The sequence below is a fragment of the Methylobacterium nonmethylotrophicum genome (genome assembly GCF_004745635.1).
In the GTDB taxonomy this organism is placed as follows: Bacteria; Pseudomonadota; Alphaproteobacteria; order Rhizobiales; family Beijerinckiaceae; genus Methylobacterium; species Methylobacterium nonmethylotrophicum.
In genome coordinates, this window is the sequence record NZ_SRLB01000029.1 from 1 (window position 1) to 53850 (window position 53850).

At 72.6% G+C, this 53850-nt stretch carries 58 protein-coding genes and 1 rRNA gene (1 of these 59 only partly in view); 33 read left to right on the top strand and 26 right to left on the bottom strand.

Features of this window, described 5'->3' with window-relative positions:
* Positions 1–131 precede the first annotated feature (131 nt).
* Positions 132–247, top strand: a 5S ribosomal RNA gene (gene rrf, locus EU555_RS27815).
* Positions 248–420: 173 nt separating this feature from the next.
* On the opposite strand, the gene EU555_RS27820 is transcribed toward rrf, so the two are convergent.
* From EU555_RS27820 to rpsT, 3 genes are all read right to left on the bottom strand, one after another.
* Positions 421–2451 carry an ATP-binding protein gene (locus EU555_RS27820; RefSeq protein WP_135418638.1) on the bottom strand — a complete coding sequence of 677 codons (2031 nt, stop codon included), beginning with the start codon at positions 2449–2451 and terminating at the stop codon, positions 421–423.
* A 135-nt stretch (positions 2452–2586) separates the two neighbouring features.
* Complete coding sequence (locus tag EU555_RS27825; protein WP_135418639.1) at positions 2587–4125, bottom strand: YifB family Mg chelatase-like AAA ATPase; 1539 nt, start codon at positions 4123–4125, stop codon at positions 2587–2589.
* A 196-nt stretch (positions 4126–4321) separates the two neighbouring features.
* A complete protein-coding gene (rpsT, locus tag EU555_RS27830) occupies positions 4322–4600 on the bottom strand; it encodes a 30S ribosomal protein S20 (protein WP_135418640.1) in 279 nt (92 codons plus the stop codon).
* 256 nt (positions 4601–4856) lie between these two features.
* Here rpsT and EU555_RS27835 point away from each other — a divergent pair, with 256 nt between their 5' ends.
* From EU555_RS27835 to EU555_RS27850, 4 genes are all read left to right on the top strand, one after another.
* Positions 4857–5081, top strand: a complete 225-nt coding sequence (locus tag EU555_RS27835; RefSeq protein WP_135418641.1) for a hypothetical protein — start codon at positions 4857–4859, stop codon at positions 5079–5081.
* 75 nt (positions 5082–5156) lie between these two features.
* Positions 5157–5864, top strand: a complete 708-nt coding sequence (queC, locus tag EU555_RS27840; protein WP_135418642.1) for a 7-cyano-7-deazaguanine synthase QueC — start codon at positions 5157–5159, stop codon at positions 5862–5864.
* Between the two features lie 89 nt (positions 5865–5953).
* Positions 5954–7120: an acetyl-CoA acetyltransferase gene (locus tag EU555_RS27845; protein WP_135418643.1), complete on the top strand. Its 1167-nt coding sequence runs from the start codon at positions 5954–5956 to the stop codon at positions 7118–7120.
* A 24-nt stretch (positions 7121–7144) separates the two neighbouring features.
* Positions 7145–8422 (top strand): MFS transporter, encoded by a 1278-nt coding sequence (locus EU555_RS27850; RefSeq protein ID WP_135418644.1) that lies wholly within the window; start codon positions 7145–7147, stop codon positions 8420–8422.
* Here the strand turns inward: EU555_RS27850 and EU555_RS27855 are convergent.
* Complete coding sequence (locus EU555_RS27855; protein ID WP_093567562.1) at positions 8364–8636, bottom strand: BolA family protein; 273 nt, start codon at positions 8634–8636, stop codon at positions 8364–8366. The two genes, EU555_RS27850 and EU555_RS27855, sit on opposite strands and share 59 nt — an antisense overlap.
* A 133-nt stretch (positions 8637–8769) precedes the next feature.
* Between EU555_RS27855 and EU555_RS27860 the strand changes: the two genes are divergently transcribed.
* From EU555_RS27860 to cobT, 4 genes are all read left to right on the top strand, one after another.
* Entirely contained in the window at positions 8770–9393 is a 624-nt protein-coding gene (locus EU555_RS27860) for a J domain-containing protein (protein ID WP_135418645.1), read from the top strand.
* Between the two features lie 220 nt (positions 9394–9613).
* Positions 9614–10597: a cobaltochelatase subunit CobS gene (gene cobS / locus EU555_RS27865; protein ID WP_135418646.1), complete on the top strand. Its 984-nt coding sequence runs from the start codon at positions 9614–9616 to the stop codon at positions 10595–10597.
* A gap of 19 nt (positions 10598–10616) precedes the next feature.
* Positions 10617–10766: a hypothetical protein gene (locus EU555_RS36380; RefSeq protein ID WP_167858676.1), complete on the top strand. Its 150-nt coding sequence runs from the start codon at positions 10617–10619 to the stop codon at positions 10764–10766.
* Between the two features lie 7 nt (positions 10767–10773).
* Entirely contained in the window at positions 10774–12675 is a 1902-nt protein-coding gene (cobT, locus tag EU555_RS27870) for a cobaltochelatase subunit CobT (protein WP_135418647.1), read from the top strand.
* A gap of 106 nt (positions 12676–12781) precedes the next feature.
* Here cobT and rpmB read toward each other — a convergent pair whose 3' ends face one another.
* Complete coding sequence (gene rpmB / locus EU555_RS27875) at positions 12782–13072, bottom strand: 50S ribosomal protein L28 (RefSeq protein WP_048434774.1); 291 nt, start codon at positions 13070–13072, stop codon at positions 12782–12784.
* A 314-nt stretch (positions 13073–13386) separates the two neighbouring features.
* On the opposite strand from rpmB, the gene EU555_RS27880 reads away from it, so the two are divergent.
* The 7 genes from EU555_RS27880 to EU555_RS27910 all read left to right on the top strand — a co-directional run bounded on the left by EU555_RS27880 (position 13387) and on the right by EU555_RS27910 (position 21276).
* Positions 13387–14325: a DUF3108 domain-containing protein gene (locus EU555_RS27880; protein ID WP_135418648.1), complete on the top strand. Its 939-nt coding sequence runs from the start codon at positions 13387–13389 to the stop codon at positions 14323–14325.
* Positions 14326–14332: 7 nt separating this feature from the next.
* A complete protein-coding gene (locus EU555_RS27885) occupies positions 14333–14668 on the top strand; it encodes a hypothetical protein (RefSeq protein WP_135418649.1) in 336 nt (111 codons plus the stop codon).
* Between the two features lie 102 nt (positions 14669–14770).
* Complete coding sequence (locus tag EU555_RS27890; protein ID WP_135418703.1) at positions 14771–18298, top strand: helicase-related protein; 3528 nt, start codon at positions 14771–14773, stop codon at positions 18296–18298.
* A 6-nt stretch (positions 18299–18304) separates the two neighbouring features.
* Positions 18305–18586: an RNA-binding S4 domain-containing protein gene (locus EU555_RS27895; protein WP_135418650.1), complete on the top strand. Its 282-nt coding sequence runs from the start codon at positions 18305–18307 to the stop codon at positions 18584–18586.
* A gap of 156 nt (positions 18587–18742) precedes the next feature.
* Entirely contained in the window at positions 18743–19081 is a 339-nt protein-coding gene (fdxA, locus tag EU555_RS27900; protein ID WP_135418651.1) for a ferredoxin FdxA, read from the top strand.
* Between the two features lie 447 nt (positions 19082–19528).
* Positions 19529–20116: a CarD family transcriptional regulator gene (locus EU555_RS27905; protein WP_135418652.1), complete on the top strand. Its 588-nt coding sequence runs from the start codon at positions 19529–19531 to the stop codon at positions 20114–20116.
* Positions 20117–20397: 281 nt separating this feature from the next.
* A complete protein-coding gene (locus EU555_RS27910) occupies positions 20398–21276 on the top strand; it encodes an RNA polymerase factor sigma-32 (RefSeq protein ID WP_135418653.1) in 879 nt (292 codons plus the stop codon).
* Positions 21277–21457: 181 nt separating this feature from the next.
* On the opposite strand, the gene EU555_RS27915 is transcribed toward EU555_RS27910, so the two are convergent.
* Both EU555_RS27915 and EU555_RS27920 read right to left on the bottom strand, forming a co-directional pair.
* The gene (locus tag EU555_RS27915; protein ID WP_135418654.1) at positions 21458–22144 is read right to left on the bottom strand and encodes a 4'-phosphopantetheinyl transferase family protein; all 687 of its coding nucleotides are present in this window, start codon (positions 22142–22144) and stop codon (positions 21458–21460) included.
* Positions 22145–22195: 51 nt separating this feature from the next.
* A complete protein-coding gene (locus tag EU555_RS27920; RefSeq protein ID WP_135418655.1) occupies positions 22196–23158 on the bottom strand; it encodes a LysR family transcriptional regulator in 963 nt (320 codons plus the stop codon).
* Between the two features lie 313 nt (positions 23159–23471).
* On the opposite strand from EU555_RS27920, the gene argJ reads away from it, so the two are divergent.
* From argJ to EU555_RS27935, 3 genes are all read left to right on the top strand, one after another.
* Positions 23472–24713 carry a bifunctional glutamate N-acetyltransferase/amino-acid acetyltransferase ArgJ gene (gene argJ / locus EU555_RS27925; RefSeq protein WP_135418656.1) on the top strand — a complete coding sequence of 414 codons (1242 nt, stop codon included), beginning with the start codon at positions 23472–23474 and terminating at the stop codon, positions 24711–24713.
* Positions 24710–25423: an SIMPL domain-containing protein gene (locus EU555_RS27930; RefSeq protein ID WP_135418657.1), complete on the top strand. Its 714-nt coding sequence runs from the start codon at positions 24710–24712 to the stop codon at positions 25421–25423. The genes argJ and EU555_RS27930 overlap by 4 nt, the downstream gene beginning before the upstream one ends.
* A 64-nt stretch (positions 25424–25487) precedes the next feature.
* Positions 25488–25904, top strand: coding sequence for a (deoxy)nucleoside triphosphate pyrophosphohydrolase (locus tag EU555_RS27935; protein ID WP_135418658.1), 417 nt, complete (start codon positions 25488–25490; stop codon positions 25902–25904).
* A 362-nt stretch (positions 25905–26266) separates the two neighbouring features.
* Here the strand turns inward: EU555_RS27935 and EU555_RS27940 are convergent, their stop codons facing one another.
* Positions 26267–26620 (bottom strand): DUF427 domain-containing protein, encoded by a 354-nt coding sequence (locus EU555_RS27940; RefSeq protein WP_135418659.1) that lies wholly within the window; start codon positions 26618–26620, stop codon positions 26267–26269.
* Positions 26617–27498, bottom strand: a complete 882-nt coding sequence (locus EU555_RS27945) for a methyltransferase domain-containing protein (RefSeq protein ID WP_135418660.1) — start codon at positions 27496–27498, stop codon at positions 26617–26619. The genes EU555_RS27940 and EU555_RS27945 overlap by 4 nt, the downstream gene beginning before the upstream one ends.
* Before the next feature lie 199 nt (positions 27499–27697).
* Between EU555_RS27945 and EU555_RS27950 the strand changes: the two genes are divergently transcribed.
* Together EU555_RS27950 and EU555_RS36385 are read left to right on the top strand one after the other, a co-directional pair.
* Positions 27698–28534 (top strand): lytic transglycosylase domain-containing protein, encoded by an 837-nt coding sequence (locus EU555_RS27950; RefSeq protein ID WP_205821012.1) that lies wholly within the window; start codon positions 27698–27700, stop codon positions 28532–28534.
* Positions 28535–28693: 159 nt separating this feature from the next.
* The gene (locus EU555_RS36385) at positions 28694–28864 is read left to right on the top strand and encodes a hypothetical protein (RefSeq protein ID WP_167858677.1); all 171 of its coding nucleotides are present in this window, start codon (positions 28694–28696) and stop codon (positions 28862–28864) included.
* A 41-nt stretch (positions 28865–28905) separates the two neighbouring features.
* Here the strand turns inward: EU555_RS36385 and EU555_RS27955 are convergent, their stop codons facing one another.
* The 4 genes from EU555_RS27955 to EU555_RS27970 form a co-directional block, all read right to left on the bottom strand.
* On the bottom strand, positions 28906–30111 hold the full coding sequence (locus EU555_RS27955) for a pyrophosphate--fructose-6-phosphate 1-phosphotransferase (RefSeq protein ID WP_135418704.1): 1206 nt from the start codon (positions 30109–30111) through the stop codon (positions 28906–28908).
* A 69-nt stretch (positions 30112–30180) separates the two neighbouring features.
* Positions 30181–31047, bottom strand: a complete 867-nt coding sequence (gene fabI / locus EU555_RS27960) for an enoyl-ACP reductase FabI (RefSeq protein ID WP_135418662.1) — start codon at positions 31045–31047, stop codon at positions 30181–30183.
* Between the two features lie 147 nt (positions 31048–31194).
* Entirely contained in the window at positions 31195–32124 is a 930-nt protein-coding gene (locus tag EU555_RS27965) for a DnaJ C-terminal domain-containing protein (protein ID WP_135418663.1), read from the bottom strand.
* A gap of 178 nt (positions 32125–32302) precedes the next feature.
* Positions 32303–32782 (bottom strand): RT0821/Lpp0805 family surface protein, encoded by a 480-nt coding sequence (locus EU555_RS27970; RefSeq protein WP_135418664.1) that lies wholly within the window; start codon positions 32780–32782, stop codon positions 32303–32305.
* A 79-nt stretch (positions 32783–32861) separates the two neighbouring features.
* On the opposite strand from EU555_RS27970, the gene pdxH reads away from it, so the two are divergent.
* From pdxH to EU555_RS28005, 8 genes are all read left to right on the top strand, one after another.
* Positions 32862–33503: a pyridoxamine 5'-phosphate oxidase gene (gene pdxH, locus EU555_RS27975; RefSeq protein ID WP_135418665.1), complete on the top strand. Its 642-nt coding sequence runs from the start codon at positions 32862–32864 to the stop codon at positions 33501–33503.
* A gap of 178 nt (positions 33504–33681) precedes the next feature.
* A complete protein-coding gene (locus EU555_RS27980; RefSeq protein WP_135418705.1) occupies positions 33682–34404 on the top strand; it encodes an SDR family NAD(P)-dependent oxidoreductase in 723 nt (240 codons plus the stop codon).
* Complete coding sequence (locus tag EU555_RS27985; RefSeq protein ID WP_135418666.1) at positions 34397–35446, top strand: hypothetical protein; 1050 nt, start codon at positions 34397–34399, stop codon at positions 35444–35446. Before EU555_RS27980 ends, EU555_RS27985 begins: the two co-directional genes overlap by 8 nt.
* Positions 35443–35907: an NUDIX hydrolase gene (locus EU555_RS37240; protein WP_245524533.1), complete on the top strand. Its 465-nt coding sequence runs from the start codon at positions 35443–35445 to the stop codon at positions 35905–35907. The genes EU555_RS27985 and EU555_RS37240 overlap by 4 nt, the downstream gene beginning before the upstream one ends.
* A complete protein-coding gene (locus EU555_RS37245) occupies positions 35904–36335 on the top strand; it encodes a TIGR02301 family protein (RefSeq protein ID WP_425375162.1) in 432 nt (143 codons plus the stop codon). The genes EU555_RS37240 and EU555_RS37245 overlap by 4 nt, the downstream gene beginning before the upstream one ends.
* Before the next feature lie 207 nt (positions 36336–36542).
* Positions 36543–36806: a hypothetical protein gene (locus tag EU555_RS27995; protein ID WP_135418667.1), complete on the top strand. Its 264-nt coding sequence runs from the start codon at positions 36543–36545 to the stop codon at positions 36804–36806.
* A gap of 78 nt (positions 36807–36884) precedes the next feature.
* Positions 36885–37976 (top strand): SPL family radical SAM protein, encoded by a 1092-nt coding sequence (locus tag EU555_RS28000; protein WP_135418668.1) that lies wholly within the window; start codon positions 36885–36887, stop codon positions 37974–37976.
* A gap of 356 nt (positions 37977–38332) precedes the next feature.
* Positions 38333–39577 carry an aminopeptidase gene (locus tag EU555_RS28005; protein WP_135418669.1) on the top strand — a complete coding sequence of 415 codons (1245 nt, stop codon included), beginning with the start codon at positions 38333–38335 and terminating at the stop codon, positions 39575–39577.
* A gap of 26 nt (positions 39578–39603) precedes the next feature.
* Here the strand turns inward: EU555_RS28005 and EU555_RS28010 are convergent, their stop codons facing one another.
* From EU555_RS28010 to EU555_RS28050, 9 genes are all read right to left on the bottom strand, one after another.
* Positions 39604–40347, bottom strand: a complete 744-nt coding sequence (locus EU555_RS28010; protein WP_135418670.1) for a DUF1223 domain-containing protein — start codon at positions 40345–40347, stop codon at positions 39604–39606.
* A gap of 98 nt (positions 40348–40445) precedes the next feature.
* Positions 40446–41432 (bottom strand): lipid A biosynthesis lauroyl acyltransferase, encoded by a 987-nt coding sequence (locus EU555_RS28015; protein WP_135418707.1) that lies wholly within the window; start codon positions 41430–41432, stop codon positions 40446–40448.
* Positions 41433–41584: 152 nt separating this feature from the next.
* A complete protein-coding gene (locus EU555_RS28020; protein WP_135418671.1) occupies positions 41585–42607 on the bottom strand; it encodes a zinc-binding dehydrogenase in 1023 nt (340 codons plus the stop codon).
* Between the two features lie 166 nt (positions 42608–42773).
* On the bottom strand, positions 42774–43088 hold the full coding sequence (locus EU555_RS28025; RefSeq protein ID WP_135418672.1) for an SH3 domain-containing protein: 315 nt from the start codon (positions 43086–43088) through the stop codon (positions 42774–42776).
* 11 nt (positions 43089–43099) lie between these two features.
* Positions 43100–43867, bottom strand: coding sequence for an SDR family oxidoreductase (locus tag EU555_RS28030; RefSeq protein WP_135418673.1), 768 nt, complete (start codon positions 43865–43867; stop codon positions 43100–43102).
* Positions 43864–45135: a beta-ketoacyl-ACP synthase gene (locus EU555_RS28035; protein ID WP_135418674.1), complete on the bottom strand. Its 1272-nt coding sequence runs from the start codon at positions 45133–45135 to the stop codon at positions 43864–43866. The genes EU555_RS28030 and EU555_RS28035 overlap by 4 nt, the downstream gene beginning before the upstream one ends.
* The gene (locus EU555_RS28040; protein WP_135418675.1) at positions 45132–46271 is read right to left on the bottom strand and encodes a beta-ketoacyl-ACP synthase; all 1140 of its coding nucleotides are present in this window, start codon (positions 46269–46271) and stop codon (positions 45132–45134) included. Before EU555_RS28040 ends, EU555_RS28035 begins: the two co-directional genes overlap by 4 nt.
* Positions 46268–46732: a 3-hydroxyacyl-ACP dehydratase FabZ family protein gene (locus EU555_RS28045; RefSeq protein ID WP_135418676.1), complete on the bottom strand. Its 465-nt coding sequence runs from the start codon at positions 46730–46732 to the stop codon at positions 46268–46270. Before EU555_RS28045 ends, EU555_RS28040 begins: the two co-directional genes overlap by 4 nt.
* Positions 46733–46757: 25 nt before the next feature.
* Entirely contained in the window at positions 46758–47045 is a 288-nt protein-coding gene (locus EU555_RS28050; RefSeq protein ID WP_048462449.1) for an acyl carrier protein, read from the bottom strand.
* 227 nt (positions 47046–47272) lie between these two features.
* Here EU555_RS28050 and EU555_RS28055 point away from each other — a divergent pair, with 227 nt between their 5' ends.
* Complete coding sequence (locus EU555_RS28055; protein WP_135418677.1) at positions 47273–48397, top strand: AI-2E family transporter; 1125 nt, start codon at positions 47273–47275, stop codon at positions 48395–48397.
* A gap of 133 nt (positions 48398–48530) precedes the next feature.
* Positions 48531–49007, top strand: a complete 477-nt coding sequence (locus EU555_RS28060; RefSeq protein ID WP_135418678.1) for a RidA family protein — start codon at positions 48531–48533, stop codon at positions 49005–49007.
* A gap of 19 nt (positions 49008–49026) precedes the next feature.
* Here the strand turns inward: EU555_RS28060 and EU555_RS28065 are convergent, their stop codons facing one another.
* The 3 genes from EU555_RS28065 to EU555_RS28075 form a co-directional block, all read right to left on the bottom strand.
* The gene (locus EU555_RS28065) at positions 49027–49446 is read right to left on the bottom strand and encodes a response regulator (protein ID WP_135418679.1); all 420 of its coding nucleotides are present in this window, start codon (positions 49444–49446) and stop codon (positions 49027–49029) included.
* Between the two features lie 110 nt (positions 49447–49556).
* Positions 49557–50450, bottom strand: a complete 894-nt coding sequence (locus EU555_RS28070; protein WP_135418708.1) for a dienelactone hydrolase family protein — start codon at positions 50448–50450, stop codon at positions 49557–49559.
* A gap of 189 nt (positions 50451–50639) precedes the next feature.
* Positions 50640–51419 carry a trna delta -isopentenylpyrophosphate transferase gene (locus tag EU555_RS28075; protein ID WP_135418680.1) on the bottom strand — a complete coding sequence of 260 codons (780 nt, stop codon included), beginning with the start codon at positions 51417–51419 and terminating at the stop codon, positions 50640–50642.
* 336 nt (positions 51420–51755) lie between these two features.
* Between EU555_RS28075 and EU555_RS28080 the strand changes: the two genes are divergently transcribed.
* Both EU555_RS28080 and mtnA read left to right on the top strand, forming a co-directional pair.
* Complete coding sequence (locus tag EU555_RS28080) at positions 51756–52436, top strand: hypothetical protein (protein WP_135418681.1); 681 nt, start codon at positions 51756–51758, stop codon at positions 52434–52436.
* A gap of 65 nt (positions 52437–52501) precedes the next feature.
* Positions 52502–53596 (top strand): S-methyl-5-thioribose-1-phosphate isomerase, encoded by a 1095-nt coding sequence (mtnA, locus tag EU555_RS28085; RefSeq protein ID WP_135418682.1) that lies wholly within the window; start codon positions 52502–52504, stop codon positions 53594–53596.
* Positions 53597–53802: 206 nt separating this feature from the next.
* Here mtnA and EU555_RS28090 read toward each other — a convergent pair whose 3' ends face one another.
* Positions 53803–53850 carry the end of a CsbD family protein gene (locus EU555_RS28090; RefSeq protein WP_135418683.1) on the bottom strand. Its footprint extends 381 nt past the window's final position, so only the last 48 of its 429 coding nucleotides appear in the window; its start codon lies beyond the right edge, outside the window — the gene reads right to left on this strand; the stop codon is at positions 53803–53805.

The following is a 53850-nucleotide window of genomic DNA, read 5'->3' on the forward strand; positions in this document are numbered from 1 at the left end:
CGATCGGCTTGATCGCTCTCATGATCCGTGTCCGGATCAAACACACACCACCACAGACACGATGAAGACGCGTGACCCGGTCCCCAGCGGCCGCCGGTCACCCTGCTTGCCGAACGACCGTGCTTGGCCGGTCTGGTGGTCAGAGCGGGGTGTCTCGAACCCGATCCCATCTCGAACTCGGCCGTTAACCGCCCCAGCGCCCATGGTACTGTGTCTCAAGACACGGGAGAGTCGGTCACCGCCAGACCTGCCAAGCACGCCACATTCCCTCATCACGATCTTCTCGACGACGCCCGCCCGGCTCTCCGCCCGGCGGGCGTCGTCGTGTTCGGGCATTATGGATCCGCGCTCAGCTCGGCACGGCTATCGCTCTGACGGGCTTGGCAAAAAATCCTCCGCGAGCGGTTTTCGACGGAGTCGTCAGGCCGCCCGCGTCTCGAGGAGGGATGGCAAAGCCTTGAGATCGAGGGGCTTCGACAGAAAGTCGTCGAAACCGGCGCCGCGTGCGGCAACTTGGTCTTCAGCCTGTACGTTGGCGGTCAGCGCCACGAGGCGCAGGCGCGGCAGGCGGTGCCGCGCCTCATGGGCCCGCACCTGCCGGGCGGCTTCGAGCCCGTCGAGGATCGGCATCCGGATGTCCATGAGCGCGAGATCGAACGGTGTGGCCGAGGCCGCCGCATCCTGCAGCCGCGTCACCGCCTCGGCCCCGTCCCGAGCCCAGATCACGACGGCACCGAGGCGCTCCAGAGCCCTCGTAGCGAGAAGGGCGTTGATCGGGTTGTCCTCCGCCAGCAGAATCCGAGGCCGATGGAACGACGGCCGTGCGATGCCCTCCGGCGCGCTCGGCTTTCGGACGGCCGGCGGGGCCGGCTCGGCGAGGCGTGCCAGCAGCGAGGTCAGGCGCACCGGCTTGATGAGGTAGCGGTCGAATCCTGCGGCGGCCGGCGAACCGAAGTCGCGCCGATCGAACGGCGACAGCAGCACGATGCTGCGGCTCACGCCCGCCTGACGGGCCGCGGCGGCGATGCCGCGCACGGCCGCGTCGCCGAGGGCGCGGTCGGCGATCACCGCCTCGAAGCGCGTTCCGCCTCGGAGTGCGGCCAGTGCCTCCGTCGCGGTCTCGACCACGACCGTCTCGGCGCCGGCCCGGCCGAGCCGGCGGGCGATGTAGGGTGCCTCGAAGGCGGCGGCCGCGACCACCAGGATGCGCCGTCCATCGAGCGTCGGCGGTCGCGGCCCGGTGCGGTCCGGCCCGGCGGGAAGCGGGAGACGGACCCGGAAGCAACTCCCCTCCCCAGGCCGCGACGTGACGTCGAGCCGGCCGCCCATGCGGTCGACGAGGCGCTCGGTGATCGCGAGGCCGAGGCCGGTGCCTTCGTGGCGCCGGCTGGCGCTGCCGTCGCCCTGCTCGAACTCCTGAAACAGCACCGGCAGGCGCTCCTCGGGAATGCCCGGGCCGGTATCGTGCACCGCGAGGTCCAGTCCGTTCGCGCTCCAGGTCGCCGTGACGCCGACGCCGCCGGCCTCCGTGAACTTCACGGCGTTGCCGGCGAGGTTGATCAGGATCTGGCGCACCCGGTCGGCGTCGCCGATCAGGCTCGCGGGCAGCGCCTCGATGTCGGCGGCGATCTCCAGGCCCTTGTCCTGGGCGCGGGGCGCCAGCAGCTCGACCACGCTCTCGACGAGGGCCGCCGGGTCGAACGGCTCCGCCGCGAGGTCGAGCCGGCCGGCCTCGATCTTCGAGAAGTCGAGGATCCCGTCGATGAGCGACAGGAGGGCTTCGCCGGAGGTCTTCACCGCCTCGGCGTAGGTGCGCTGCTCGGGGCTGAGCGGCGTCTCGAGCATCAGGTCGGCCATGCCCATGATGCCGTTGAGCGGCGTGCGGAACTCGTGGCTCACGCTGGCGAGGAAGCGCGACTTCGCCACGCTCGCGGCCTCGGCCCGGCTGCGGGCCTCCTCCAGGATGCGGGCGGATTCGACCCGCTCGGTGATGTCCCGGCCCGCCCGCAGCACCTCGGCCCGCCCGTCGCGCCCGACCGTCACGGTCTCCACGAAGGCGAACCAGCGCAACGGCCCCCCGCGGGCCGGCGCGATCGCGACGTCGACGAGGCGCGCGCCGTCGGCGCGTTGCCGGATCTCGCGGCGCTCGACCACGTCGGCCTCCCGGGTGGTGCCCAGCAGCGCGTCCGGCGCGGTGCCGAGGAGATCGGCGAAGCCCTGGTTGGCGAAGGTGATGCGCCCTTCGGGATCGCGCTGGACGACGAGCTCGATCTGCGCCTCGACCAGGCTGCGGTAGCGCTCCTCGCTCTCGGAGGTGCGCCAGACGAGGTCGTGCAGGCGCTCGACCTCGCCGTCGCGCCGGCGCTGGATCAGGCGGTGGCCGCTCCAGCGCGCCGCTGCCCAAGCGAGGGCGGCGAGACCGACGACCGCCGTGCAGAGCCACACCACCATCCCGCATCCTCCACGATACGGCCGAGAGCCTAGTGGGCGGAATTGAAAGATGAGTTGGGAAAGTGGCTTAGCGGTTCGCGCGGCCGATCGCGCGGAGTCGCAGGAGGATGCTAACGCCGCATTCACCGTGCCGCGTCAGGCCGCGGCCGGGCGCCGGTCGGACCGGCTGCGGTAGGACAGGGCCTCGGCGAGGTGGAGCCGGCGCACCCGCGCCTCGCCGTCGAGGTCGGCGAGCGTCCGGGCGACGCGCAGCACCCGGTGGAAGCCGCGGGCGGAGAGGCGCATCGCGTCGGCGGCGTCCCGGATCAGGGCCATCCCCTCCGCGTCGGGCCGCGCCGCCTCCTCGATCAGGGTTGCCGGGCAGGAGGCGTTGGTGGTGCCGGCGGGCTGGCCGGCCTCCGCGTAGCGCCGCTCCTGCCGGGTCCGGGCCGCGGCGACGCGGGCGGCGGCCTCCGCCGACCCCTCCTCCGGCGGCGGCAGGATCAGGTCCGCGGCGGTGACCGCCGGCACCTCGATCTGCAGGTCGATGCGGTCGAGGAGCGGGCCGGAGAGCCGGGCCTGGTACTGGGCGACGCAGCGCTCGTTGGGTCCGCGCCGGCAGGCGAAGCCCGGCTCGGTCGCCTGGCCGCAGCGGCACGGATTCATCGCGGCGACGAGCTGGAACCGGGCCGGATAGGTGACCCGGTGGTTCGCCCGGGCGATCATCACCGTGCCGGTCTCGAGCGGCTGGCGCAGGGAATCGAGCACCTGGCCGTTGAACTCCGGCAGTTCGTCGAGGAAGAGCACCCCGCCATGGGCCAGCGACACCTCGCCGGGCCGCGCGCCGATGCCGCCGCCGACGAGGGCCGCCATCGAGGCCGAGTGGTGCGGCGCCCGGAACGGCCGGCGGTTCGACAGCGCGCCGTCCTTGAGCGTGCCGGCCACCGACTGGATCATCGAGACTTCCAGGAGTTCGCGGGGCCCGAGCGGCGGCAGGATCGAGGGCAGCCGGGCCGCCATCATCGACTTGCCGGCCCCGGGCGGACCGTTCATCAGGAGGTTGTGCCCGCCGGCGGCCGCGATCTCCAGGGCGCGCTTCGCGCCCTCCTGACCCTTGATCTCGCGCAGGTCCGGCAGCGCGCCGGAGGCGGCGGCTACGGCCGGGACCGGGCGTGCCATCACCTGGCTGCCCTTGAAGTGGTTGGCGAGCTGGATCAGCGAGCGCGGCGCCAGCACGTCCATGTCGCCGGCGGCCCAGGCGGCCTCCGGCCCGCTCGCCGCCGGGCAGATCAGGCCGAGCCCGCGGGCATTGGCGGCCATGGCCGCCGGCAGCACGCCCGCCACCGCCGTCAGGCTGCCGTCGAGCGCCAGTTCGCCCAGGACGCAATAGCCCGAGAGCGCGTCGCCCGGCAGGGCGCCGATGGCGGCCATCACCCCGAGCGCGATCGGAAGGTCGTAATGCGAGCCTTCCTTCGGCAGGTCGGCGGGGGCGAGATTGACGGTGATGCGCTTGGCCGGCAATGCCAGCCCCGAGGCGATCAGGGCCGAGCGGACCCGCTCGCGGGACTCGGCCACCGCCTTGTCAGGCAGCCCGACCACGTTGAAGGCGACGGCGCCCGGCGTGATCTGCACCTGCACGTCGACGGCGCGCGCCTCGATCCCCTCGAAGGCGACGGTGGCGACGCGGGTGACCATGGGGTGCGGGCCTTCGGACTGGCTGGCTGACGCGACGTTAGTTGGGCGCCCGCGCCGGCACAACCCGGATCTGGAAAAGAGCGTTGCAGACACGAAAAAGCCCGGCGCAGGCCGGGCCAATTCCTTCTCGTCCTCGGGATCTGCGGCGCCGCATCGGCCCGGGTCCCTGCGGCAGACCGGGGGCCTGCCCGCGGGCTCACGCCTGGGCGGCGGCCTCCAGGCCCTTCACGCGGGCGGCGAGGCGCGAGACCTTCCGCGAGGCGGTGTTCTTGTGCACGATGCCCTTCTGGGACGCGCGCATGATCTCCGGCTCGGCGCTGCGCAGGGCGGTCAGGGCGGTGCCGTGATCGCCGGCCTCGATCGCCTCCTCGACCTTGCGGATGAAGGTGCGCATGCGGCTGCGGCGCGAGCGGTTGATCGCCGTACGCTTGGCGATCTTGCGGGTCATCTTCTTGGCCGACACGGTGTTGGCCATCGGCGTTCCTCATTCTCAAAGCGAGGCCCGAGCGATCCCGGCGGGATCGTGGCGTCGCGTGTCAGGGCATGGAAGCACGGGCAACCCGCCGGGCGAAAGCCCGCAGGTCCGCGAGCCGCGGTCTATAGACGCGACCGGGCGGAACGTCAACGCCGGACAGAGGCCGGTCGCCGTCCGGTGCCGGACCGGGGCCGGTCCCGGAACGGTAGGCCGGATCCATGGTTGAGGTTCTAACACACAGCCACGGGAGTTCAGCATGATCCGTTCCGCGTCCCTCCTCGCCGCCGGCCTCCTGGCGGTCTCCGCGGTCGCGATCCCGCACCAGGCCGAGGCCAAGGGCTGCATCAAGGGCGCCGTCGTCGGCGGGCTCGCCGGCAAGGCGGTCGGCCACGGCAAGGCCGGCGCCGCGGCCGGTTGCGCGGTGGGCCACCACAACGCCAACAAGGGCCAGGGCAGCGCCGGCCAGGCGCAGGGCCGGTAGGCTCGCGCGGCCCTCAGGGCGTATAAGGGGGCGGCTCCGCGCATCGGGGCCGCCCTTCTTCTGTCCGGAGCCCGCATGACGTCCCCCGACGGCGCCCTGGTGTTGTTCTCCGGCGGGCAGGATTCCGCCACCTGCCTCGCCTGGGCCCTCGACCGCTTCGCGCGCGTCGAGACCCTCGGCTTCGATTACGGCCAGCGCCACCGGATCGAGCTCGACTGCCGCGACGCCCTGCGGGCCGGGATGACCCGGATCGTGCCGGCCTTCGCGGGGCGCCTCGGCGACGACCACACCCTCTCCCTCGCGGCGCTCGGCGAGGTCTCGGAGACCGCGCTGACGCGGGAGACCGCCATCGCCATGGAGGCGGGAGGGCTTCCCAACACCTTCGTGCCCGGGCGCAACCTCGTCTTCCTCACCTTCGCGGCGGCCCTGGCCTACCGCCGCGGCCTGCGCCACGTCGTCGGCGGGATGTGCGAGACGGACTTTTCCGGCTATCCCGATTGCCGCGACGACACGATCAAGGCGCTGCAGGTCGCGCTCAACCTCGGCATGGAGCGGCGCTTCGTGCTGCACACGCCGCTCATGTGGATCGACAAGGCCGAGACCTGGCGGCTCGCCAGGACCCTCGGCGGCGAGGCGCTCGTCGAGCTCATCGTGCGCGAGAGCCACACCTGCTATCTCGGCGAGCGCGGCGCCCTCCACGCGTGGGGCCACGGCTGCGGCACCTGCCCGGCCTGCGCCTTGCGCGCCGCCGGCTATGCGCGCTTCCGCGCCGAGGATGCGTGACGCGCGCTTGCCGACCGCCCTTCCGTTGCGCAGAGTGCGCCGCAAACACGGCCAGGGAAACACGGCAAGCACCGGGAGGAGAGACCGTCATGACCGCCTGCATCGTCGGCTGGAGCCACACGCCCTTCGGCAAGCACGACGCCGAGACCGTCGAGAGCCTGATCGTCCGGGTCGCCAACGAGGCGCTGGCGCATGCGGGGATCGGCCCGCAGGACGTCGACGAGATCGTGCTCGGCCATTACAACGCCGGCTTCACGCCCCAGGACTTCACCGCCTCGCTCGTGCTCCAGGCCGATGACGGCTTCCGGTTCAAGCCGGCGACCCGGGTCGAGAATGCCTGCGCCACCGGCTCGGCGGCGGTGCACCAGGGCATCAAGACGATCGAGGCCAAGCGCGCCCGGGTGGTCCTGGTGGTCGGCGTCGAGCAGATGACCCGCACGCCGGGCCCTGAGATCGGCCGCACCCTGCTCAAGGCCTCCTACCTGCCGGAGGACGGCGACAACCCGGCGGGCTTCGCCGGCGTCTTCGGCAATATCGCCGGCGCCTATTTCCAGCGCCACGGCGACCAGTCCGACGCGCTGGCGATGATCGCCGCCAAGAACCACCATAACGGCGTCCAGAACCCCTACGCGCAGATGCGCAAGGACCTGGGCTTCGCGTTCTGCCGCACCGAGTCGGACAAGAACCCGTTCGTCGCCGGGCCGCTCAAGCGCACCGACTGCTCGCTGGTCTCGGACGGCGCCGCGGCCGTCGTGCTCGCCGACACCGAGACGGCGCTCCGCATGCGCCGCGCCGTCGCCTTCCGGGCCACCGCCCACGCGCAGGACTTCCTGCCGATGTCGAAGCGCGACGTGCTGAAGTTCGAGGGCGCCGCCACCGCCTGGGCCCGCGCCCTGAACCAGGCCGGCATCACCCTCGACGACCTCTCTCTCGTCGAGACCCACGACTGCTTCACGGTCGCCGAGCTGATCGAGTACGAGGCGATGGGACTGACGAAGGAGGGCCGCGGCGCCGACGCGATCCGCGAGGGCTGGACCACCAAGGAGGGCAAGCTGCCGGTCAACCCCTCCGGCGGGCTGAAGGCCAAGGGCCACCCGATCGGGGCCACCGGCGTGTCGATGCATGCCCTCTCGGCGATGCAGCTCTGCGGCGAGGCCGGCGGCATGCAGATCCCGGACGCGACGCTCGCTGGCGTGTTCAACATGGGCGGCGTCGCGGTGGCGAACTACGTCAGCGTGCTCGAGCGCATCAAGTAGGGCCGACCGCGCAGTGGCAGGGCCGTGACACCCTTCCTGGTCCTGGTGCTCGCCTACACGATCAGCCAGTTCGACCGCGGCTTCCTGGCGATGGTCGCGCCCGATCTCGGGCCCGACCTCGGCCTCGCGCCCTCCGACCTCGCCCTGCTCTCGGCCGTCTGGTTCCTGGCCTTCGCGGCCGGCCAGGTGCCGACCGGGCTGCTCCTCGACCGGATCGGGCCGCGGCGCACCGTGGCGGGCTTCCTGGTGCTCGCCGCCCTCGGGGCGGCCGCCCTGGGGCTGGCGCAGGGCTTCGTCGGAGCGGCCGCCGCGATGGCGCTGATTGGCCTCGGCTGCGCGCCGGCCCTGATGGGCGGGCTGTACCTGTTCGGGCGGGTCTACCCCCCTGAGCGCTTCGCCATGCTGTCCTCGCTGATGATCGGGCTCGGCACCGCGGGCGACCTCCTCGGCTCGACGCCGCTGGCGCTGGCGAGCCACGCGCTGGGCTGGCGGGCGATCCTCGCCGGGCTGTCCGTCGTCACCCTGGCGACGGCCGGGCTGGTGCTGTGGCTGATCGAGGATCCGCCCCGCCTCGCCGATCCGCCCCGGGCCTCGGTGTGGCGCGGCTTCTCCGAGGTCGCCCGGATGCGGGCCCTGTGGCCGATCCTGCCCGTGGTGTTCGTGAGCTACGCCGTCGTCATCGCGACGCGCTCGCTCTGGGTCGGGGCCTATCTGGGCGGCGTCCACGGCCTCGACGCGCTTCAGCGCGGCAACGGCACCCTGGCGATGAGCGCCGCGATGGCGGCCGGCGCGGTCGGGTACGGGCCACTGGAGCGGCTGGCGCGCGACCCGAAGCGCACGGCGCTCGCGGGCTGCCTCGTCACCGGCCTGGCGCTCGCCGGCCTCGGCCTGTTCGGCGCGGGCTCCACCACCCTCGCGGTGGCTTTGCTCGCCCTGATCGGCGCGGCGGGCCTGAGCTACGGCATCCTGATGGCGCATGCGCGCCGCTTCTTCCCCGCCCATCTGCTCGGGCGCGGCGTCGCCTTCATGAACATCGTCTTCATGGGCGGTGCGGCGGCGGTACAAGGGCTCTCGGCCCTTTTCGTGCTGGGCACCGGCGGTCTCGCGCCGGACGCGCTCTACGGAAGGCTCTTCCTCGCTTACGGGCTCGCCCTGATGGCTGCCACGGCGGTCTATGCCTTCGCGCCGCGGGAGCCGGTGTACGGGAGGGCCGGCCCTGTCGACCCGGTTCCCGTGCCCGGCCCTACCCCGCCTCCCCCGGCGTCCGCGCCCGCAGGGCCAGGGCGTGCAGGCCGCGCTTGAAGGCGTCGTCGAGGAGCGCGTTCACCATGCGGTGGCGCTCGACCCGGCTCTTTCCCTCGAAGGCCGCCGACACCACATCCAGTCGGAAGTGAGTTTCCCCGCCCTCCCGCCAGCCGGAATGGCCGGCATGCTGGTGTGATTCGTCGACGACGCTGAGCGCCGTCGGCGCCAGCCGCTCCTCCAGCGTCGTCCTGATCCAGTCGCTCAGGCTCATCGCGCACCCGTCCTTAACCCGCTTCGGCTCGACTGACCGGAGCGGGCGCTCCCCGTCAACCCGTTCGTCCCGCCTGCGGCATCAGGCCCGAAGCCCTTGTGCCCGTCCTCCCGCCCCTCATAATCGCCCCGTCATGGATCTGAACTCGCCCCTGTTCGACCGCATCCGCATCCGGCCTTCCTGCGACGAGCCGAAGAAGGCCGAGGGTCCGGCCTGCGACCGGCCGGGCTGCACCCAGCCGGGGCTGCACAAGGCGCCGAAGGGGCGCAAGCAGGAGGGCCAGTACTGGCGCTTCTGCATGCAGCACGTGCGCGAGTACAACGCCGCCTACAACTACTTCGACGGGATGAACGACGCCGCGGTCCAGGCGTACCAGAAGGACGCGGTGATCGGGCACCGGCCGACCTGGACGATGGGCGTCAACCCGGGCGGGAAGACCGGCCCGAAGCCCGACGCGGCCCAGCGCGACTGGGAGTACGTCGACCCCCTCGGCATCCTGCGCGGCGAGGGCGCGGGCCCGGCCTCGCGGCGCGCCCGTGCCGAGCCGCCGCCGCCGCGCTACTCGGCCCCGGTGCGCAAGGCGCTCGACGTGCTCGGCCTCGACGAGAGCGCCGACACCGCCGCGATCAAGGCGCAGTACAAGGTGCTGGTGAAGCGCTTCCACCCGGATGCCAATGGCGGCGACCGCTCGTTCGAGGACCGGCTGCGCGACATCATCAAGGCCCACGACACCCTGCGGGCCGCCGGCCTGTGCTGAGCGAGCGGCGGTCGGATCAAGGGCAGGCACGGATCTCGCATCCCTGATCTGCCGCGAGGGGGGCTCGAAACGGGGCGCCTCCCCCATATATCCGGGTCAGGCACGTTTGCGCCGGCTTTCCCCGCAGACTAAGGACATGCGGCGCCCGCCGGTCACCCCGCGCCGTCGCGACATCCGCAGGACGCCCATGGAGGGCCGCCCTGCCCCGACGAGGCTCCGTATGCTTGCTGAGAATACGCCACCCGCTCTCCCGGACACGACCGTCTCGGTGCGCAAGGTGTTCGGGATCGATTCGAACCTCGAGGTGCCGGCCTTCTCGGCCACCGACGAGCACGTGCCGGATCTCGACCCCGACTACCTGTTCGACCGCGAGACCACCCTGGCGATCCTGGCGGGCTTCGCCCGCAACCGCCGGGTGATGATCACCGGCTATCACGGCACCGGCAAGTCCACCCATATCGAGCAGGTCGCCGCGCGCCTGAACTGGCCCTGCGTGCGCATCAACCTCGACAGCCACGTCTCGCGCATCGACCTCGTCGGCAAGGACGCGATCGTGCTGCAGGAGGGCAAGCAGGTCACCGCCTTCCAGGACGGCATCCTGCCCTGGGCGCTGCAGAACAACGTCGCGCTGGTCTTCGACGAGTACGATGCCGGCCGCCCCGACGTGATGTTCGTGATCCAGCGGGTGCTGGAGGTGTCGGGCCGCCTGACGCTCCTCGACCAGAAGCGGGTGATCCGCCCCCATCCCGGCTTCCGCCTGTTCGCCACCGCCAACACGGTCGGCCTCGGCGACACCTCGGGCCTCTATCACGGCACCCAGCAGATCAACCAGGGCCAGATGGACCGCTGGTCGATCGTCACCACGCTCAACTACCTGCCGCACGACCGCGAGGTCGACATCGTCCTGTCCAAGGCGACGCATTACCGCGGCGAGGGCGGGCGCGACATCGTCAACAAGATGGTGCGCGTGGCCGACCTCACCCGCAACGCCTTCATCAACGGCGACCTGTCGACCGTGATGAGCCCGCGCACGGTGATCACCTGGGCCGAGAACGCCGACATCTTCAACGACATCGGCTTCGCCTTCCGGGTCACCTTCCTCAACAAGTGCGACGAGCTGGAGCGCGCCCTGGTGGCGGAGTTCTACCAGCGCTCCTTCGGCAAGGAGCTGCCCGAGAGCGCGGTCAACGTCGCGCTGAGCTGATCCTCGAGGGAGATTCCCGATGGCGGATCCGGTCCTGCCGCACGAGCCCCGCTGCGAGGCGGCGCCGGCGCGGAGCCGGGTCCGCCCGGCGGACGATGCCGCATCCCGGGCGCTCGCGCAGCAGGCGATGATGCTGCGCCCCACCGACTCTGCCTCGCTGAAGAAGTAGCCTCGCCATGTCGATCTCCAACCGCAAGCCCGGCGAGAAGCGCGAATCCGTCGCCGAGCCGCTGAAGCGCTCGGTGGCCGGGACGCTGCGGGCCATCGCCCGCAAGGCCGAGATCGAGGTCACCTTCGCGACCGACCGGCCGGCGCTCACCGGCGACAAGGCCCGACTGCCCGAGCCGCCGCGCAAGCTCAGCCCCGGCGACGTCGCGATCCTGCGCGGCCATGCCGATTCGATGGCGCTTCGCCTCGCCTGCCACGACAACGGGGTCCACCGGCGCCTCGCCCCCGAGAACGCCGCGGCCCGTGCGGTGTTCGACGCGGTCGAGCAGGCCCGGGTCGAGGCGATCGGCTCGCGCCGGATGGCGGGCGTGGCCGGCAACCTCACGGCGATGCTGGAGGACCGCTACCATCGCGGCGGCAAGTACGAGGAGATCACCGACCGGGCCGACGCGCCGCTCGAGGACGCCGTCGCCCTGATGGTGCGCGAGCGCCTGACCGGCCAGGTCCCGCCGCCGGCGGCGCAGCGCATCGTCGGCCTGTGGCGCGACTTCATCGAGCAACGGGCCGGGCGCAACCTCGACGGGCTCTTAGGGACCCTCGAGGACCAGCGCGCCTTTGCCCGCTCGGTGCGCGAGCTGCTCTCCTCCCTCGACATGGCGGACGAGGCCCCCCTCGACCCCGACGACGAGGAGAACGACGAGGAGAACGAGGCCGAGTCCGACGAGCAGCAGGCGGGCGAGGGCGAGGCCGAGCAGCAGAGCCAGGGCGACCGGGCCGAGATGGAGGTCTCGGACGAGGCCTCCGACGAGATCGAGGAGGGCGCGACCGAGGCCGCCGACGCGCCCTCCGGCGAATTGCCGGAGGATGCCGAGGACGCCGATTCGGAAGAGGCCTCCGAGTCCTGGCGCCCGCCCGGCCCCCGGGCGAACGAGCCGAGAGGCCCCGACTACAAGGTCTTCTCGCAGAAATACGACGAGGTCGTCCACGCCGAGGACCTGTGCGATGCCGACGAGCTGTCGCGCCTGCGCTCCTACCTCGACAAGCAGCTCGCCCATCTGCAGGGCGTGGTCGGCCGCCTCGCCAACCGCCTGCAGCGGCGCCTGCTGGCGCAGCAGAACCGCGCCTGGGAGTTCGACCTCGAGGAGGGCCAGCTCGACCCGGCCCGCCTCGTGCGCGTCGTGATCGATCCCTTTCAGCCCCTCTCCTTCAAGCAGGAGAAGGACACGAACTTCCGCGATACGGTCGTCACCCTGCTCCTCGACAATTCGGGCTCGATGCGCGGCCGGCCGATCACCGTGGCGGCGACCTGCGCCGACATCCTGGCGCGCACGCTCGAGCGCTGCGGCGTCAAGGTCGAGATCCTGGGATTCACCACCCGGGCCTGGAAGGGCGGGCAGTCGCGCGAGGCCTGGCTGCAATCCGGCAAGCCGCCGACGCCGGGGCGCCTCAACGACCTGCGCCACATCGTCTACAAGTCGGCGGACGCGCCGTGGCGGCGGGCGCGCAAGAATCTCGGGCTGATGATGCGCGAGGGCCTGCTCAAGGAGAACATCGACGGCGAGGCCCTGGACTGGGCCCACAAGCGCCTGCTCGGCCGCCCGGAGCAGCGCCGCATCCTGATGGTGATCTCCGACGGCGCCCCGGTCGACGATTCGACCCTGTCGGTCAACCCGGGCAACTACCTGGAGCGCCACCTGCGCTACGTGATCGACGAGATCGAGACCCGCTCGCCGGTGGAGCTGCTCGCCATCGGCATCGGCCACGACGTCACCCGCTACTACCGCCGGGCCGTCACCATCATCGACGCCGAGGAGCTCGGCGGCGTGATGACCGAGAAGCTGGCCGAGTTGTTCGACGAGGATGCCGGGACGATGCCGGTGCGCCGGATGGCGGCGGGCGGGCGGCGCTGAGGCGCCCGCCCGACGCGAAAAACCCCCGGTCGCCGCTGGCGCATCCGGGGGTTTTTCGTGTCCGATGCTGGACGAGGGAGGCGCCGGGCGCCTCCGCCGGCCGGGTTCAGGCCGCCTCGGCGAGCTTCTTCTCGATCTCGCGCTTCAGCAGGCGGGCGTTCTGCGACAGGTCGGTCTCGCCGGCCTTGATCAGGAACGCGTCGAGGCCGCCGCGGTGCTCGACCGAGCGCAGGGCGTTGGCCGAGACGCGCAGGCGCACCGAGCGGCCCAGCGTGTCGGAGAGCAGGGTGACGTTGCACAGGTTCGGCAGGAACCGGCGCTTGGTCTTGCGGTTCGAGTGGCTCACGAGGTGGCCGGTGAGCACCCCCTTACCGGTGAGCTCGCAGCGACGCGACATGGTCTGTATCCTCAACAACTGGTCTTCGTTCGGCGAGGGACCACGCAACGCGAGAGCCGGGCGTGCAGCGCACCCCGGCGAGAACCGGACCCCGCGAAGTCCCTGGAAAGCACGCGCCTATAGAGGGGGAAGGCGGGTCTCGTCAAGGCGCAGCCGGGGACGCGGATGCGCCGCCGCCTGCGGCCGGGGCCCGGCCGCTGGACCTCGACGGTTGCGGGGTCGAGACGATCCGTTAACCCTAACCGCGTCACGATAGGGCCCGATTTCCTCCGCTTCATCGGCGGCGGGTGACGGTGATCGAGATCTGTTCCTGCATGCGTTCCACGGCCCCGCGCTTCAAGGCCCCCTTCTCGGCCCGCGTCTCGAAGGCGTCCTCGGCCCTCCTCTCGCTCGGCCTCGCGGCGGGGCTCGCCCTTCCGGCCGGCGAGACGGCGGCCGCCCGGGGCCGCGCCCCGAAGGCCGGCGAGACCGCCGTCACGGTCGATTACGGCATCATGCTGGCCGGCATGCCGATCGGCACCGCGCAGGTGACCGGATCGGTGCAGGGCCAGCGCTACGCCATGGACGTGAGCGCCCGTCTCACCGGCCTCGTCGGGGCGATCACCGGCGGCTACGGCTCGGGCCGCGCCAGCGGCACGGTGGCGGGCCGCCCGGTGCCGACCGCCTTCGCGCTCGCCTCGCACAGCGCCAGCGCCTCCATCACGGTCCGGATGGCGCTCGCCCGCGGCTCGGTCGTCGCCTCCGACATCACCCCGCCCCTCGTGCCGGATCCCGAGCGGGTCACGGTCAGCGAGGTCCACAAGCGCGGCGTCATCGACCCAGTGAGCGCCCTGATGATGCCAGCCCAGGGGCGCGGCGACCTCACCGACCCGCAGAACTGCAACCGGGTCATCCCGGTCTTCGACGGCGCGAGCCGGTTCAACGTCGTCCTGAGCTACGGCGAGACCCGCAGCGTCGAGAAGCCCGGCTATGCCGGCCCGGTCCTGGTCTGCAACGCCCGCTACCAGCCGATCGCCGGCCACCGGCCGGACCGGCCGGGGGTGAAGTTCATGGAGGAGAACACCGACATGTCGGTGTGGCTCGCCCCCGTCGCGGGCGCGCGGGTGCTCCTCCCCCTGCGCATCGCCGTGCGCACCCAGCTCGGCCTCAACATCATCGAGGCGACGCGCTGGTCGCAGGCCGGCCAGGCCGCCCCCGAGGCGACCGTGCAGGCCGCGGTGCAGGCCCCCGGGGCTCCGGCGGACGGGCGCTGACGAGCCCGTGGGCGCGCCTCCTCCCCTCCTCCTGTCCCTCCTCCTCCTGGCCCCGCTCCCGGCGCTCGCGAACGGACCCGATTGCGGCGGCGACGCCTACTCGTCGGCGACGATCGGCCCGAACCGGCCGGGCCCGCTCACCGCGGTCCCCGAGACTCTCTGCGCCGACCTCGCGCAGCAGCAGGGTCAGTCGTCCGGCACCCGCATCGAGATCATCGCCCCTGGCCTCTCGCCGGGCCTCCCGCGATCCGACCCGTATGGCGATCGTCTCGGTCCCACCCCATATGACGGGAGGCCGCCGCTCGCGCCACGCATGCGGGGCGGCCGCGATCCGGGGCGCTGAAGGGGCCGCCTGACGCGTCCCGCGCCGGTCCGGGACCGCGGCGGCCGCTGCCGGAGCCTCGTGCCCGACGATCCCGGCCCCGCGAGGACCCTGCCCCACCCGATGACGCGCCGCTCCCTCTCACCGCAGGCCCGCTTGCGCGGCGCCACGGCGGTGCTCGGTCCGACCAATACCGGCAAGACCCACCTCGCCATCGAGCGGATGCTCGGCCACCCGACCGGCATGATCGGCCTGCCGCTGCGGCTGCTCGCCCGCGAGGTCTATCACCGCGTGGTCGAACGGGTCGGCCCCGAGCGGGTCGCCCTCGTCACCGGCGAGGAGAAGATCAAGCCGAACCGGCCGAGCTACTGGATCTGCACCGCCGAGGCGATGCCGCGGGACAACACCGTGGACTTCGTCGGCATCGACGAGATCCAGCTCGGCGCCGACCGCGACCGCGGCCACACCTTCACCGACCGCCTGCTGCACCAGCGCGGCCGCGAGGAGACGCTGCTGATCGGCTCGGCCACGATGGAGCCGCTGGTCAAGGCGCTGATCCCGGGCATCCACGTCACGACGCGCCCGCGCCTGTCGCAGCTGAGCTTCGCCGGCAGCCGCAAGCTCTCCCGCCTGCCCCACCGCAGCGCCATCGTGGCGTTCTCGGCGGAGGAGGTCTACGCCATCGCCGAGCTGCTGCGGCGCCAGCGCGGCGGCGCCGCGGTGGTGCTGGGCGCCCTCTCGCCGCGCACCCGCAACGCCCAGGTCGAGCTCTACCAGTCCGGCGAGGTCGACTACCTGGTGGCGACCGACGCGGTCGGCATGGGCCTCAACCTCGACGTCGACCACGTCGCCTTCGCGTCGAACCGCAAGTACGACGGCACGCGCTTCCGCGACCTCTCCCCCTCCGAGATGGCGCAGATCGCCGGCCGGGCCGGGCGCCACCTGCGCGACGGCACCTTCGGCACCACGGGGCGCTGCCCGGCCCTGGAGGCCGAGATGGTCGAGGCGCTGGAGAGCCACACCTTCGAGCCGCTGCGGATGCTGCAGTGGCGCAACCCCGACCTCGATTTCGGCTCGGTCGACGCCCTGCGACGCAGCCTCGCCGAGCACCCGACCGAGCGGGGGCTCACCCGCGCGCCGATCGGCGACGACGAGGCCGCCCTCGACCTCCTGGCCAAGGAGGACGACATCCGCGACTACGCGACCTCGAAGAGCGCGGTCGAGCGGCTCTGGGCGGTCTGCGGCGTGCCGGATTACCGCAAGTCGGCGATCCAGACCCATGCCGACCTCATCGCCCAGCTCTTCCGCTTCCTGATGCGCGGGCTGGCCGGGCGCATCCCGGTCGACTGGTTTGCCCAGCACGTCGCCATGGTCGACCGCACCGACGGCGACATCGACGCCCTGTCGCAGCGCATCGCCCACGTGCGCACTTGGACCTACGTCGCCAACCGCCCCGACTGGCTCGCCGACCCGGAGCATTGGCAGGGCGAGACGCGTCGGGTAGAGGACAGGCTGTCCGACGCCCTGCACGAGCGGCTGGCGAGTCGATTCGTCGATCGGCGCACCAGCGTGCTGATGCGGCGCCTGAGAGAGAATACCATGTTGGAAGCTGAGATCACCGCGGGCGGCGACGTGACGGTCGAGGGACAGCACGTCGGCCACCTGCACGGGTTCCAGTTCGTGCCGGATCCCGGCGCCGAGGGCCAGGAGGCCAAGACCCTGCGCAGCGCCGCCGAGAAGGCGCTGGCGAGCGAGATCGAGGCGCGGGCCGACCGCTTCGCCGCCGCGGCCGACGCCGCCCTGGTCCTCTCGAACGACGGCACGATCCGCTGGACCGGCAACCCGGTCGCCAAGCTCGTCCCCGGCGAGAAGCTCTACGCCCCCGCCCTGCGGCTGCTGGCCGACGAGCAGCTCAGCGGTGCGGCCCGCGAGAAGGTCGAGGCCCGCCTCGACGCCTGGCTCAAGGCCCATATCGTGCGCCTCCTCGGACCCGCCCTCGAACTCGAGGCGGCCGCGGACCTGACGGGGCTCGCCCGCGGCATCGGCTTCCAGGTCGCGGAGGCCCTCGGCGTGCTCGAGCGCGCCAAGGTGCTCAACGAGATGCGCAGCCTCGACCAGGAGGGCCGCGCGGCCCTGCGCAAGCACGGCGTGCGCTTCGGCGCCTACCACATCACCATGCCGGCTTTGCTGAAGCCCGCGCCCCGCACGCTCGCGGCGCAGCTCTGGGCGCTGCAGAACGGTGGCCTCGACCAGCGCGGCCTCGACGAGATCGCGCATCTCGCGGGCTCCGGCCGCACCTCGATGCCGGTCGACCCCGAGATCGCCAAGGGCCTCTACCGCGCCGCCGGCTTCCGGGTCTGCGGCGGCCGGGCGGTGCGCGTCGACATCCTCGAGCGCCTGGCCGACCTGATCCGCCCGGCGATCGCCTACGTGCCCGGCACCACCCCGGGCGAGCCGCCTCCGGGCGCGGCCGACAAGGACGGCTTCGTGCCGACCGTCGGCATGACCTCGCTGGTCGGCTGCTCGGGCGAGGATTTCGCCTCGATCCTGAAGTCGCTCGGCTACGTCGTCGACCGGCGGCCCGGCCCGGCCATCACCGTGCCCCTGCGCCCCGCCGCCCCGACCGTGCCGGTGCAGCCGACCCAGCGGACGGCGGAGGGCGCCGAGGCTCAGGCCGGCGAGGATGCCGCCCACGAGACCGAAGCCGCCGCGGAGGCTGCGGCCGGCGAGGGACATCAGCCCGGGATGCCCGCCGACGCGGAGGTGACGGCCGAGGCGGCTGCTGAGGGCGCATCGGCCGAGGGGGCGCCGACCGGCGAGACCGCCACCGAGGACGCCCCTGCCTTCGAGGAGGCCGCGGAGCCGGCCGAAGCCGTCGCGGCCGCCCCGGAGGCGCCGGTTTCGCACCAGGAAGCCGCTCCGGAATCGGCCTCCGCCGTCGAGGCGTCCCCACCCGAGGAGGCGCCGGCTCCCGCTGCGGCCGAGACCGTCGACGCCGCTCCGGAAGACATCGCGCAGGCCGAGGTCGCGCAGGCCGAGACCGCCGAGCCGGCCGCGCAGACCCCCGTCGCCGACGAGACCGCCCCTGCGGAGGCGATCGCCGACGCGCCGGCGGCCGACGCGACCGCCACGCCGGCGGAGCCGATCGTCATCGAGGTGTGGCGGATGCACCGCCACCAGCGCAACCACGCGCCGCGCCACCAGGGCCGCGGCCGGCCGCAGGACGGCCAGCAGCGCGACGGCCGTCCCCGCGGCTTCCCGCGCCCCGACCAGCGGCCGGAGGGCGGCGAGGGGGCGAGCCCGGAGCAGCGCGCCCATCGCGGCCCCCGCGACGGCCAGCGCTGGGGCGACCGGCGCGGCGCCGACCGTCCTGCCGGGGAAGGCCGGCCCGAGGCCCGCTTCGAGGGCCGCGGGCCCGAGAAGAGCGGCGGCGAGGGCCGCCGCGACGGGCGTCCCCCGCGCGGTCCGCATCCGGGCGGACGCGAGGGCGGGCGTCCGCCGCAGGACCGGCGCGACGGCGCGCCCCGCAACGGCGGCATGCACGAGTCCCGGCCGCCGCGGCGCGAGCGCGCCCCGGATCCGGATTCCCCCTTCGCCAAGCTGCTCGCCCTCAAGGCGCAGATGGAGGCGAGGGACGGCGACAAGCGCTGACCGACGATGCGCGCGGACCGGCAGCGCCTCGACAAGTGGCTGTGGTTCGCGCGCTTCGCCAAGACGCGTTCCCTGGCTGCGCGCCTGATCGAGGACGGCTTCGTGCGGGTGAACGGCCAGCGGGCCGACGCGCCCTCCAAGGCCGTGGCGGTGGGGGACGTCGTCACGGTCGCGGCCCAGCACGTCACGGCCGCGGTGCGGGTGCTCGATCTCGGCATGCGCCGGGGCCCGGCGCCGGAGGCCCGGCTGCTTTACGCGGATCTCTCGGCCGACGAGGCCGGGAGCTGACGCGGAAAAACGTGACGCGAAGGCGACGCTTGTCCCGCAACGCAGCACGTTCACCCACCGGGCGGCTTGCAAGCCCGCCGTCCCGGGTCTAAGGCCCGCCCCATACGCCCGGGCGCCGCGCATGCGCCCCCCACGCCTTCGAGGTTGCACCGGCCCATGACCTACGTCGTCACCGACAACTGCATCAAGTGCAAGTACATGGACTGCGTGGAGGTGTGTCCGGTCGACTGCTTCTACGAGGGCGAGAACATGCTCGTCATCCAGCCGGACGAGTGCATCGATTGCGGCGTGTGCGAGCCCGAATGCCCGGCCGAGGCGATCAAGCCCGACACCGAGCCGGGCCTCGAGAGCTGGTTGAAGCTGAACGCCGACATGGCCAAGAACTGGCCCAACATCACCCAGAAGAAGCCCGCCCCGGCCGACGCCAAGGAGTGGGACGGCAAGCCGGGAAAGTTCGAGGCGCATTTCTCGGCCAATCCCGGCTCCGGCGACTGATCCGGCCGGCGGCGCTCCGGCCGGGACGCTGCCGGACCGGGATCATCGCGATCCCTGTCCGGGCCGCATGGCCGGTCTGCGGCGGGTCCGCCAAGCTGGTGAAACATGGTGCAGGGTGCCCGCGTCACCACGCAGGGCGCCTGAATTTTTTTGATTTTCGGGCCTCTTCGTGCTAGCTTCCTGATCGCCGTCGCTTGCGTCCGACGTGCGGCCTCCGCCCACCGAGCGGGAATTTTTTCGATGGGGCGAGGCGGCATGCGATCAGCCGAGGTGGATCTTATCCGGTCCGCAGCGCGTTCGGACGTTCCTTAGCTATGGTTTGACAGGGACTGGCGGGCGCCCCTCGGGTCGTCCGGCAGGCGCGTATTTTTCGCCGGGCGCCCTGACCCGGATGAACGATCCGGTCGCGGACATTGCCGCGAACGGTGACCTGGAGGCCACCCCCGCATGACGACCGCCAAGAAGACGACCGCCGCCCGGCAGGGCTTCAAGACCGGCGAAGCGATCGTGTACCCAGCCCACGGTGTCGGCCGCATCACGGCCATCGAGGAGCAGGAGATCGCCGGCTACAAGCTCGAGCTGTTCGTGGTGTCGTTCGAGAAGGACAAGATGGTCCTGCGGGTCCCGACCGCCAAGGCGAACGCGGTCGGCATGCGCAAGCTCGCCGAGCCCGAGCTGGTCACGAAGGCGCTCGACGTGCTCACCGGCCGCGCCCGGGTGAAGCGCACCATGTGGTCGCGCCGGGCCCAGGAATACGAGGCGAAGATCAATTCCGGCGACCTGATCGCCGTCACCGAGGTGGTGCGCGACCTCTACCGGTCCGACGCCCAGCCCGAGCAATCCTACTCCGAGCGCCAGCTCTACGAGGCGGCCCTCGACCGGGTGGTGCGCGAGATCGCGGCGGTCAACCGCATCACCGACACCGAGTCGCTCAAGCTCATCGAGCAGAGCCTCGCCAAGTCGCCGCGCCGCGCCAAGAACGCCGAGGCCGATGCCGAGGGCGAGGACATCCAGGACGAGGCCGAGGCCGCCTGAGCCTTCGCGCCGCATAAACTCCAGACGAACGGGAGCCCGGCCATCGCGCCGGGCTCTCGCGTTTCCGGCAGCCCCCTGCTCCCGAGCCTCAGGGCGTTCATGCCCTCACGGCAAGTTCGGATCGGTACGTTCGCGAGGAAATCGTGCCGTCGACGATTTTTTCGCAATGCGGGAACCGCGGGGGCGGTCGCGCCGTTGTCGCAGGCCTTGCGGTGTCTCGGGCGCGTTGCGCCACGACCTCATCGCGACACACAGCGCTCACCAAAGCGGCGGAGGCGGGGATGGCGGAAATCGCAGGCATACGTCGGCAGTTCGTACGAGTTGCGATGGATGCCCCCTTCCTCGAGAGGGAGGAAGAGCGCGGCCTGGCGGTGCGCTGGAAGGACGAGCGCGACGAGCAGGCCCTGCACCGCCTGATCTCCGCCCATATGCGCCTCGTGATCGCGCTGGCGGGACGCTTCCGCCACTACGGCCTGCCGATGGCCGACCTCGTCCAGGAAGGCCATGTCGGCCTGATGGAAGCCGCCGCCCGCTTCGAGCCGGAGCGGGACGTGCGCTTCTCGACCTACGCGACCTGGTGGATCCGGGCCTCGATCCAGGACTACATCCTGCGCAACTGGTCGATCGTGCGCGGCGGCACCTCCTCGGCCCAGAAGGCCCTGTTCTTCAACCTCCGGCGCCTGCGCGCCCGCCTGATGCAGTCGACGGACGAGCGCGTCGGCGACGAGATCCACCGCCGCATCGCCACGGCCATCGGCGTCTCCCGCGAGGACGTCGCGCTGATGGATGCGCGCCTCTCCGGCCCGGACATGTCCCTCAACGCCCCGGTCGGCGACGACGGCGAGGCCTCGGCCGAGCGCGTCGACTTCCTGGTCGACACCTCACCCCTGCCGGACGAGACGGTCTCGGACGCGGTCGACGGCGAGCGGCGTCTGACCTGGCTGCGGCAGGCTCTCACCGTGCTCTCGGAGCGCGAGCTGCGCATCCTGCACGAGCGGCGCCTCGCCGAGGATCAGGCGACCCTGGAGGCCCTGGGCCACCGCCTCGGCATCTCGAAGGAGCGCGTCCGCCAGATCGAGAACCGCGCCCTCGAGAAGCTTCGCCGCGCCTTGGCCGAGCGTTTCCCGCAATCGAATGCCGGCATGGGCGCCTACGTCTGAGGGCCTGGCGGTCGGATTTCGGGGCCTGAAGCCTTCTTGCGTCTTCCGGGGCCGCGCAGCGGGGCCCGGACTGCCGAGGGCGGGTCCGGACGATCGAGACGCGCACGGAACGCCGGCGCGTCTGCCCTGAGGCTGACACGAGCCGGCCCTTCGGCGGCGCGCGTGGGCGGATCGGCCTCGATCAACCCGCGGTCACGACGGACACCTCCACCTCGTCCTCCACCGCCCAGGCGAACCGCGCGCCGTCGGCGAGGACACGCGACGCTGCCCGCAGCGACAGGCCTGCCCGCGCCAGACGCCAGGCCGCGCCATCCGGGCCGAGCCGGACCGTGCTCGGCTCGGCGACCAGGCCCTCGCCGGTCGCCTTCAGGCAGGCTTCCTTGACCGACCACAGCTCCAGCGCGCGGCGCGGCCGTGCATCCGCGGGCAGAGCCCGGTACTCGGCGAGCTCGGCCGGGTGCAGGAAGACCGGTGCGATCCTGTCCCAGTCCACCGGCCGGGCGGCGCCCTCGACGTCCACGCCGATCCGGCCGCAGGTCGACAGGCCGACGGCCACCCAGCCGCCGCCGTGACTGAGATTGAGGTCGAGATCCGGCATCCCATGCAGAAACGGCCGGCCGCATCCGTCCCGCGCCAGGACGATCGTGCCCGGAGCGCTGCCGAGCCATGGGGCCAGCAGGACGCGCAGCAGGCCGTGCGCCGCCTCGCGCTCCAGCCGATCGTGCTCCTGCCGGAAACGGGCGATGCGGGCGGTCTCGTCTGCCGGCAGCGCCCTGCGCTCCGCCGGGACCTGCGCCACGGCGGCGGCCGGGACCGCCACCGCCAGCGCCCCGCCGCCATAGACGAGATCCGAGAGGTTCACCGCCATCGCCCCGTCCGCCCCACCCCGGCGAGCTAAAGCACGGGGAACCCGCGCGCGTCACGCCTCCTGAAGATCGTACAGGGCGGCGAGCTCGGCCTCGTCGAGGGGGATGCCGCGCGGCGAGAGCTGCTCGGCGAGCTGGCGCGACGCGAAGGCGATGAAGCTGCGGGTCTTGGCCGGCAGGAGCCGCGAGGTCGTCACGATGAAGACCGGGCTCGGCGGTCCCCGCCACTCGGGCAGCACCTGCTCCAGCCGGCCGGCCTCCACGTCCTGCTCGACATCGATCGCCTGAAGCAGGGCGATGCCGTGCCCCGCCACCGCGAAGCGCCGAGCCATGCCCTGGCTGTTGCTCGAGACCGTGCTGCCGACCGAGACCGAGACCATCGCGTCGTCCCGCGCCAGGGGCCAGGCGCTCGCCGCGGCCGGCGGACCGACCACGATCGCGTGGTGGCGCGCGAGTTCCGCCGGGACCGCCGGCCGTCCGGCCCGGTCCAGGTAGTCGGGTGCGGCGAACAGGGCGTTCTGGAGCTGGGCCACCTTGCGGGTGATCATCGAGGTCTCCCGCGGCGCCCCGACCGCCACCGCCAGGTCGTAGCCGTCCTGTGCGAGGTCGACGAGGTGCGGCCAGAGATCGAGATGCACCCGCACCTGCGCGTGCCGGAGCGAGAACTCCGCCGCGACGGCCGAGAGGTGGTGCATCACCCAGGGATCCGGCGGCGCCGCGATCTTGAGGAGACCGCTCGGTCCCTTCGCCTGCGCGATCAGCTCGTCGAAAGTGCGCTGCGCCTCCTCCACAAGCCGGGTGGCCTGCGCGTAATAGGCCTCGCCATGCGGGGTCAGGACGAGCTTTCGGGTGGTCCGGTCGAGCAGGCGCAGGCCGATCGAGGCCTCGAACTGCGTGATGCGCCGGGAGAGGGACGAGATCGGCACGTCGAGCGCCACAGCGGCCTGGCTGAAGCTCTTCCGCTTCGCGACCTCGACGAAGAGCGCCATGTCGCGAAGGACTTGCGGGTGGGCCAAGCGGGAATCTCCGGGCGACGGCCGGTGACGCAGGATCGCGCGCCCCGGTTATGATCGTCTAGATGATAATTTGCAACTCTAGATAAGGAAACTCCACATCGCCTCTGCGGAAGGCCCATGATCGAGACGGGTCGGTCGCGCCCTTGCCGCAGGGCGGCCTCATCCGCCGGCGCAGACGAAGCCGGCTCATTCAACCCGGACAGGCACAACCGCTGACACAACCACTGCCCGGCCGGTTGACGCAGGGCGCTCCCGCGGGGCAACACCGCGGCGCCGACGCGGACGACGCGGCGTCGGCGGACCGGAGTCCCGCATGTCTCATCCCGTCTCGCCGCTCGCGCCCAAGCACCAGCCCGCCCTGCCGCCGATCGCCGGCGTGCGCCTCGCCACCGCGCAGGCCGGCATCCGCTACCGCGGCCGCACCGACGTGCTGCTGGTCCTGCTCGATCCCGGCACCCGGGCCGCGGGCGTCTTCACCCGCTCGAAATGCCCCTCGGCGGCGGTCGACTGGTGCCGCGAGACCCTGCGGGACGGCCGCGAGGCCCGGGCGCTCGTGGTCAATTCCGGCAACGCCAACGCCTTCACGGGCCTCAAGGGCCGCGACTCGGTGCGGCTCACCGCCGAGATCGCCGGCAAGGCGGCGGATTGCGCACCGGCTGAGGTCTTCATCGCCTCGACCGGCGTGATCGGCGAGCCCCTCGACGCCACCAAGTTCGACGGCGTGCTGGCCGAGTGCGCCGGCCGCACCGGTCCCGACGCGGAACGCTGGACCGAGGCCGCCCGCGCCATCATGACCACCGACACCTTCCCGAAGCTCGCCACCCGCCGGGTGCGGCTCGGCGACGCCGAGGTGACGATCAACGGCATCGCCAAGGGCGCCGGCATGATCGCCCCCGACATGGCGACGATGCTCTCCTTCGTGTTCACCGACGCCGACCTGCCGGCCGAGGTGCTGCAGGGGCTCCTGACCCGCGGCGTCGCCAGGAGCTTCAACTGCTGCACCGTCGACGGCGACACCTCGACCTCCGACACCCTGATGCTGTTCGCCACGGGGAAGGCCGGCAACGCGCCGGTCGCCTCCGCCGACGATCCGGCCCTGGCCGGGTTCGCGGAAGGACTCGACGACCTCCTCATCGAGCTCGCCCAGCTCGTCGCCCGCGACGGCGAGGGCGCGCGCAAGTTCGTGACCGTCGAGGTCGGGGGCGCGACCGACGACGCCTCGGCCCACCGCGTCGCGATGTCGATCGCCAACTCGCCCCTGGTGAAGACCGCGGTGGCGGGCGAGGACGCCAATTGGGGCCGCGTCGTGATGGCGGTCGGCAAGGCCGGCGAGCCCGCCGACCGCGACCGCCTGGCGATCTGGTTCGGCGACGTGCGCGTCGCCGTCGAGGGCGCCCGCGATCCCGGCTACGACGAGGAGGCGGCCTCCGCGGCGATGCGCGGCGACGCGGTGACGATCCGGGTCGATCTCGGCCTCGGCGCCGGCACCGCCAGGGTCTGGACCTGCGACCTGACCAAGGCCTATGTCGAGATCAACGGGGATTACCGCTCGTGAGGGCGGCGCTCGCCGGCCTGCTCGCCCTCGGCCTTGCCGGTGCGGCGGCCGCGCAGGACGCGCCGCCCGGCCGGATCAGCGTCGTCGGCCGGGCGAGCCGGGAGGTGGCGCCGGACTTCGCCAGCGTGGAGGTCGCGGTCGAGAGCCGCGGCCCCACTCCCGCGGCCGCCCTCGACCAGACCTCGACGGCGGCCCGCAAGGTGACGGACCTTGCGGGTGAGTTCGGCATCACCGGCCCCGATCTCGCCACCGCCGCCGTGTCCCTGCGCCCGGCGACCAAGATGGTGCGGGACCCGGGCGGCCAGATGCGCGAGGCGACCGACGGCTACCTCGCCCGCAATGCCGTCACCATGCGGGTGCGCGATCTCGCGCGTCTCGGCCCCCTGATGCGCCGCCTCCTCGACGGCGGCGCCGACCGGATCGGCGGCGTGACCTTCGGCCTCGCCGATCCGGGGCAGACCGAGACCATCGTGCGGGCGGAGGCCGTCCGGGATGCCCGCCGCCAGGCCGAGACCCTGGCGGAGGCCGCCGGCCTGCGGCTCGGCCGGCTCGAGAGCATCGTCTCGCCGCCGCGGGACGGCGCGCCGATGCCGGTCAACGCCCGCGCCTTCGCCGCCAAGGCCGCGCCCGCCGGCGTCGCGGTGCCGGTCGAGCCCGGCACCCTCGCGGTCGAGGCCGCGGTCGAGGTCACCTACCTGGTCGCGCCCTGACGGGCGCGACACCCGCGCCCTGACGGGCGCGGCCTTTTCTCACCCTTCAGGCGAGCCGCCCCGCATGGCCGATCCCGTCAAGCTCCTCCTCGTGGTGGCGGTCGCCCTCGTCGATCCGGACGGGCGCGTGCTGCTGGCCCAGCGCCCGCCCGGCAAGCAGCTCGCCGGCCTGTGGGAGTTCCCGGGCGGCAAGATCGAGCCCGGCGAACGCCCGGAGGAGACGCTGATCCGCGAACTGGCGGAAGAGCTCGGCATCACCGTGAAGGAGGCCTGCCTCGCCCCCCTCACCTTCGCGAGCCACGCCTATGAGAGCTTCCACCTCCTGATGCCGCTCTACGTCTGCCGGCGCTGGGAGGGCTTCGTGCAGTCGCGGGAGGGGCAGGCGCTCAAATGGGTGCGCCCGCGCGACCTCGCGAGCTACCCGATGCCGCCCGCCGACCTCCCGCTGCTGCCGGCGCTCGTCGACCTGCTGGGGCCGTGACGGGCAGTCGGTCAGAGCCTGTTTGATTTGGTTTCCATGCTCTTCCCACCCACGGCCTCATCCTGAGGTGCCGCGTCGCGGCCTCGAAGGAGGGCTCCAGGGATCACGGAGGCTTCTGGAGCCCTCCTTCGAGGTCAGCCGATCAAAGATCGACTGACACCTCGGGATGAGGTCGAGGATCGGATAGCAGAGGCGCCCGCGATACTGACTCTATAGGTCAAACAGGCTCTCAGACGCTGCTCTCTCGGGCCCTGCCACCCGCCATGTCATCCCGGGCTCTCGCCTTTGGCGAGGCCCGGGATGACGCGGAGGGCTTGCATCGACCGGGTTCGAAGGGAGGAACAGTCGTCAAGAACCGAGGCTCAATCGTTGAACTCCTCGATCGCGTCGACCTTGTTCGGGTAGAACGCCAGGTGGTCCTTGATCGCCGACACCGCCGGGAACGGCGCCTCGTAGCTCCAGACCGCGTTCGCCCGCTCGACCCCGCCGGCGGTGAGCGAGTAGTAGCTCGCGTCGCCCTTGTGGGGGCAGTGCGTGCGATGCTCGGTCCGCGCGAACAGGTCCATCTCGGCGTCCTCCCGCGGGATGTACTGCACCGGCGGCAGGCTGCCCTCGCGCAGGGTGAGCGCCCGGGTGGTCTCGGCGACGATCGTGCCGCCGAGCATCACGCGGATGCGGTGCGGGTTCGGGGTGATGGTGATGCGTTGCTCCGTCATGACGGCTCCTTGCGTTCGACGGTGCCGAGGGCGTCGGACAGCCGCGCCTGGGCGCTGCCCGGCCGCAGCGGCTTCTGCTGGCTCTCGTGCGGCACCCAGCCCGAGAGCCAGATCAACTCGAAGGTCGCGCGCAGCCGCCCGTCCGGATCGGCGAAGCGCTCGGCGTAGAGGCTGGCGGCCCGCATCAGGGTCACGCGGCGAAGGGAGCCGCGGCGCTCCCGCAGGGCGTTGGTCAGCCCCATGGCGCGCAGGTCGCGCATCAGCCCGAAGGGGTCGCCGTAGCGCACTGTCACGGTCTCGACGTCGGTGACCGGCAGGGCGAAGCCGGCGCGCTGCAGCAGGCCGCCGAGGTCGCGCACCTCGGCGAAGGGCGCCACCCGGGGGCTCACCCCCCCCTCGACCTCGCTCTCGGCCTGGGTGAGGACCTGGCGCAGCTCCGTCAGGGTGCGCCCGCCCAGCAGGCAGCCGACGAACAGCCCGTCGGGCTTCAGCGCCCGGCGCACCTGCACCAGGGCGCCCGGCAGGTCGTTGGCGTGCTGGAGCGCCAGGAGCGACACCGCGAGGTCGAATTCCCGCTCGCCGAACGGCAGCGCCTCGGGATCTCCCACCGCGACCGCGATATCGGGGCCGGCCGGCTCGGGGGTGGGGGCGAGGCGGATCACCGATCCGGCCCGGCCGCTCCGCCGCAGCCAGGACGCCGCCGCCGGCACCGGCGTCCCGAGGTCGAGGGCGCGGGGAAACTCCCGCAGCACCGCCCCGAGGCGGTCCGACAGGTCCTCCACCGCCCGCGCGACCAGGAAATCGGCGAAGCCGGCGCGGCGGGCCCGGGCGAGGCGCTTGCGGATCAGGGGGGCGTCGAACAGGAGCGGCGAGGACATCGCCCGCTAGATGGCGCGGGCCGGCGCCCGGCGCCAGGGCCTCACGGGTCGCCACGGCACGAAACGGTCCCGCGGGGACCGGAAACGATCCTGCGACGATCACGGCGTGCCGAATCGTTCAGCGAATCGCGGTAAGGGTCGCCCCGTGACCCGCGCCCTGCTCCCCGCCCTCGCCCTCGCAGCCCCCCTCGCGGCCCTCATGGCCCCGGCCGCCGCCGCCCCGGCGACGCCGGCCGCTTCCGCCGAGACCGGCAAGGAGGAGACGGTCGAGCAGGCCCTGTGCCGGCTGATCGAGGGAGCCGCCAAGGCGCGGGGCCTGCCGGTCGCCTTCCTGACCCGGCTGATCTGGCGCGAGAGCAGCTTCCGGCCCGGTGTCGTGAGCCGGGCGGGCGCCCAGGGCGTCGCCCAGTTCATGCCCGGCACCGCGCAGGAGCGCGGCCTGTCCGACCCGTTCGACCCCGAGCAGGCGATCCCGGCGGCGGCGCATCTCCTGATCGACCTGCGCGGGCGGTTCGGCAATCTCGGCCTCGCGGCGGCGGCCTACAATGGCGGGCCCGGCCGGGTCTCGTCCTGGCTCGCCGGCACCGGCGGCCTGCCGGCGGAGACGCGGACCTACGTCGCGGCGATCACCGGGCGCAGCGCCGAGGACTGGGCCGCCGCCGCCAAGGCCGAGCCGCGCACCGACCTCACCGAGCCCGAGGGCACCCGCTGCCTGCAGGTCACGGCCTCGCTGCGCATCCGCGGGCGCACCGAGTCCTTCTTCGCCGACGCCGCGGCGGCGCTCGCCCCCTGGGGCGTCCAGCTCGCCGGCAATTTCTCGAAGTCGATCGCGCTGGCGAGCTTCGGCCGCGCCCGCGACCGCTACGCCGCGATCCTGGGCGACGTGCGCCCGATGATCATCGGCACGCGGCTGCGCAACCGCGGCACGCGGGCCTTCTACCGCATCCGCGTGCCGTCCGAGACCCGCGCCGGCGCCGAGGCCCTGTGCGGCCGCATCCGGGGCATCGGCGGCGCCTGCATCGTGTTGAAAACCTGAGGTTGGCGTGGCGTCACCCAAATGGGTGATGACACGGGGGCTACGCGTTCTGTTTGTTCGTCCTGCGACGATTTCGCGCGACGGGCGAACAGGGAGGGAAGCCCCATGAAGTTCGGCGATGGCGTGCCCCGATGGGCGCGGAGACGGGTCGAACGGCAGATGGCACGCCACGGCGACGGCCGGCTCATCCGGTGGATGTCCTTCGCGAGCGGGCCGCGGCAGATGCGGGCCGACGCGGTGCCGGCCGGCAACGTCCTGCCCTTCATCCGCCGGCCTGTCCTGGCGGAGCCCGGCCATGACGGCCCGATGCTCGACGCGACCGGGTCGTAAATCTAACCTTGAGTAAGATGCGAGCCGGGGTCCGGCTCGCGTCAGCCCGGGGCCTGGCCGATGTCGCCCAGAAGCGCGGCGAACCACGGCACGGTCGGATCGAAGGCCTTGCCGCCGCGGATGCGCGGGAACTCGATCGCCCGCAGGCGGCCGCCCTGCTCCTCGTCGTGGCCGATCACCCCCGAGACGCCGCCGAGGCCGCACTCGACCGCGAGGTCGACCATGCCCTGGATCAGCCGCAGGTCGTCCGCGTTGGGCGCGGCCGAGCGGCAGAAATGGCCGGATTTGAGCACCAGGGTCTTCTCCGCCCCGATCAGCGGGGCGAAGCGGTCGGCGAACCACTTCCCGACATTCACGGTGTCGATCTTGACGTGGCCGAAGGGGTCGCGGGCCAGCACCTCGCCGCGCGCCTCGATCTCGGCCACGATCTCGTCGAGGCCGGCGCCCTCGCTCAGGAACACCGTGACGCAGTCCTTGGCGTCCAGCCGGGCCTTGAGCCGCGCGGCCTCCCGGTCGATGTCGAGCGGCAGTTCCGGCAGGTAGACCGCATCGACCTCCTTGTGGGCCCGGTCGAGCCCGAATTCCGGCAGGAAGGCGGTGCGGTCGAGCCGCTCGCGATAGGCCCGGGCGGTCGCCGCGGTGAGCCAGCCGCATTTGCGGCCCATGACCTCGTGGACGATCAGCATGCGCGGGTTGGCGCTCTGCTCGTTGACGATGTTCTCGGCGAAGATCGCCCCCTGCTCCGCCGCCGTCCAGGCGCCGAGGGTCTGGCGGATCGGCACCACGTCGTTGTCGATGGTCTTGGGAAGGCCGACCACCGTCAGGTGGTACCCGTTCGCCTCGAGATAGGCCGCGAGGTCGGCCGCCGTGGTGTTGGTGTCGTCGCCGCCGATCGTGTGCAGCACCGTCACCTGATCGCGGGCGAGCTGCTCGGCCGCCACCTTCAGGGGATCCTGCCCCTCGCGGATCAGGCCGCGCTTCAGGCAGTCCTTGACGTTGGTGAGCTTCACCCGGCTGTTGCCCAGCGGCGAGCCGCCATGGCGCAGCAGCACCGCGGCGCGCGCCCGCACCTCCGGGGTGACGGGCAGGCGGTCGCCGAGCAGCAGCCCCTTGTAGCCGCTGCGGTAGCCGATGATCTCGGCCTCCGGGGCAAGGTCGGTGTAGCGGGCGATCAGGCCGCCGACCGCCGCCGACAGGCAGGGGGCGAGGCCGCCGGCGGTAAGCATGGCGATCTTGGGGCTGGGCATCATGGCCTCCGCGATGTCGACGCGCCGCCCATCTTGGGCCGAAGATCGCCCCGGTCCAGCCCCGACGGCCTAATCCTTGTCGAGGCTGAGATCCGGCGCCTCGGGGTTCTTCATGCCGACGACGTGGTAGCCGGCGTCCACGTGCAGGATCTCGCCGGTCATGCCGCGGGACATGTCGGAGATCAGGTAGGCGGCGGTCTCGCCGACCTCGTCGATCGTCACCGTGCGCCGCAGGGGGGCGTTGTACTCGTTCCACTTCAGGATGTAGCGGAAATCGCCGATGCCGGAGGCGGCGAGCGTCTTGATCGGACCGGCCGAGATCGCGTTGACGCGGATCTTCTGGGGCCCGAGATCGGCCGCGAGGTAGCGCACCGAGGCCTCGAGCGCGGCCTTCGCCACGCCCATGACGTTGTAATGCGGCATCCACTTCTCGGCGCCGTAATAGGTCAGCGTCAGCAGCGAGCCGCCGTTGCGCATCAGCTTCTCGGCCCGCTGGGCGATGGCGGTGAACGAGTAGCAGGAGATCAGGAGCGACTTGGAAAAATTCTCCGCACTGGTCTCCAGGTAGCGGCCGGTCAGCTCGTCCTTGTCCGAGAAGGCGATGCAGTGGACGACGAAGTCGATCCCGTCGGGGAAGTGCCGGCCGGTGGCCTCGAAGGCCGCATCGATCGAGGCCGGGTCGGTGACGTCGCAATGGCCGACGACCGCCGCGTCGAGCTCGCGCGCGAGCGGCTCGACCCGCTTCCTGAGCGCCTCGCCCTGGTAGGTGAAGGCCAGCTCGGCGCCGTGCTGGCGCGCGCTGCGGGCGATCCCCCAGGCGATCGAGCGGTTGTTGGCGACGCCGAGCACGAGGCCGCGCTTGCCGGCGAGGAGCCCGGTCCCGGGAGAGCCGGCCTGCCCGTCTTCCTGTACCTGTGCCCGGTTCGAGTCAGCCATGAGTCACCCAAAGAACAGCCGCCGGGGCGAGCCGGCGGCGGCCGGTTTTGGACGCGACCGTGCAGGGCTCCCCAGCGGCTTCCTTAACCGACGCCCGCGGGCGACGGAAGTGCGCCGGCTCGGGGAAAGCCGCCTCCTCCCTCGCGCTCAGCTCGCCGCGGCGGCGGCGCGGCGCTTGCGGGCGAACTCGGTCAGGGCCTCGTCGGCCTGGGCCGGCAGGGTGACGGCGATGGTGGCGAGCAGGTCGCCGCGGGTCCCGTCCTTCTTCGGAAGGCCCTTGCCGCGCAGACGGAAGACCCGGCCCGAACTCGTCATCGGGGGGATCTTCATCTCGACCGTCCCGGTCAGGGTCTGGATCCGGATCGGGCCGCCCAGGACCGCGTCCTCGAGCGGGACGTCCGCGGCGGTGCGCAGGTCCGCGCCCTCGACCTGGAAGCGCGAATCGGCGGCGAAGCGGATGGTCAGGAGCGCGTCGCCGGCATCGGCGCCCTGCGCACCCGGATAGCCGAGGCCGCGCAGGCGGATCACCTGCCCGTCGGCCACGCCCTTGGGCACGACCACGTCGACCTCGCGCCCGCTCGGCAGGTTGAGGCGCAGCTTCGCCTCGCCGGCGACCTGGTCGAGGCTGACGGTCAGCTCGGCCGCGACGTCCTCGCCCTTCTGGGGCGCGGCCCGGCCCGGCCCTCCGGCGGAGCGGAACGCCTCGCCGAACAGGTGGGAGAAGATGTCCTCGCCGAAGCCGCCACCGCCGCCGCCCGCCCCGCCGCGGCCGCGGGCCATCGATTCGAAGTCGAAGCCGCCGCGGCCCGCCCCGCCCGCTCCGCCGCCGAATCCCTCGAAACCGGTGAAGCGGGGCTTGCCGTCGCCGTCGATGGCGCCGCGGTCGAACTGCTCGCGCTTCTTGGCGTCGCCCAGGATCTCGTAGGCCTGGTTGACCTCGGCGAAGCGGTCCTGGGCCTTGGCGTCGTTCTTGTTGCGGTCGGGGTGGTAGGCCTTGGCGAGCTTGCGGAAGGCTTTCTTGATCTCCGCCTCGTCGGCCGAACGGCTCACGCCGAGTACGTCGTAGGGGTTGCGCATGGCGATCCGATGGCGATCCGAGCGGCACGGCCCCGGAGCAGATCCTCGAGGGCCGTGCCGCTGCGTGAAAGGGGTGAACCCTATCTGGCGACTGTGTTGCCGGATTGCAACGCAGGCGAGGGCGGGAAGCCCCCAGGTTACGGCACTTCCCGCGCCCGCGCCACGCCGGTCGGCCCCCTCAGCCCGGCTTCGTCGTCGCCTTCAGGCTCTTCAGCTCCCAGGCGCCCCCGGACGGACGGCAGCCGGTGCCGCGCACGAAGCGGTTGCCCGCCGGCCCGATCACGGTGGCCAGGAAGCCGCGGCAGATCTCGTCGTTCTTCACGAAGGGCAGCCCGGTCGGGTTGACCATGCCGCGCATGCCCGAATCGGGATTGTCCCACTTCACCGGCTGGCCGTTGCCCTGCGGGTCGAGGGCGACGGAGAGCGCCGCCTTCGCCCGGCGCCAATCCTCCCCGGAGAGGTCGGGGCCGAAGCTTTTCGGCGATGCCGGCTCGATGCTGCCGGTGCTGGTCGGCTCCGGCGGCGCGACTTCGGCCTGCGGGCCGAACACGATCAGCGGCTGGCTGCAGCCGCCGACCGACAGGATGCCGGCGGTCGTGGCCACCGCGAGGGCGAGCCCGAGCGTCACCGAACCGACTTTACACGCACCGCGACGCATTACACCTGTTCTCAAGACCGGGCGGTCCCTGCGACGCACGCGAACGCGACGCCGGCCCGCCCCCGGTTCCGGTTGTCACATGGGGAAGGACGATGCCGTGGACGGGTTAACGAAGAATGATTTCACGCAGAACCCGGATCCCTGGGCGCTGTTCCGGCAATGGTTTGCCGACGCACAGGCGTCCGAGCCCGAGGATCCGAACGCCATGGCGCTCGCGACCTGCGGCGCCGACGGGCTGCCGGACGTGCGGATCGTCCTCCTGAAGGGTGCCGACGAGCGCGGCTTCGTGTTCTACACCAATACCCTCTCGATGAAGGGCGGCGAACTCTCCGACAACCCGCGCGCCGGACTCGTGCTGCACTGGAAGAGCCTGCGCCGTCAGGTGCGGGCCCGCGGCGAGGTGACGAGGGTCGATGATGCCGAGGCCGACGCCTACTTCGCCTCCCGCGCCCGCGACAGCCGCCTCGGCGCCTGGGCGAGCCGGCAGTCGCAGCCGCTCGAGAGCCGCGAGGCCCTGATCCGGGCGGTGGAGGAGGTCGCGGCCCGCTTCCCCGGCGAGGCCGTGCCGCGTCCGCCGCACTGGACCGGCTACCGCATCGCGCCCATCACGATGGAGTTCTGGCAGGACGGCGCCTACCGGCTGCACGACCGGGTGCGCTTCACCCACCGGGGCGACGCAGGAGAGAGCGGGACCTGGGAGCGCAGCCGCCTCTATCCGTGAGGCACGGGGCCGGGGAGGAGCGGCGCCAAGCTTTGCTGCGGCGCGGCGAGCCCTGGATTTCCGGGCCGCCGAGCCCTACCCTGGGGCTCTTCGCGCCGCGCTCGTGACCGCCGGCGCTCCGCACCGGACATCCCGAGGAACGGCCGTGGCCCATCCGACGAACGAACGCCGCCGCGTGATGCTGCTCACCGGCGCGAGCCGGGGCATCGGCCATGCCACCGTCAAGCGGTTCTCCGCGGCGGGCTGGCGGGTCATCACCTGCTCGCGCCACGCCTTCCCGGAGAACTGCCCGTGGGAGATGGGCCCGGAGGATCACCTCCAGGTCGACCTCGCCGACCCGGAGGACACGGTCCGGGCCGTCCGGGAGGTGGCCGGCCGGCTCGAGGCCGAGGGCGGGCTCCTGCACGCGCTCGTCAACAATGCCGGCATCTCGCCGAAGGGGCCCGGCGGGGCGCGGCTGGGGTCGATCGACACCCCATTCTCCGACTGGCAGCGGGTCTTCCAGGTCAATTTCTTCGCCCCCATCCTGCTCGCCCGGGGCCTGTGCGACGAGCTGACCCGGGCCCGCGGCTCGATCGTCAACGTGACGTCGATCGCCGGGTCGCGCGTCCACCCGTTCGCGGGGGCGGCCTACGCCACCTCCAAGTCGGCGCTCGCCGGGTTGACCCGCGAGATGGCGGCGGATTTCGGCCCGCTCGGCGTGCGGGTGAACGCGATCTCGCCCGGAGAGATCGACACCTCGATCCTCTCGCCCGGCACCGACAAGCTGGTGGCGCAGATCCCGCAGCGCCGCCTCGGCACGCCCGACGAGGTCGCCAAGGCGATCTACTTCCTGTGCACCGAGGCCTCGTCCTACGTGAACGGCGCCGAGCTGCACATCAACGGCGGGCAGCATGTGTGAGCGGCGGCGGGCGGCCATCGCCCTCGCCTGCGGCGGCATCGCCGCCCTGCTGTCGGCGGCCCCGGCCGCGGCCGAGCCGAGGGTCACCCTCCTCGAGGTGCCGTTCCGGGTGACGCAGCTGCGCGACGCAAGGAGCGAGGCGGCGCTCGCCGTCGCGACCGCCGGGCTGCCGCAGCTTCCCCGCAAGGCCGGTCCGGTCGCGGTCGCCTGGGGCGAATCCGGGGCCGCGATCCTGGCCCTCTCGGGCGAGCGGGTCGCCGTGATCCCGCTTCCCCTCGACGCGGTCGAGGGCCTGACCGCCGGCGAGACGCCGAAGGGCGCGCTGCCGGGCAGCCGCCGGGTGCTGTCCGGCCCGGTCAGCGCCTACCTGTCGGGCCCGAGCCGCGGGCCGGACGGGCGGCCGGGCGCCGCCGGCGTCACGGTCCGCGAGCGCCAGCCGGTGGCGATGAGCGCCGACCCGAAGCCCGTGCCGGTCGCGACCGCGACGGTGCCGCCGGGCGCCGGCGCGGTCTTTTCCGCCGACACCCTGCGGCCGGTCGAGGTCGACGGCACCCTCCACCTCCTGGCGCTCAGCGAGCACCCGGAGGGCACGAGCCTGGCGCTGATCGGGCGCCAGGACGGCGCCTGGCGGGTGCGGGCCGAGACCCCGCCGGAGCCCGGGCCCTTGAGCCTCGCGGCCGACCTCCCGGGCGCCCGGCCCGGCGCGGTGCTGGTGCGCGGCGATGAGGGCCGGCTCGAGCACTGGAGCCTCGCGGGCGCCAGGCCGGTCCGGCAGGGCCAGGCCAGAGGGACCGACGGCAAGGGCTTCTCCGCCCCCGGCGCCGTGCTGGGGGACGGGAGCGAGCTGGTGCTGGCGAGCCGCGACCGCACCGCCCTCGCCTATCTGTCGCTGAAGGACCTCGCCGAGCGGACGCGTACGGCGCTGCCGGCACCGGTCGGGGCCGGCCTCGCCGTGCTGGGCTCCGGGCGCGGCGCCCACGTCGTCGTCGCCCTCGCGGACGGGCGGCTGGCGACGGTGCAGGACGGGGATGCCCGGCCGTGAGCGACGCCTCCGAGGATGCGGTCTGGCGCCGTCGCTACCCGTTGCGCCCGTTCCTCGCCGCCTCGGCGGCGGTGGTGCGCGGCGGTCGTGTGCTGCTCGCCGCCCGCGGTCAGGCGCCGATGCGCGGGGTCTACACCCTGCCGGGCGGCCAGGTGGAGGCGGGCGAGACCCTGGCCGAGGCGGCCCTGCGCGAGCTCCACGAGGAGGTCGGCGTCGTGGCCGAGGTCGTGGCCGGTCTCACCCCTCTCGAGGTGATCGAGCGCGACGCCGAGGGCGCGGTGCTGCACCATTTCGTGATCCATCCCCACGCCGTCCGCTGGCGCTCGGGCGAGCCGACGACCGGGCCGGAAGCCCTCGACCTGCGCTGGGTGACGCCGGCGGAGGCCCGCGAGCTGCCGACCACCCGGGGGCTGCACGCGGTGATCGCGCAGGCCCTGGCGGTGGTGGGAGACGAGGCGTGAGGCGCGCCCTCGTCCTTCTGGCCTGCCTCCTCGCGGCGGCGCCCGCCCTGGCGCAGAATCGCCCGAAGCCCGCCGCCAAGCCGCCCGAGAAGGAGGCGCCCGCTCCGGCGCCCCCGCCGGACGTACCCGCCCCTTACGACCGCGACCTGCTGCGCCTGTCGGAGATCATCGGGTCGCTGAGCTTCCTGCGTGAGCTGTGCGGCAACCCGGACGCCTCGGAATGGCCCGCCCGCATGAAGGCGCTCCTCGACGCCGAGGGGACGAGCCAGGGGCGGCGCGACCGCCTGGCCGGCGCCTACAACCGTGGCTATGGCGGCTACGCCGTCACCTATCGGGTCTGCACGCCCTCGGCCGTCGAGGCCGCCAGCCGCTTCATCGCCGAGGGCGAGCGCCTCTCGGTCGCCCTCGCCGGGCGTTTCGGCGGCTGAGTTCCCCGGTCGCGCCCAGGCGTTGCCGCCGCGCAACAGCTGTGGCGCCCATGTCGAAGAGAGCGGCATTCGCGTGGCGCCGTTAACCTCTTCGCAATTCCTCGCTGGCCCGGGTCCGGCGGACACCCTATGAATCGGGTCATCACACGAGGCCGCTGCGGGACCGAGACCGCCGTTCTCAACCGAGATCCGATCTCAAGGCTGTTGATGACCGATTTCGAAACGCTCGATCCTGCCCCCGATTCCGACCAGGAGGCCAAGCGCGCCGCCTTGAGCTACGTCTCGGAGGCCTTCGCGGAAGGTTGCCTGGACGGGATCGACGGCGACTGCATGGCCCAGGCCGCTCTGTTCGCGGCCTTCCAGGAGCTGGTCCAGACCTATGGCGAGGAGGCCACCGCCCGCTACGCCGAGGGCTTTCCGGAGCGCATTCGCGGCGGCACCTACACGGTGCGGCCCCAGGCCCGACATTAACGCGCGGGGCACCGAGGCCGATTCCGCTCCGTCGTCGATGGCCGGGACCCGGAGGGCCGCCCCGCGCGTTCGCCGGGCATGACCTTCCACGATCCCGCTGCCGCCGTGATCACGACCCGCCTCTGGCGCCCGCGCCGGGTCGTGATCACGGCGGCGGCGCGCGACTACCCTCACGGGCGCGCGATCGCGGCGCGGGCGGAGAGCCTCGGCCTCTCCGTCGAGGCGCTTCCCGGCAACCGCCTCACCGGCCTGCGCCACCCCGACCCGCGCCGGGCCTATCTCGAGGCCAAGAACACCCTCGCGGTGGTGGTGGCGCCCCCGACCAGGCTGAAGCTCCAGCCGATCCCGCCGAGCGCCGACTGGCGGGTCGACCTGACCGAGGGCTGTCCGGCCCATTGCCAGTACTGCTACCTCGCCGGCTCGCTCAGCGGGCCTCCGGTGACCCGGGTCTACGCCAACCTGGACGAGATCCTGGGCAACCTGGCGGGCTATGTCGGCCGGGGCGGCGTCACCTCGGCGAGCGCCGAACGGGCGCATGAGGGCACCACCTTCGAGGCCTCCTGCTACACCGACCCTCTCGGCATCGAGCACCTGACCGGCTCCCTCTCGGCGGCGATCCGGCATTTCGGGGCCTGGGACGCGCCGGTGAGCCTGCGGGCGACCACCAAGTTCGCGGCGGTCGCGCCGCTGCTCGCCCTGCCCCATGGCCGGCGCACGCGGCTGCGCTTCTCGATCAACGCCGCCGCGGCCGCCCGCTACGAGGGCGGCACCGCCTCCTTGCGCGAGCGACTCGCCGCGATGGGGGCGGTGGCGCGGGCCGGCTACCCGGTCGGGCTCACGGTCGCGCCGATCCTGCCCGTGCCGGACTGGCGCGAGGCCTACGCGGCGCTCTTCGCGGAAGCCGCCGCGGCGCTCGACGGCGTGAACGACCTCGACCTGACCGCCGAGCTCATCACCCACCGCTTCACCCCCGGCTCGAAGGCGGTGCTCGAGGGCTGGTATCCCGGCTCCGACCTCCCGATGCGCGAGGACGAGCGCAGCCGCAAGCTCACCAAGTTCGGCTCGGTGAAGTACGTGTTTCCGGCCGAGCCGATGCGCGAGATGCGCCAGCACCTCACGCAGGAGATCGCGGCGCGGCTGCCGAGGGCGCGGGTGCTGTACTGGACGTGAGCTCGTCGCGCGACAGGCGTTCGGTGCACCGCGGCGCCCTGCGCCGCCTCGACTTGGACGGCCGGCTTGGACAAGGCCGGCTTGGCGTTGTCCGGGCCGATGATGCTAATCTGCGCCACGGACGATCTCCTCGGCTGGGTGTTGCGGCGACCCCAATCCGGCACAGGCGTTGCCGCCGGGGGGCCGTCCACCTGTCATCCCGGTTTCCGCGGCGCGGCCCCGGCATGACGGGGGAGGGTTTCAGAGCCGCGGACGAGATCGAGCCTGTGCTCGGGGTCGAGCGCGATCCCTTGCATCGGCTCGCGATGCCCGCGGCGGCCCGCGATGATGCGACCCGAAGCGAAGGTACGTGATCCATGACGAACACCGCTGATTTCGACGCCCGCCTCGACCGGCTCGCCGAGGTCGCCGTGAGGGTCGGCCTCGGGCTGCGGCCCGGGCAGGAACTGGTGATGACGGCGCCCCTCGACGCGCTGCCGCTCGCCCGTCGCATCACCGCCCAGGCCTACCGCGCCGGCGCCTCGGTGGTGACGACCCTGCTCGCCGACGATCAGGCGACGCTGGCCCGGTTCGAGCACGGCAACGATGAGGCCTTCGATCACGCTGCCGGCTGGCTCTACGAGGGCATGGCGAACGCCTACCGCGCCGGCGCGGCGCGCCTCGCCATCGCGGGCGACGACCCGTCGCTCCTCGCCGGGCAGGACCCGGACAAGGTGGCGCGGGCCAACAGGGCCCGGTCCAGGGCCTACATGCCGGCCCTCGAGCAGATCGCGAATTTCGCCACCAACTGGACCATCGTCTCGGCGGCGACCCCCGCCTGGGCCCGCACGGTGTTCCCCGACCTGCCGGAGGACCAGGCGGTCGCGCGGCTGTGGGACGCGATCTTCGCCGCCTCGCGGGTCGACGGGCCCGATCCTGTGGCGGCCTGGGTGGACCACAACCGACGCTTGAGCGACCGCACGACCACCCTCAATGCCCGCCGCTACGCCGCCCTGCATTTCCGCGGCCCGGGCACCGATCTGACCGTCGGGCTTGCCGACGACCACGAATGGTGCGGCGGTGCCGCGACGGCGAAGAACGGGATCGTCTGCAACGCCAACATCCCGACCGAGGAGGTCTTCACCACCCCGCACAGGATGCGGGTGGAGGGCCATGTCAGCGCGACGAAGCCCCTCTCGTACCAGGGCACCCTGATCGACGGCATCGCGGTCCGCTTCCAGGAGGGCCGCATCGTCGAGGCGCGGGCCCGCACCGGGGCCGACGTGCTCGCCAAGGTGATCGACACCGACGAGGGCGCGCGCCGCCTCGGCGAGGTCGCGCTGGTGCCGGCCTCCTCGCCGATCTCGGCCTCGGGGCTCCTGTTCTGCAACACCCTCTACGACGAGAACGCCGCGAGCCACATCGCGCTCGGCCAAGCCTACAGCAAGTGTTTTCGCGATGGTGGCGCCGGTCTGACCGAGCAGGATCTTGCCGCCCGCGGCGCCAACCGCAGCCTCATCCACATCGACTGGATGATCGGCTCCGCCGAGGTCGACGTCGACGGCCTCACGCCGGAGGGCCGGGCCGAGCCGCTGATGCGCCGGGGCGAGTGGGTGGACTGACGCCCCGAACCCTCGCCGGCCTCCACCTACAGGCCCGGACCCTTGGCGGCCCCGAGGATCCGCCCCGGGCCGTTGTTCTCGGCCTGGAGCACGAGCACGTAGGAATCGGCGTCCGCCGTCGCCAGCAGCGTGCGGGGCACCTCGAAACGGGCAGGAGCCCCGCGCCAGCTGCCGACATGGTGCATGCCCCGCACCACGTTGCGGTAGGTGACGGTGCGGCCCCGGTTCTCGCCGCGGCCGATCGCGACCTCGCGGGTGCGCACGACGGGGAGCAGCCACAGCTCGGCGGTGCGGCCGGCCTCCGATGCCGGTCCGACATCGATGATGATGCGATCGGCGGCCGCCTCGCTGCGGATCGCCACCGGCAGGCTGGCCGCGGTGCCGGGGTCGCGGATGCTGCGTTCCAGGGCCGCCCGGTCCGATCCCACCACCGTCGCGGCGCCGTTCACCACCGCCTGGGGCGTGAACACCTGCCGGTCTCCGCGCATGCCCGCATAGGCGCGCTGCCGCGCCGTGAACGAGGTGCTGGCCAGGGTGTCCTTCCAGCCGAGATAATCCCAGTAGGTGACCGGCAGGGTGAGGGCGATCACTCCCGGATCCCGGGCGAGCTCGCTCACCAGCCGGTCGGCCGGCGGGCAGGCGGAGCAGCCCTGGCTGGTGAACAGCTCGACCACCGCCCGCGGCGCCTCCTCGCCACGCACCGGGCCGAGGAGGCCGAGCCAGGCCGGGATCAGGCCGGCGAGCAGGCGGTGGGAGGGCGGGCGCGTCATGGCGTCATCAACACCCGGCGGATGGGTGGACGGAAGTCACGTTAGCTTGAGGCTCAAGCGCTTGAGCCTCAAGAGGTTGAGACTCATGCGCTCGCGAGTCACGAGTTCGAGACCTGGGCGGCCGGAGCCGCAGCCGGCACCCGCGCGGAGGCCGTGCGCGGCAGCATCGCCGGGCGCCAGCGCCGGTGCATCCACAGCCATTGCTCGGGATGATCCCGCACCCAGCCGGCAATCACGTCGGTCATCGCCTGCATGGCGCCCGGCACGTCGATGGCGCCGCCTTCGTCCCGCGGCAGGGCCAGGGGCGGGGTCAGTTCGAGCCGGAAGCGGTCGCCGCCCAGGCGGATCACCCGCACCCCGTGCACCGGGCACTCGTAGTGCCGGGCGAGCTTGGCGAGCAGCGGGTTCGCCAGGGCCGGCTGCCCGAGGAAGTCCACCACGACCCCGCGGGTGAAATGCTGGTCGATCAGCATGCCGAGATGGCCGCCGCGCTCCACGACCCCCTGCATCGCGAAGGCGGCGCCGGGCCCGGCGGCGGTCAGGCCGCCCATGGTGGCGCGCCGCACCTCCTGGACCAGCTGTGCCGCGGCCGGGCTGTTCGGCGGCCGGAAGACCGCGCTGGCCTCGAGGCCGAAGCGGGCGGCGCAGATCGCCGGCAGCTCCCAGTTGGCGAGATGGGCCGAGAAGATCAGCCCCGGCTTGCCGTCGTCGCGAAGGGAGAAGAAGTGCTCGATTCCCACGACCTCGATCCGTCCCGGCTCTGCCGCCTCCGGGTCGTAGTCGAAGATCTCGCCGAGATGGGCGTACTCGGCGCCGGTACGGCCGAGATTGTCCCAGGCGCCGAGCGCGATCGCGGCGATCTCCGCCTCGCTCCTCTGCGGGAAGGCCTGGCGCAGGTTCCTGAGCGCGGTGCGGTGCGACGGCAGGAGCGGGCCGATCGTCCGGGCGACCGCCGCGCCGGCGCTGGCGGCGCGGGCCGGCCCGAGGAGCCGGGCCAGCGCGAACAGGGCCCGCACCAGCAACACCATCGGCAGGCCGGCGAGGCGGGACAGGGCGCGGTAGAGCCTCAGCTTCAGGCGCAGCACGACGATCTCACGAAGCAGTCCGGGCAAAGGCAGGACGAACGGGGCGGATTCGTGCAGGATCGTCGCGTCCCGCACCCCGCCTCTTCTCCCGCCCGGGCGGTTTGTGCAAGGGCATTGCGGTCATCCGGCGCCCTTGCCGCGCGCCTGTTGCGTCAGAGGGTGACCAGGATCTTCCCGAACACCTTGCGCGATTCGAGCCGCTCCAGCCCCAGCGCGAAATCGCCGAGCGGCAGCACGGTGTCGATCACCGGATTCATCCCGTCCGCCATCTTGGCCAGCGCGTCGCGGATGTTGGCGATCCGGCAGCCGAACGAGCCGGTGATGCGGTATTGCTGCTGAAAGAGCTGCATCAGGTTCATGGTGGTGGAGACGCCGGAGGTCGAGCCGCAGGTGACGAGGCGTCCGCCGCGCTTGAGGCAGAGCAGCGACCCGTTCCAGGTCTCGGGCCCGACATGCTCGAACACCACGTCGACGCCCTTGCGCTTCGTTGCCCGGCGCACCTCGCCCTCGAACCGCTCGGTCCGGTAGTTGATGACGTGATCGGCGCCGAGGGCCTTCGCTTTCTCGCCCTTGGCGTCGTCGCCGACGGTGGTGAACACCGTGCAGCCGATCGCCTTCGCCATCCTGATCGCGGTCGTGCCGATGCCCGAGCCGCCGGCATGGACCAGGATCGTCTCGCCGGGCTCGAGCCTGGCGTTGTCGAACAGCATGTGCTGCACGGTGCCGAAGGCGATCGGCGCGCAGGCGGCGTCGGTGAAGCTGACGCCCTCGGGGACCGGCACCACCAGCCGCGCCGGCAGGTTGACGTAGTCGCGGGCGAAGCCGTCGACGTGGAAGCCGAGCACGCCGCCGACGTCCTCGCAGAGGTTGTCGCGGCCCTCGCGGCAGGCGCGGCATCGGCCGCAGGTCAGCGCACCGTAGGGCGCGACCTTGTCGCCGACCTTGAGCCCCTCGACGCCCTCGCCGAGCGCCGCGATCTCCCCGGAGGCCTCGGCCCCGACGGTGAGCGGCAGCTTGCGCTTGGCGAAGGCCATGCCGCGAAAGCCCCAGACGTCGATGAAGTTGAGGCCGACGGCGCGCACCCGGATCTGCACCTCGCCGGGGCCGGGCGGCTCGAGGTCCGGGACCTCGGTCAGGCGCAGGTCGCGGTCGCCGAAGAGCTGGAGGGCTTTCATCAGGGTCCTATCGTGTCTCGCGGGGCGGTCACGCGGACTCGACCCGGGGCGCAGGCGCGATCTCTCAAGGTTGGCGCGGGATCCCCTCTCCCACTCGGGAGAGGGGATCCCGCGCTACAATTTCGAAGGGGACTTAAACGCAGGGCGCCAACTCGGCAACGCACCCTCACTCCGGCGTCAGGTACCGCCGCCGCGCCCACCCGACGATCGGGCCGAGCTTCACCCGGCACCAGGTCAGGCCGCTCGGGGTGTCGTTGGTGCAGCCGAAGCCGCGCAGCCGCCCACGAGGCGGGGCCTGGCCGAGGGCCGGCGAATCGGCGTCCGGCGCCTCGCGGATGCTGAGCGTGTCGCCCGGGGGCAGCCCCTCGACCCGGAAGAACTCGGGACGGCCGAAATCCTGAGCCGAGGCAAAGGCCGGGGCGAGGAGGAGCGCGGCCGCCGCGGCGGCGCGCAAGCGGGCGCACGAGTGGGGGTGCCGCATGGATCCGTTCGTCAGGTGCGGTGGATGCCCATCATCGCGGTGAGCCCGCCATCCACCGGCAGCACCGCTCCGGTGATGTAGCCCGCCCCCGGGCCGAGCAGGAATGCGACGAGATCGGCCACCTCCGCCGGCGCCGCGAAGCGCCCGGCGGGGATCTGCTTCTCCATCCCGGCGCGGTGGGCGGCGTAGGGCGCCATCATGTCGGTATCGATGAAGCCCGGGGCCACCACGTTGACGGTGACGCCGCGGCGGGCCGATTCGATCGCGAGCGTGCGGCAATAGGCGATGAGCGCGCCCTTGCTCGCCGCATAGGCCGCGTTGCCCGGATTGGCCCGCAAAGCCGCCACCGAGCCGATCGCCACGATGCGCCCGGCCTTGGCGCGGGTCATCGGCCGCACCAGCGCCTTGGCGAGGCGGGTCAGCGACCAGAAATTGACCTGCATCGCGGCCTCGGCCCGGTCTTGGTCGAGCACCGCCGCCAGGCTGTCGCAGGGCTGGCCCGCATTGTGGACGAGGCCGTAGATCGCCTCGCCCTCCATCACGGCGCAGAAATCCTCGAGCGCCGCCTTGTCGGACAGGTCGAGGGAATGGGGCCGCAGGCGCCGCTCCGGATGCCGGGCGGTGAGTTCGGCGGCCAGCGCCTCGGCCGCCTCGCGCGAGCCCCGATAGGTGAAGTCGACGTCGTGCCCGGCCGCCGCGAGCGCCCGCACGATCGCGGCGCCCAACCCCCGCCCGCCCCCGGTGACGAGGACGCGGCCGGTCTGTGCGGGGGCGCTCACGCGGGCTCCGCCCCGAACACCAGGCAGGTGTTCTGGCCGCCGAAGCCGAAGGAGTTCGACAGCACGGTGGTCACCGGCACGTCGCGGGCGGTCGTGACCACGTCGAGGGGGATCGCCGGATCGGGCACCGCGTAGTTGAGCGTCGGGGGGACCCGGCCGTGGGCGATGGTGAGGAGCGAGAACGCCGCCTCGATCGCGCCGGCGGCGGTCAGCGTGTGGCCGATCATCGACTTGTTGGACGAGATCGGCACGTGGCGCATCCGCTCGCCGAGCACCGCGAGGCAGCCCATCGCCTCCATCTTGTCGTTCTCCGGCGTGCCGGTGCCGTGGGCATTCACGGTGTCGATCCGGTCCGGGGAGAGGCCGGCATCGTCGAGGGCCGCCTGGATCGCCGCGATGATCGGCGCGCCGTCCGGGCTCGACCGGGTACGGTGGAAGCCGTCGCCCTTCTCGCCGCAGCCGAGGAGGTAGCCGAGGATGCGGGCGCCGCGGGCCCGGGCGCGCGCGGCGTCCTCGAGCACCAGGGCGGCGGCGCCCTCGCCCATCACGAAGCCGTCGCGGTTCTTCGCGAAGGGCTTGGACGCGCCCTCGGGCGGGTCGTTCTGGGTCGAGAGGGCGGAGAGCAGGGAGAACCGGATCAGCGATTCCGGGTTCACCGAGCCGTCGGTGCCGATGCAGAGCGCCGCCTCGACCTCGCCGCGCCGGATCGCCTCGACGCCGAGCTGGATCGCGGTCGCGCCCGACGAGCAGGCGGTCGAGAGCGAGATCGGCGAGCCCTTGGTGCCGAACCGCTCCGCGATGCGGTCCGCGACCGTGCCGAAGATGAACAGGTCGTGCCAGTCGTCGAAGCGCCGGCTCCCGGCCGCCCGCAGCAGGTCGGCATAGGTGACGGGTCCCTCGATGCCGGCCGCCTCGGCGAGCGCCTGGCGCTGCGGCCACTCGATCTCGACCGGCGGCACCGCCATGAACAGCGCGCCCGGGAAGTCGCCGGAGAGCCCGGCCTGCCCGACGGCCTCGTCGGCGGCGGCCTCGGCGAAGCGCTCGGAGAGGAGCGGCGCGACCATCGGGTCGGCCCCGATGAAGTCGACGGTGCCGGCGATGCGGGTGCGCAGGCCCTCGGTCGGGAAGCGGGTGATCGCGTGAATGCCCGAGCGCCCCGCCGTCAGGGCGGCCCAGTTGTCGGCGACCCCCTGGCCGAGGGAGGTTACCACGCCGATGCCGGTGACCGCCACGAGCGGGCGGCCCATCGCGTCGCGGTCGCGGCTCATGCGCCCTCCCCTGCGGTGGTGATGCGCAGCACGCCCTCGCCCCGGCGATGGCCGATGACCGTCACGGCGACCTCGCGGGCCTCTGCCCCCGCCACCAGGGCGGTGGCGATGGCCGCGCCGAAGGGTGCTGCGGCCTCGAGCGTATGGCCGGTCACGTCGCCGAGGGCCCGGACCGGCGCGTTCGGCGCGAGGGATGCCAGGGCGTCGCGCTCCTCGTCGGTGATGCCGGCGCAGCCGGTGGCGCCCGAGATCACGGCGTCCGGCGCGGAGAGCCCGGCCCGGCCCCAGAGGTCGGACAGGCTCGCCGCGACGCTGCCGGGCGCGCGCGTCGTGCGGTCGCTCGCCACCGCGGCGACCCGCGCGAGGGTGCGGACGCCGCGCGCCGTCGCGTGCGCCTCGGATTCCAGGACCAGGAAGGCGGCGCCGGAGCCGAGGACGAAGCCGGGGGCATCGGCGCGGGCGAAGACCGGGCGATACCCGGGCTTGGCGAGGTAGCCGCCCATCTCGTGGATCAGGAGCGCGTCGGGCCGCTCGGCATTGTAGGAGCCGCCCACCAGGGCGATGTCGAGCTGGCCCGCGGCGATGCGGCTCTGCGCGATGCGCAGCGCGTCGACACCGCTCGATTCCTCGCCCATGAAGGTGCGTGAGGCGCCCGTCACCCCGTGCACGATGGCGATGTTGCCGGCGAGCAGGTTCGAGAGCTGGGCGAGGAACAGCGTCGGCCGCAGGTCGTTCTGCAGCCGCTCGTTGAGGTAGGCGCCGGGATCGGCGGCGCCGCGCAGGCCGGTGAGGATCTGTCCGTCGACCGCGTAGTCGCGCTCGCCGCCGCCCGCCGCCACCACGAGGTGCATAGCGGCCTTCAGGGCCGCGTCGCCCTTGGCACCGGCCGCGTCGAGGGCGAGGCCGGCGGCGTAGACGCCCAGCCGCTGCCACGGCTCCATCTGGCGCTGGTCGGACTTCTTCGGGATCTGCCCGTCGAGGACGAGGGCGGCCACCGGATGCACCGGGTAGGGCGCGAAGGTCCCGGCATCGGTGCGCGGGGCCTCGCCCGAGTGGTAGGCCGCGAGGTGCGCCTCGACGCCCTCGCCGGCGCAGGAGACGAGCCCGAGGCCCGTGATGACGACCGGTCGGGTCACGCCTTCGCCCCGTCGAGGAGGCCGATCCGGGCGGCGCGCGCGCGCATCGGCGCGTCGAGCCCGTCGGGAAACGGCATGGTCTTGAAGCGCAATTCGGCGTTGCAGAGCGGCTTGCCCTCGGCCCGGATCGCCGCCTTGGTCACGGCGTAGCCGGAGCCGTCATGCTCCAGGCTCGCCTCGACCTCGAGCGTGGCCCCGGGGCCCACGAAGGCGCGGAAGCGGGCCTTGTCGACGCCCATCAGGAACGGCATGTGGCTGAACGACGCACGCGCGAGCAGCAGGTAGCCGGAGGCCTGCGCCATCGTCTCGGTGAGGAGCACGCCCGGCACCAGGGGGTGGCCGGGGAAATGCCCCTCGAAGACCGGGCTCTCCTGCGGCACGGTGGCGAGCGCCGCGATGCGCCCGCCCTCGCGGTCGAGGTGCACGACCCGGTCGATCATGTCGAAGTATTCGAGGCGCATCCCCGCGACAGCCTGAAAACCGGCCTCAGACCTTGGCGGCCTTCTCGGCCACCAGGCCGTCGATGCGCTCGCACAGGTTCTTGAGCACGAAGTACTGCTCGGCCGGAACCTTGCCCTCGTTGACCTCCTGGGTCCATTGCTCGAGGGGCAGCTTGATGCCGAAGGTCTTGTCGATCTCGAAGGCGATGTCGAGGAAGGCGAGGCTGTCGATGCCGAGATCGTCGATGGCGTGGCTCTCCGGCGTGATCGTCTCGCGCGGGATGTCGGCGACGTCAGCAATGATGGTGGCGACGCGGTCGAAGGTGTCGGACATGGACGTGCAGCCGTCTTCCTGCTGAGGTCTGGCTCGAACGGCGCGACCTCCGGACACCGCCCGCGCCCCGGCCACGAAACCGCCTACCCGAAACGGGTCCGCCGGGCAGCGCCCGGTCGAGGGGCCCGCATACACGAGGGGGACCGGGCCGGCAACCGCGCGGCGTTTCCGCACCGCGTCCCCGCCCTAGGTCAGGCCGGATGAGCGTCCGGGAGGATGAAAGCGGCATGGAACACGTGAAGCCCCCGACCGGTCCCGGACCGGCACCGGCGGCCCCGCCGCCCCCCGCGACGGGCACCCCCGCCTTCGCCCGCGCCGCGCTGGTCGTCGCGCTCGCCGCCCTCGGGATCTGGGTGCTGCACCCGTTCCTGCCGGCCCTCGTCTGGGCGGTGATCCTGGCGCTTGCCCTGTGGCCCCTGCGCGAGCGCCTGGTGCGGATCAAGCCGCCGGGCCGGCACAACATCCTGTGGCCGGCGCTTCTCACCCTGGCGGTCGCCCTGGTGATCCTGGTGCCGCTCGCCGTGGTGGCGATCCAGGCGGCGCGCGAGGCGCACGACGCGATCGGGTTCTGGCGCCGGATCGAGGAGCAGGGCTGGCCGGTGCCGGATTTCGTGTCCCACCTGCCCTTCGGCGCCGCGCAGGTCTCGGCCTGGTGGCAGGAGAATTTGAGCCACCCGCAGGGCTCGTCCGAGGTGCTGCACCGCCTCGACCAGACGATGAACCGCTCGTCGCTGGTCGGCTTCGGGCGCACCTTCGGCAGCCAGATCGTCCACCGGGCGATGCTGTTCGGCTTCACGCTGCTGACGCTCTTCTTCCTGTTTCGCGACGGGCCGTCCGTGGCGGCGCAGGGCCTGTCGGCGGCCCGCCGCCTGTTCGGGCCGCGGGGCGAGCGGGTGGCGCGCCAGATGGCGGCCTCGGTCCACGGCACCGTCGACGGGCTGGTGCTGGTCGGCCTCGGCGAGGGTTTTCTGCTCGGCGTGGTCTACTACTTCGCCGGGGTGCCGCACCCGGTGCTGCTCGGCGCCTTCACGGCGCTCGCCGCGATGATCCCGTTCGGCGCCCCGGTCGCCTTCGGCCTCGCGGGCCTGCTCGCGGCGGCGCAGGGCAGCGTCACCGGCGCGATCGTGGTGGTGGTCGCGGGCCTCGTCGTGACCTTCGTGGCCGATCACTTCGTCCGCCCGGTCCTGATCGGCGGCGCCACCCGCCTGCCCTTCCTGTGGGTGCTGCTCGGCATCCTCGGCGGCGTCGAGAGCTTCGGGCTGCTCGGCCTCTTCCTCGGGCCGGCCGTGATGGCGGCCGTGGTGCTGCTGTGGCGGGAATATACGGCGGGGGACGAGCGGGCGGTGGCATGACGCAGAGTATGGTCGAACTGTACTGCAACGATGAAGTCGCGGGATCCCCTCTCCCGAGTGGGAGTGGGGAACGCGCTCTGTATTTCCAACTCCAGCCCTCGTCACGCCACATCCGTTCCGGAGCCCGCATTTCATGCCCCACCCCCCCACCCCCCGCGGCGCGCCAGCCGACCGCCTCGCCGCCCTCGGCCTGACGCTGCCGCGCGTGCCCGAGCCCCGCGGCGCGTTCATGCCGTTCTCGCGCATCGGGTCGACGGTGTGGCTCGCCGGGCAGATCTGCGAGTGGGAGGGAGACGTGCGCTTCACCGGCCCGGTGACCGACATCGCCACCGGTCGGGAGGCGGCGCGGATCTGCGCCCTCAACCTGCTGGCGTCCCTGAGCCTCGCCCTCGACGGCGATCTCGACCGGGTGGTGCGCTGCCACCGCCTCGGCGGCTTCGTTCAAGTGAACCAGGGCTGGCCCGACGTGCCGAAGGCCGTCAACGGCGCCTCCGACCTCATGGCGGAGCTGTTCGGCGAGGCCGGGCGCCACGCCCGCACGGCGATCGGCGTCGCGAGCCTGCCGGCGAATGCCAGCGTCGAGGTCGACGGGATCTTCGAGGTACGGTGAAGGCGAGGTGCGGTGACGGTCAGTGCGCGTCGCCCGCCGCGCCGCCGGTGTGAAAGCCGGCCGCCTGCTCGACCAGGGTGAGGATGTCGAGGGCGCGCCAGGGCTTGGGGATGAAGGTCGCCGACATCCGCAGGTCGCTCGGCTGGTCGCCGGCATCGCCCGAGGTGAGCAGCACGTGCACCCGCGGCCAGGTGACGCCGATGATCCGGGCGAGCTCGAACCCGCCGATCTGGCCCGGGGTGCGCACGTCCGAGAAGACGACGTTCACCTCGTCGCCCCGCTCGCGCAGGATGGCGAGGGCCTTCTCGGCGGTCTCGGCCTCAATGACCCGGAAGCCCGTCTCCTCCAGCAGCGTGGCCGCGAGGAAACGCTCCTCCGGTTCGTCCTCGACGACCAGGATCACGGGCTGGTTCTTCGCGGCGGCGCTGGACTCGGTCATGTGCAGGGAACGAGCGGACGGCCCCGTGGTTGCATAGCTCCCGGGACCCTGTGTCAATCCTTCCCGAGGTGTTGCGGCAATGCAAGGCCTGCCGCAACGCCCGGGCCGATTCAGGCGACGCCGTGGTCCCGGAACCACGCCAGCATCCGGCTCCAGCCCTCCTCCGCCGGACCCTTGCGGTAGCTCGGGCGGTAATCGGCGTGGAAGCCGTGCGGCGCGTCCGGATAGATCACGATGTCGACAGTCTTGCCGGCCGCCTTGGCGGCATCGCGCGCCTTCTCGACGTCGGCGACCGGGATGCCGGTATCGGCCGCACCGTAGAGGCCGAGGATCGGGGCGCGGATGTCCGGGATCACGTCGGCGGCGGTCTTGGGCTGGATGCCGGTGCGGTTGCCGCCGAAATTGCCGTACCAGGCGACGCCGGCCTTCAGGCTGGCGCTGTGCGCGGCGTAGAGCCACACCGTGCGTCCACCGCGGCACCAGCCGGTGACGCCGAGCTTGCCCGAATCGCCCTTGGCTTCCGCCGCCGCCCAGGCGGCGGTGGCGTCGAGGTCGCCCATCACCTGCGCGTCCGGCGTCTTCGACACGACCTCGCGCACGATCTCCTGCACGTCGGTCATCTTCGAGACGTCGCCCTGGCGCGCGAACAGCTCCGGCGCCACCGCGGTGAAGCCGGCCTTGGCGAGCCGCCGGCAGATGTCCTTGATGTACTCGTGGACCCCGAAGATCTCCTCGACCACGAGGACGATCGGGAACGGGCCGGCGCCTTCCGGCATCGCCCGGTAGGCCGGCATCGGCCCGTCGCCGACCGGGATCCGCACCTCGCCGGCGACGATGCCGGCCTCGTCGGTGCGGATCGCCTGCGCCTCGACCCGGGTGGTGGCGAGCGTCAGGCCGGACATCAGGCCGGTCATCACGAAGCCGCGCCGGGAGAAGGGCGGGATCACCAGGCCGTCGAGCTGTTCGAGGTCGTTCGCGTCCCTCGGCGCCGCATCGTCGCTCATCGCCATCCTGGATCCTCCCGATCACGGCGCCTGTCCCGCGCCGGCGCGCGATCATGCAAGCGGAGAATCCGGGGGCAAGCGGGAAGGCGTGCCGTCCACGGTCACGATCCGGTCAGGCACGGGACGATCGGGCCATGAAAAAGGCCGCCCGCGCGAGCGGACGGCCCTTTCGTCGACGGTGATGCAGGCTCACGCCACCGCGGCGGCCTTCCGGGACTTGGCCGGGTTGCGGGCCGGCCAGCCCAGCGCCACGAGCCGCGCCTTGGCATGCTCGCGCACCTCGTCGCGCAGGCCCGGCGGCATCGCGGCGAGCGCGGCTTGCGTCTCGGGGGCGAGCATCAGGTCGGTCACGGCGTTGATCGACTGCGCCTCGTCGATCCGCGCGGTCAGCTCGGCCTCCGCCGAACCGCTCGCCTCGGCACGCGGCGCGTCCTCTCCGGCTCGCGGCGCGTCGGCGTCGTTCGCCGCGTCGGACCCGCGCTCGCCCTCCGGCTCGGATTCCTGCGGCTCGCGCGACGGCTCGGGCCGGCGGGCCTGGTTCGCCGCAACCAGGTCGGGCCGGCTCGCCTTGAACTCGTCGGCCTCGTCCTCGGAGTAGAGCAGCCCGTGCAGCCCGGCGAGCTTGAGGATCACCCGGTCCTTGGCCCGCTTCTCGGCCATGGCGAAGACGTAGGCCGCTTGGCGGCCGGAGACGCGGTAGTTCACGCCGATCAGCGCCTCGCCGATCGACCACTCGGTGCGGTCGCCGTTCGGGCCCGGCATGTGGCCGGTCACCAGGATCACCGCCTCGTCCCGCTCCGCCCGCACGATCACCGGCGCGTCGAAGCGGATGCGGGCCTGCACGGCGATCCGCTCCAGGGCCTTGTGGTAGATGACGGCGGTACCCTGCACGCGCCAGACGTTGCCGGCCAGCGGCTCGCCGTAGGTGGCGAGGATGTCCGCGATCTGCTTGTCCGTGGTTGCGCTCATGTCGATCGATCTCACCTGCTGACGGCGGGCTCCGGACGGGGACGAGACGGCCGGTTCCACGTTTGTTCTCTAGCACGGGATATGGGGGCAGGCGAGCGTTTTCGCCATGTCCGGGCGAGACGGATCGTTCCGGATCGATGATGTTTTGTCGCATCTTCCGGCAGCGCCCGACCTACGCACAGACGTAGAAGCCGGCTGCACGGCCGCGCTTTCACGCCGTCGATTTTCCGGTCGTTGTGCGGTTCGCGTGCGTTCGCTAAATGTTCCTGAAGACCTGAACGCGCAGAACTATGGACGGCCGGTCGAGATCGCCGCCTGCCCCTTCCGGAGCCCCGCATGAGCACCCCTGCCCTCCTCGACCCGTCGACCCTGCTCGAGCGTCCGGGCCAGCGCCGCAGCGCCGTGCGGGGCGTGAACCCGCGTCGGGGCGCCGTGCTGGCGCCGCCGGTGCCGCGCCCGGCCCTGGTGGCGGACTTTCTCGCGGTCGCCGCCCTCGACCCGGCGGTGGAACGCCTGCGCGCCGCACCCTCTCCGGTCCGCCTGCTGCTCGGCGACGCGGTGATCGACCACGCCGCCGATTTCGAGCAGGTGCGCACCGACGAGCCGGGGCTCCTCGTCGACGTCGTGGCGGAGGCGGATCTCGCGCGGCACCCGTTCCGCACCGCCTACGTGGCGGGCGAGCCGGTCGTGGCCGAGGACGGGCGCCGCTTCGTCATCGAGAGCGCCGCGACGCTGCGGGCCGAGCCGCGCCTCTCGACCGTGCGCCTGATCATGGCCTGCCGGCGCACCTACGTGTCGGCGGGCGACCGGGTGCGGATCCTGCACCACCTCGACGAATGCGGGACCGGGCGGCTGGTCGAGTGCGCCGCCATGGCGATCAACGCCCAGGACGGGGTCGCGGCGGTGCTGGCCCTCGCCGTCGAGGGGCTGGTGGCGGTCGACATCAGCCGGCCGATCCTGCCCGAGACGCCGGTGCGCCGGCGCGCGCTGCCCTACCCGGACCCGTTCGGGTTCTGATCCTCGCGCGGGGCGGCGCGGGCGGGGTCGCGCAAAACGGGCGCGAGCGTGCTAAGGCACGGCCCATGAAGATCGACGGCCGCCACTACCGCACCATCTTCCCCGCCCCCGACGGCGAGGGGATCTGCGTGATCGACCAGACCCGCCTCCCCTTCGCGTTCGAGACGCGGGTGCTGAGGAGCGAGGCCGACGCCGCGGTCGCGATCCGCACGATGATCGTGCGCGGCGCGCCGCTGATCGGCGCCACCGCCGCCTACGGGCTGGCGCTCGCGATGCGCGAGGACCCGTCCGACCGCAACCTCGACGGGGCGCGGGCGCGTCTCGCCGCGACGCGGCCGACCGCCATCAACCTGCGCTGGGCCCTCGACCGGGTCGCGGGCGTGCTCCAGCCCCTCGCCGCGGGCGAGCGCGCGGCCGCTTCCCTCAGGGAAGCGGCCCGCATCGCCGACGAGGACGTGGCGAGCTGCCGGGCGATCGGCGAGCACGGGGCGGCGCTGATCGCCGCGATCGCCCGCCGCAAGGCCGGGCCGGTCAACGTGCTGACCCATTGCAATGCCGGCTGGCTCGCCACCGTCGACTGGGGCACGGCGCTGGCGCCGATCTACGTCGCGCACGATGCCGGTCTGCCGGTCCATGTCTGGGTCGACGAGACCCGGCCGCGCAACCAGGGCGCGGCGCTGACCGCCTTCGAGCTCAACGCCCACGGCGTGCCCCACACGGTGATCGCCGACAATGCCGGCGGCCACCTGATGCAGCACGGGCAGGTCGATCTCTGCATCGTCGGCTCGGACCGCACGACGGCGACCGGCGACGTCTGCAACAAGATCGGCACCTACCTGAAGGCGCTGGCCGCCCGCGATTGCGGCGTGCCGTTCTACGCCGCCCTGCCGTTCTCGACGATCGACTGGACGCTCGCCGACGGCGTCGCCGGCATCCCGATCGAGGAGCGCGACGCCCGCGAGGTGACCCACCTCACCGGCCGCACCGACGACGGCGTCTTCGCCACCGTGGCGGTCGTCTCGCCGGGCAGCCCGGTGGCGAACCCGGCCTTCGACGTCACGCCGGCCCGCCTCGTCACCGGCCTCATCACCGAGCGCGGCGTGGCGGAGGCGACTCCGGACGGCCTGCTCGGGCTCTATCCGGAGCGGCGGGCGGCGTAGTCCGGATCCGGGATGAGGTTGGTGACCGGGGCTCTCCGGGGCCCGGATTCGCCGGAATAGCCTCCGGGCCCCACGCTTCGTCATCCATGAGGGATCACGCCGCCCGGCCGTGCCGGGGGCGGGAGCCGCGGCGGCTCAGATAGGCGAGCAGTCGCGGCAGGACGAAGAGCATGAAGATCTTGCGCAGCATGGCGTGAATTCCCGTGTCAGCGTGAGCGGCGGACGAGCCAGCCCGCCGCGAAGGCGAGGGCGGC

What these genes read in the sequence shown, in the direction of transcription:
- EU555_RS28055 (WP_135418677.1), top strand. Translation starts at nt 47,273, where the DNA reads ATGGAACACGTGAAGCCCCCGACCGGTCCCGGACCGGCACCGGCGGCC.
- EU555_RS28035 (WP_135418674.1), bottom strand. Translation starts at nt 45,135, where the DNA reads ATGAGCCGCGACCGCGACGCGATGGGCCGCCCGCTCGTGGCGGTCACC.
- EU555_RS27895 (WP_135418650.1), top strand. Translation starts at nt 18,305, where the DNA reads ATGCGCGCGGACCGGCAGCGCCTCGACAAGTGGCTGTGGTTCGCGCGC.
- EU555_RS28025 (WP_135418672.1), bottom strand. Translation starts at nt 43,088, where the DNA reads ATGCGGCACCCCCACTCGTGCGCCCGCTTGCGCGCCGCCGCGGCGGCC.
- cobS (WP_135418646.1), top strand. Translation starts at nt 9,614, where the DNA reads ATGCTTGCTGAGAATACGCCACCCGCTCTCCCGGACACGACCGTCTCG.
- rpsT (WP_135418640.1), bottom strand. Translation starts at nt 4,600, where the DNA reads ATGGCCAACACCGTGTCGGCCAAGAAGATGACCCGCAAGATCGCCAAG.
- EU555_RS28070 (WP_135418708.1), bottom strand. Translation starts at nt 50,450, where the DNA reads ATGAGCGACGATGCGGCGCCGAGGGACGCGAACGACCTCGAACAGCTC.
- EU555_RS27955 (WP_135418704.1), bottom strand. Translation starts at nt 30,111, where the DNA reads ATGCCCAGCCCCAAGATCGCCATGCTTACCGCCGGCGGCCTCGCCCCC.
- EU555_RS27880 (WP_135418648.1), top strand. Translation starts at nt 13,387, where the DNA reads ATGCGTTCCACGGCCCCGCGCTTCAAGGCCCCCTTCTCGGCCCGCGTC.
- EU555_RS28075 (WP_135418680.1), bottom strand. Translation starts at nt 51,419, where the DNA reads ATGAGCGCAACCACGGACAAGCAGATCGCGGACATCCTCGCCACCTAC.
- EU555_RS28005 (WP_135418669.1), top strand. Translation starts at nt 38,333, where the DNA reads ATGACGAACACCGCTGATTTCGACGCCCGCCTCGACCGGCTCGCCGAG.
- EU555_RS36380 (WP_167858676.1), top strand. Translation starts at nt 10,617, where the DNA reads ATGGCGGATCCGGTCCTGCCGCACGAGCCCCGCTGCGAGGCGGCGCCG.
- EU555_RS27965 (WP_135418663.1), bottom strand. Translation starts at nt 32,124, where the DNA reads ATGCGCAACCCCTACGACGTACTCGGCGTGAGCCGTTCGGCCGACGAG.
- EU555_RS27855 (WP_093567562.1), bottom strand. Translation starts at nt 8,636, where the DNA reads ATGAGCCTGAGCGACTGGATCAGGACGACGCTGGAGGAGCGGCTGGCG.
- EU555_RS27820 (WP_135418638.1), bottom strand. Translation starts at nt 2,451, where the DNA reads ATGGTGGTGTGGCTCTGCACGGCGGTCGTCGGTCTCGCCGCCCTCGCT.
- mtnA (WP_135418682.1), top strand. Translation starts at nt 52,502, where the DNA reads ATGAAGATCGACGGCCGCCACTACCGCACCATCTTCCCCGCCCCCGAC.
- EU555_RS27950 (WP_205821012.1), top strand. Translation starts at nt 27,698, where the DNA reads ATGGCCCCGGCCGCCGCCGCCCCGGCGACGCCGGCCGCTTCCGCCGAG.
- EU555_RS27845 (WP_135418643.1), top strand. Translation starts at nt 5,954, where the DNA reads ATGACCGCCTGCATCGTCGGCTGGAGCCACACGCCCTTCGGCAAGCAC.
- EU555_RS27860 (WP_135418645.1), top strand. Translation starts at nt 8,770, where the DNA reads ATGGATCTGAACTCGCCCCTGTTCGACCGCATCCGCATCCGGCCTTCC.
- EU555_RS27905 (WP_135418652.1), top strand. Translation starts at nt 19,529, where the DNA reads ATGACGACCGCCAAGAAGACGACCGCCGCCCGGCAGGGCTTCAAGACC.
- EU555_RS28010 (WP_135418670.1), bottom strand. Translation starts at nt 40,347, where the DNA reads ATGACGCGCCCGCCCTCCCACCGCCTGCTCGCCGGCCTGATCCCGGCC.
- EU555_RS27970 (WP_135418664.1), bottom strand. Translation starts at nt 32,782, where the DNA reads ATGCGTCGCGGTGCGTGTAAAGTCGGTTCGGTGACGCTCGGGCTCGCC.
- EU555_RS28065 (WP_135418679.1), bottom strand. Translation starts at nt 49,446, where the DNA reads ATGACCGAGTCCAGCGCCGCCGCGAAGAACCAGCCCGTGATCCTGGTC.
- EU555_RS28045 (WP_135418676.1), bottom strand. Translation starts at nt 46,732, where the DNA reads ATGCGCCTCGAATACTTCGACATGATCGACCGGGTCGTGCACCTCGAC.
- fabI (WP_135418662.1), bottom strand. Translation starts at nt 31,047, where the DNA reads ATGGCTGACTCGAACCGGGCACAGGTACAGGAAGACGGGCAGGCCGGC.
- EU555_RS27935 (WP_135418658.1), top strand. Translation starts at nt 25,488, where the DNA reads ATGGCCGATCCCGTCAAGCTCCTCCTCGTGGTGGCGGTCGCCCTCGTC.
- fdxA (WP_135418651.1), top strand. Translation starts at nt 18,743, where the DNA reads ATGACCTACGTCGTCACCGACAACTGCATCAAGTGCAAGTACATGGAC.
- EU555_RS27825 (WP_135418639.1), bottom strand. Translation starts at nt 4,125, where the DNA reads ATGGTCACCCGCGTCGCCACCGTCGCCTTCGAGGGGATCGAGGCGCGC.
- EU555_RS27940 (WP_135418659.1), bottom strand. Translation starts at nt 26,620, where the DNA reads ATGACGGAGCAACGCATCACCATCACCCCGAACCCGCACCGCATCCGC.
- EU555_RS28080 (WP_135418681.1), top strand. Translation starts at nt 51,756, where the DNA reads ATGAGCACCCCTGCCCTCCTCGACCCGTCGACCCTGCTCGAGCGTCCG.
- EU555_RS27945 (WP_135418660.1), bottom strand. Translation starts at nt 27,498, where the DNA reads ATGTCCTCGCCGCTCCTGTTCGACGCCCCCCTGATCCGCAAGCGCCTC.
- EU555_RS28050 (WP_048462449.1), bottom strand. Translation starts at nt 47,045, where the DNA reads ATGTCCGACACCTTCGACCGCGTCGCCACCATCATTGCTGACGTCGCC.
- EU555_RS27835 (WP_135418641.1), top strand. Translation starts at nt 4,857, where the DNA reads ATGATCCGTTCCGCGTCCCTCCTCGCCGCCGGCCTCCTGGCGGTCTCC.
- argJ (WP_135418656.1), top strand. Translation starts at nt 23,472, where the DNA reads ATGTCTCATCCCGTCTCGCCGCTCGCGCCCAAGCACCAGCCCGCCCTG.
- cobT (WP_135418647.1), top strand. Translation starts at nt 10,774, where the DNA reads ATGTCGATCTCCAACCGCAAGCCCGGCGAGAAGCGCGAATCCGTCGCC.
- EU555_RS36385 (WP_167858677.1), top strand. Translation starts at nt 28,694, where the DNA reads ATGGCACGCCACGGCGACGGCCGGCTCATCCGGTGGATGTCCTTCGCG.
- queC (WP_135418642.1), top strand. Translation starts at nt 5,157, where the DNA reads ATGACGTCCCCCGACGGCGCCCTGGTGTTGTTCTCCGGCGGGCAGGAT.
- EU555_RS27910 (WP_135418653.1), top strand. Translation starts at nt 20,398, where the DNA reads ATGGCGGAAATCGCAGGCATACGTCGGCAGTTCGTACGAGTTGCGATG.
- EU555_RS27985 (WP_135418666.1), top strand. Translation starts at nt 34,397, where the DNA reads ATGTGTGAGCGGCGGCGGGCGGCCATCGCCCTCGCCTGCGGCGGCATC.
- rpmB (WP_048434774.1), bottom strand. Translation starts at nt 13,072, where the DNA reads ATGTCGCGTCGCTGCGAGCTCACCGGTAAGGGGGTGCTCACCGGCCAC.
- EU555_RS28060 (WP_135418678.1), top strand. Translation starts at nt 48,531, where the DNA reads ATGCCCCACCCCCCCACCCCCCGCGGCGCGCCAGCCGACCGCCTCGCC.
- EU555_RS27980 (WP_135418705.1), top strand. Translation starts at nt 33,682, where the DNA reads ATGCTGCTCACCGGCGCGAGCCGGGGCATCGGCCATGCCACCGTCAAG.
- EU555_RS27890 (WP_135418703.1), top strand. Translation starts at nt 14,771, where the DNA reads ATGACGCGCCGCTCCCTCTCACCGCAGGCCCGCTTGCGCGGCGCCACG.
- EU555_RS28020 (WP_135418671.1), bottom strand. Translation starts at nt 42,607, where the DNA reads ATGAAAGCCCTCCAGCTCTTCGGCGACCGCGACCTGCGCCTGACCGAG.
- pdxH (WP_135418665.1), top strand. Translation starts at nt 32,862, where the DNA reads ATGGGGAAGGACGATGCCGTGGACGGGTTAACGAAGAATGATTTCACG.
- EU555_RS28000 (WP_135418668.1), top strand. Translation starts at nt 36,885, where the DNA reads ATGACCTTCCACGATCCCGCTGCCGCCGTGATCACGACCCGCCTCTGG.
- EU555_RS27915 (WP_135418654.1), bottom strand. Translation starts at nt 22,144, where the DNA reads ATGGCGGTGAACCTCTCGGATCTCGTCTATGGCGGCGGGGCGCTGGCG.
- EU555_RS27995 (WP_135418667.1), top strand. Translation starts at nt 36,543, where the DNA reads ATGACCGATTTCGAAACGCTCGATCCTGCCCCCGATTCCGACCAGGAG.